A 57,671-nucleotide genomic window follows, 5' to 3' on the forward strand; every position below is an offset into this window, starting at 1 on the left:
AGCGGTGATCGCAAACGTCAACAGCACATTCACGATATAAGCCAGTATCACCTGCGTTTCGGGAAATAACTGCGTCAGTCGCCCGATGAGCACGTCCATCATACCGTTTAATATCAATGATACCAGCAATAAAAATCCCAACGATACGACTACAGAGAAGGACAATAAACGGTTAATAATAAGTTTAAGCCATCCCCTGCCTTTTCGCGGTTTGGCTTTGAGATGCCAGATCAGGTTGATGGAATCCTGTATTTCTCCAAACACGCTCGTGGCACCAATGATGAGCGTGACCAGACCTACCACCGTGGCAAAACCGCTTTCGTTGCTCAGGGAAGCGTTGCGGATAATCTCCTGTACCTGCAGCGCCGCGTCTTGTCCCACAAACCCGGCTATCTGTCCGTATATACTTCCCTCAACCGCTTCTTTTCCATAGAACAGATCACTCACCCATATGATGATAATGATAAGACCTGGTAAGGAAAAAATAGTATAATAGGCCAGTGCCGCACTCAGTTTGATGGCGCGGTCGTTGGAGAAATCGGTAATAGACTGTTTGAGGAGTTTCCAGGTATTTTTAAGTGGCATATTTCATTATTAATCATACATAATGCCAAACTGAACTCACTGTAATTTAGGATTGTTGCGATGCCTTTCGCTGTCGCGTTGCGTTTTTTTATCCAAATTTTTCTGCAACGCGGTCGTGAGATCTACACCTGTTTGGTTGGCCAGGCAAAGTAATACCCACAATACATCGGCCATCTCATCACCGAGCTCGCGGCCGTTGTCGGATTCTTTGAAAGACTGGTCGCCGTACTGCCGTGCCATCAGGCGGGCGAGTTCTCCCACCTCTTCAGTAAGTATGGCAAGGTTGGTCAACTCACTGAAATATTTAACACCTACCGTTTTTATCCATTGGTCAACCGTATCCTGTGCTTCGCGAATAGTCATAACAAAGTATTTAGAACTTCCTTGCAATATAGCATGATTCTTGGCGTTATCCACAGACTTTCCACATTTCTGACACTACTAACCCTGATTCAATGCAACGGAAGGCGAGCCTTAAATGGATTGTTTACTTACTGATATTCATTTGTTTAGGTCAAATGAATCCACTCAACCTGCAAGCTGCAGTGCCTGTGGGCGACAGTATTGCCAAACCCTTTCGCATTCTTACGCACGGCAGGCAAATCACGATCCGCAGCCAGCAACCGATGCATAGTATAATGGTATGGACGGCCAGGGGACATCGTGTGGTAGAACAGAAAGATCTCAATGCGCAGGATTTCAATTTTACGGTAACGGTGAATGAAAAAATATTCTTCGTGATGATCCGGATGAAAAACGGGCAGACTTACTCCGAGAAAATAGGCATCTAGCTAATTTGAAAATTTGATGATTTGAAAATTTGAAAACGAACAGCCACAATGTTTAGCGATCCTTCACTATTGACTATTCACTATTCACTATTCACTATTCACATATTGACTTATTCACTTATTGACTTATTGACCTATTCCCGCTGTTTGCTATCAATCAAAATCGTCACCGGTCCATCATTCAGCAACGACACTTTCATATCCGCTCCGAAAACACCGGTCGCTACAGGCTTGCCGATGGCCGCTGACAACGCAGCTACAAATGATTCATATAAAGGAATGGCAAGCTCCGGCTTTGCCGCGCGGATATAGGAAGGACGATTGCCTTTGCGCGTGGAAGCGAAAAGTGTAAACTGACTGATTAGCAGAATGCCTCCGTCAATTTCCACAACGGAACGGTTCATCACACCTTGTTCGTCATTGAAAATACGCAACCCGGCAATCTTTGCACTGAGCCAACTGATATCATCAGGACCATCTGCCGCTTCGACGCCCAGCAGGATCAACAATCCGTTTGCTATTTCTCCGTTAATGGCACCATCGATCTTCACCGATGCCTCCGTCACGCGTTGTATCACAGCTCTCATAAGTTTGTATCTTTATGCGAAGGTAGAAGGTGGAAGGCATACGGTGTAAGGTTAAACAGCACTGGCTGTCTATTCACTATTCACCATTGACCTTTTTGAATTTTGACTTTTGAATTTTGAATTACATGGCTCCCGATATTTCCCGTGAAATCGTTTACCAGACCACCCGCAGCGGCGGCAAAGGCGGGCAAAACGTAAACAAAGTTGAAACAGCCGTCATTGCGGCCTTTCACATACAAAATTCCGCGATACTGACGGCGGAACAAAAAGACCTGATCGCTGTAAAACTGGCCAACCGCATCAACAGCGAAGGCTGGTTGCAGTTCAAAGTGCAGGAACATCGCACGCAGCTTTACAATAAAGAAACAGCCACACTCCGCATGCATCAATTGATCGGAGAAGCGCTGGCAAAAAAGAAGCCACGCATTGCCACACGCGTAAGCAAAGCAGCGAAAGAGAAGAGATTGGAGTCAAAGAAAAGACAGACCACCCGCAAGGCTGACCGCCGCAAATTCAAACCGGGAGACTTTTAATGTCAAGATTGTTTACCACCATAGTGTCGTTGCTCGTTCTCACAATCGCACTCGGCTACCTCGCATCCGGTTGCCGGAAATCCGACAATCCAAACAGCCTTACCTATCTCGCACAAACAGTTCCTGCAGGATTTCCTGACCCCTCTTTCCGTTTTGCCGGCAACCCTTTATCCAAAGAGGGATTTGAACTGGGAAGAAAATTGTTTTATGATGGCCGGCTCTCGCTCGACGGCAATTTTCCCTGCTCGTCCTGCCACCAGCAGGAAGCGGCTTTTGGCTTGTTCGATCACGACCGCGCACACGGTTACAATAATTCCCATACGCTTCGCAATGCGCCACCACTGTTCAATCTTGCCTGGCAAAAAGGCTATCATTGGGACAGCGCTTATGCTTCTATTTATGCAGCCATAGCACAACCGATCAATGGCCATATTGAAATGGCGGAATCATTTACCGGCGTTACTCGAAAATTACAGGCCGATCCTGCTTATCGTGCGGCTTTTAAAAAGGTATTCGGCACGCAATTCATTCAACCGGATCATATATTGAAAGCACTTGAGCAGTTCACCGGTTCGCTGCTATCGGCCGATTCAAAATATGATCGTGTAAAAAGAGGCGAGGCAAGTTTCACAGCCAATGAACAAAGCGGTTATGCCTTGTTTCTTGTCAAATGTAACAGTTGCCATACCGAACCATTGTTCACCGATCATCGTTTCCGCAACAATGGTCTTCCTGTTGATCCGGCGTTAAATGATTTCGGGAAAATGATGACGACCCGCCAATCGAGAGATTCTTTGCTTTTCAAAGTGCCGTCGTTGCGCAATGTGGCCGTAAGCAATAACTATATGCACGATGGCCGCTTCAATACACTTGCGCAGTGCCTCATTCATTACCGCAGCAACGTACAATCCGGCCCCACCCTTGATCCGCAACTGACCGGCGGCATTCCCCTGACCGACACCGAGATCCGCCAGCTGGTCGAATTCATGGGCACCCTGACCGATACGGGGTTTGTGCGGAATCCGGCGCTGGGCCGGCCGTAGACAATGTGAAAATGTGTAAATGTGGAAATGGACTACAGCCACAAAAAAGCGCGAGGACTAGCCTCGCGCCTGACAAACATTTTCACATTTGCACATTCACGGGGCCGCAGGCCTCGTGACACATTTACACATTATTTCCTCCTTCCCCGCAACGCATCCAGCACTCCGCGCTGTTTCTCCAGTTCTTTTTCCTGGTTGGCCTGATCCTTTTCATTGGTCTTGAGATCGTCCTGGAGCTTACGGAGTTTCTTTTCCATATCGGCTTTATCGTCCTGCATGGTCTTGTATTTTTTCTCCGCTTTCGCGAGATTATCTTCCTGTGCTTTGATATCTACTTCCAGGCTGCTGCTCTCGATGTCGGGAGACAGGTTGCCCAAGAAATATTTACCGTTGGAATTGGTTGAACCGCTTTCCGCGCTCAACGCATTGGCGCCGTTCATCACCATGTAAACGATCGAACTGTTTTTGTCGCGGCGGCTTTTACGCTCAACCTTGAAGGCATAATCCATTGGAGAACTGCTGATATCACTGATAGTAGCCCCGCTGTAAACCAGAAAGCCTTTGCTGGACTTTGCTTTCAGTCCTATCTTCTCCATCTTTTGTTTGATGGCACTTTCCACCAGGTCCGGTGGATAATTATATTCCATCACCAACGCTGGTTGTTCGGTTTTCTGGTAAGACACTTTTCCTTCGTACACCTGTGCAGAAGCAGTAAGGCCGGCGGCCATAAAAAGCCCGATAAAAAATCTTTTCATAAACGAAGATTTTAGTAACTAATAAAAAATGATGTTGAATAGATCAGCACACGGCAGTAAAGGATTACTAATAACCCGTGCTGCGGGTTTAGAGGGGACGACAAAGATACGCTTTTTTTAAAAATAGGGTTTCCCGGGCCGGCAGCTACCGGAAATCTGCGCGTAAACCTGTAGGTTTGTCGAAAGAATTGTATTTCATTGAGCAGTATTAAACAACTGGCGGGACAAACGATGTGGTACGGGGTAAGTTCTATTGCCGCCCGCTTTCTTAACTATTTATTAACGCCCTACCTCACCAGCGCGCTGCTCACGTCTGCCTATGGGGAAATGCAACTGATCTATTCACTCATTCCTTTTCTCAATATCCTTTTTACCTATGGTCTTGAAACGGCTTATTTCCGTTACATCCAAAAAAAAGAACAGGCAGCCGACGTTTACGACACCATTACGGTAAGCCTGATCATCAGCACCGTCAGCCTTACCACGCTGATGATTCTTTTCCGCGGCGCCATAGCCGATATCATTTCCCTGCAAGATCATACGGAATATATTACCTGGTGTGCCTTCATCATCGGGCTGGATGCACTCACCACTATCGCCTTTGCCAAGTTGCGGCACGACAACCGGCCCGTCAAATACGCCGTGATACGGATCTCCGGCATTCTTGTTTATATCGCACTTACCATCTTTTTCCTGTCCGTTTGCCCGCGTATTGCCAAAGACCATCCCGATCATTTCCTGCTGCTGTTCTACAAACCGGGCATGGAAGTCGGCTATCTGATCCTTGCCAATGTGGCCCAGAGCCTTTTCACCTTTATTTTGCTGCGCAAGGAATTTTTCGCCTTCCGCTGGCGTTTCAATAAGACTTTGTGGCGCGAGATCATGCGGTATTCCATGCCTTTGCTCATCGTGGGTTTTGGCGGCATGGTCAATGAAACGATGGACCGCATCATGCTCCGGTGGTGGTCCACTTCCGCTGATCCATTGACGGAGATCGGTATTTACTCCGGCTGTTACAAACTTTCCATCCTCATCACATTGTTTGTACAGGCGTTCAGAATGGGTGCAGAACCGTTTTTCTTTAAGCAATCGCAGGGAGAGAATCCGCAACGCACGTATGCGCGCGTGATGAAGTTTTTTGTGATCGCCGTATGCCTGATGTTCCTGGTGGTGGTATTGTACCTCGATATATGGAAACATTTTTTAAGCCGTGAAACCTACTGGACCGGTTTGCGTGTGGTGCCCATTTTGTTACTGGCCAACATGTTTCTCGGTATTTATTACAATCTCAGCATCTGGTACAAAGTCACCAACCGCACGAGAGCCGGTGCAACCATCACTTTTATCGGCGCAGGCATCACTTTATTGATTAACTTTTTATTCATCCCGAGCTTTGGTTACATGGCCTGCGCATGGGCCACTTTCCTTTGTTATGGCACTATGATGGTGTTGTCGTTTGTATGGGGACAAAAAGTTTATCGCATTCCTTACGCCTGGAAGAAACTGGTAGCTTATATCGTGATCGTGGTGTTGCTCTATGGCATAGCGATCTTATTCGGCAAAATCGGGCTAGGAACCGCCGCCAATTTTGCTTTTTCTACTTTACTGCTGGCGCTTTTCGGATGGTTTATTCTCAACGTGGAGAAAAAAGAATTCAGCCGCATGCCGGTCATTGGAAAATTTATCCGCTGATCAGCCGCCCATACTTATTGCCGTACCGGTAAAACGGGTTAACTTCACGCCGCAAAATCAAAGTTTACTCCCCTCATTATGACATTACTGGAAAAACAGCTCGTGATAAAGCGTTCATCTTTACCAGGGGCTGGGAAAGGTCTTTTTACGAAAAACTTTATTCCCAAAGGCACGCCGATCGTAGAATACAAAGGAAAGATCACCACCTGGAAAGAAGTAGAACACAACAACGGTGAGAACGGTTACATCTACTACGTTAAACGTTCACATGTGATCGATGCAAGCAACAATACGGAAGAACTTGCCCGCTATGCCAACGATGCCCGCGGCATTACGCGCGTGAAAGGTGTTACCAACAACGCCGAGTATGTGGAAGACGGTGTACGCGTTTTTATCCAGGCCAAAAAAGACATCCCCGCCGGTTCGGAGATTTTTGTTCCTTACGGAAAAGAATACTGGGATGTGATCCGTCATAATATCCGGCTGGAGCAGTCTAACCGTGAGCGTGCCGCGAAGAAAGGCGAACGGCGGTAGGTTTAAGGCTTAAGGTGGAACAGCCGCCCGATACTTCGGGCGTGAGTATTAAGTTATAAGTAGTAAGTGAAGCTTAAGATATAAGGTGTAAGGCTATTTATTCACGATTGACCATTCACGATTCATGCTTTTGAATTTTTACTTAACCCTGGTTGTTCATTTTCCGCTCCATGGTTCGTGTATACACGAACCATGGGAAGCAGGGCCCCACCCGAAAGCGCCGGGAACGCAATTCACTTATTGACTTATTCACGATTGACGATTGACCGTTCACCTGTTCGTCAAAAACGGATTGTTCATTTTCTCAAACCCTATTGTCGTCATTGGCCCATGGCCGGGATAAACCTTCGTTTCATCCGGCAGCACAAGCAGTTGCGTATGAATGCTACGGATCAGTGTGTCGTAATCACCCCCGGGAAGATCGGTGCGGCCGATGCTGCGGTTGAACAATACGTCGCCGGCTATCAGTAACCCGGAAGTTTCGCTGTAAAATGACACGCTGCCGGGTGAATGCCCGGGCGTAAACAGAATCTGCAGTTCTTCCCCGCCCAGGCTAATGGTTTCACCTTCCCGGATTTTGACCACCGGCCCATCATATATAGCCGTAAACGGGATCTGCCAGGCCGCCGCTGCCTGCGCGGCCCGCTCCAGCACCGGCATCTCCTGCCCGTGCAGATGGGGGGTCAGCCCCCAGGTTTCGGCAACAAACTTATTCCCGAAAATATGGTCGAAATGACAATGCGTATTCAGCAAAAGCACCGGCTTTAACCCTTCGGAACGGATGGCATCCGCCAGTTGCTGCTCCTCCTGCGGAAAATAACAGCCCGGGTCGATAATGCAACACTCCCTTTCTTCGTTATACAACAGATAGGTATTTTCCTGAACCGGGTTAAATGTGAACGACTTAACGCTTAACATGAAGGGTTTTTTGTATTTTTAAAATTGGGAACGCTGTTTTTTCCGTAAATAACCGGTATAAGGCTCAAAACTACACGCCGGGAATGAAAAGGCAAGCAGGAATCTTCACCCACATTCCCGGGATAAGAACTAAGTAAACGCAATAAAGTATCGCCCAATCGTATGAATAAATTAACTAGCCTGATTGTCTGCCTTACCTTGCTAACTGGTATGAAAGCATCGGCGCAGGCCAATGCTGTTGAATTTGGCAAAAACCGCGTACAATATCAGAAGTTCAAGTGGAAGTATTACCAGACCGAAAACTTCAATACCTACTTCAGCCAGGATGGTCTGGGTCTGGGAAAATATGTAGCCCAGATAGCCGAACACGAACTACGAGGCCTCGAAGAGTTTATTGAATACGGCATCCAGCGCCGAACCAACATCGTTGTATACAACAACTTCGATGAAATGCAGCAGTCCAATATCGGACTCGGTATCGACTGGCAAAATACCGGCGGTGTGACCAAACTGGTCAACAACAAAATGCTCGTTTACTTCGACGGCAATCACGACAACCTGAAAAAGCAAATCCGCCAGGGTATCGCCCGCGTACTCGTGGAAAACGTACTCTTCGGCGATGATCTCGGCGAGTTTGCCGCCAATCAGGCATTGCTTGATCTCCCCAAATGGCTGACCGATGGCTACATCGAATACGCTGCCGAAAACTGGAGCCCCTCACTCGACGATGAACTCCGCGGCGTAATGCTCAACGGCACTTACAACAATTTCTATCAGTTTGCCTACGAAAAACCCAACCTCGCAGGACACGCTTTCTGGAAATACATCGCCGACAAATACGGCAAGAATAAAGTAACCTACTTCCTTTATCTCGCCCGCGTTTACCGCAACCTGAACAACGCATCCAATAAATTAGCACAGAAAAAATTCAAATACCTGCTTCGCGATTTCATGCAGGAAGTACCACAACAGTATTATAAAGATCTCCGTGGCCGCAAGAACGTTCCCAAAGGACAATTGGCCGTTACGGAAACCGTGGGTAAAAAAGATTATATCCGTTTCAACGCCAACCCGATCGCTAAAAGTTATTCCTATGCACTGGTAGAATTCAAACAAGGCATTTATTCCGTAGTGCTTGTTGAGAACTTCTATAACCGTAAAGTGTTGCTCCGCTACGGCACCCGCAGCAAAGACAACGAGATCAATCCCAACTATCCCATCCTGGCATGGGATGGAAAAGGTACAAGACTCGCCTGTATCTATACCGAAAAAGGCAAACTGAAACTGTTTGTCTTCGATGCCGTCCTGCGCATCAAAACCACCAAAGGAATCGAGCTGCCGATGTTCGACCAGGTACAGGACATGAAATACATGCTCGACAACAATACCCTGTTGTTAAGCGCCATCCGTAGCGGGCAAACGGATATCTATACGTACAAAATCGACAAACAAACCTTCGAGCAGATCACCAACGACGTATACGACGACCTCGATCCTTCCTTCGTAGCCTTCCCGAATAAGACAGGCATTATTTATTCCAGCAACCGTCCTTCGGCCAACGCTGCAAGCAGCGACGACTCACTGCCTGCCAATCGTTTTAATATTTTCCTGGTTGACAACTGGAACAAATCCGATTTCAAACAGATCTCGCAAATGACCAACCTGAAACGCGGCAATGCCCGTTTCCCTTCTCAATACAACACTTCACACTTTACTTTCGTCAGTGACGAGAACGGTATCAACAACCGCTATGCAGGTTTCTTCCGCACGGAAAGAGCAGGCCTGGATACATTGGTGTTTATCGGAGACGAAGTATTACGCAATCCGCCGAAAGCAGAGATCGACAGTGTGATGAACGAATGGAACAAAACCGATATCGACTCGGTAGGTTTTGTATCGATTACCAACGACTCTTCTTATGTTTTCCCGCTGACAAACTACCAGAGCAGCCTGATCGAAACACGCACGGCCGGCGACAACCAGCAGGTAAGTGAAGTAATCAAAATGGCTGACCTGAAAATGTTGTATCGCCTGAAAGTAGACGAGAATACCCTGAAGCGCCGCAACGTTAATGCACGTCCGACTGAATATGTCCGTCAGTTACTGGACGAAGAACGCCGCGCAGCAAATAAAAAAGCGGGAACAGATCCGGCTGGTGGCGGCAATCCGCAGAAACCGCCGCAGAATGATTTCTTCCAAAGTGAATTCAGTGATGAAAAACGCGACTCGGCCAAAACAAATGGCCAGGTAGTGGGAAAAGTGGTAAGCTCCGATGTGGAAACCCGCGAACCGGTGCTGCGCAAAGCCAAATTGTATGAATACCGCCCTCCGAAATTCTTTGCAGACTATGCGGTGACGGGTTTCAACAACTCCGTACTTGCAGTAAATAAATTCCAGCCTTATGGCGGTGGTGCAGGCCCCATCTATCTTTCCAACGGTGGCGACTTCAACGGTATGCTGCGCCTCGGCACAAGCGACCTGATGGAAGACGTGAAGTTTACCGGCGGTATCCGTATTGCACCCAACCTCCGCGACAACGATGTGCTGTTTGAATTTTATAACCTGCGCAAGCGTCTCGACTGGGGCTTCACTTATTTCCGCAGCAGCAACCGGGTAGGACTTACCGAGCAGAACAGCGGGCTGAACTACGACGGTAAAATGTTCTCCAATTACTACCTCGCACGTTTGCGTTATCCGCTCGACCGTGTGCGCAGCCTGCGTGCCACCATCGGTCCCCGCTTCGACCGCACGGTAGTATTGTCAAACAACTTCCCGCCGAACGCACTGGATATTCCCGACCAGAAACTGACCTATGGCCAGGTAAGTGTTGAATATGTACACGACAACACCACCAACCCGGCTACCAATATCTGGAAAGGACTGCGCTATAAAGTATTCTTCGACTGGTTCACGCAACTGAGCAACGTCAGCAATACCGATGGCAAATACATCTTCAATGCCGGCTTCGATGCGCGTCATTACTATCCTATTTACCGTAACCTGATCTGGGCAGTACGAGCATCAGGAGATTTCTCCTGGGGCAATCAGAAAGTTATCTACTACGTAGGTGGAGCCGACAACTGGTTCTCTCCGAAATTCAACGACGGCAATCGCCCCAGCCCGGATAATACCTATACCTACCAGACACTCGCCAACCCTGTGCGTGGCTTCAAACAAAACATCGCCAACGGTAACAACGCCGTGGTGCTGAACAGTGAAATCCGCGTACCGGTATTCACCACGTTCTTCAACAAACCGATCAACAACGCACTGCTCCGCAACTTCCAGTTGGTACAGTTCTTTGACCTCGGTACTGCATGGAATGGGCAGTTCGATAAACTGGAGCGTCCGCAAACCACGTTCATCGATGCCAACGATCCGAACAACGTAGTGAGTGTGCGACTGAAAGCCGGTGGCCTCGGACCATTTGCCGGCGGTTATGGATTTGGTGCACGCAGTACCCTGCTGGGTTACTTCCTGAAAGTAGATGCAGCATGGGAAATGAATGGCATCTTCCGCGGCAAGCCGATGTGGTACTTCGGCATGGGCATCGACTTCTAAATAAATTCATTTTATACCAATAAAAAATCCCGCTTGAAGCGGGATTTTTTTTGACTGTCAGTGCATCTTCAGGGTTCTTGGTTTACTACCCTGGTAGATCAGCCAGATGAAAAGCGCATAACTGATGATCATCGCCCACGATTCTGTATGACCGAGCGGCTGAAAAACAAGTTCCAGCAAATGATCGGTCAGTGCAAAAGGATCGGTGAAAATGTCCCAGCTATTGAACCGTCTGTAACGTCCGAGGTAGACACCCAGGGCGCACAGGAAAAGAACAGGAAAAATAAAAACAGCCGGCCGGCGGAGCCATCCCTGGCTCCGCAACCAGCTTTCTATCCGCTGCAGTGAAAACATGCCCGCCTGCAAACCGCTCCATGCGAAAGACAACAACAACACAAGATCAAACCAGCCCGGCGCCGAGCGCACCTCCCTGAAGTGGAAGAGATCAGTGAACAGGTAAAAGGAGTTGGGCAGAAACAGCAACCAGAGCATAAACCAGGTTGCCTTCAGCCAGCGTTTGCGCGGATCTGCCTGCAGAAAGAACCAGGTACATATAAGCGGAACAAAAGCAAGCGCCAGGTTCCATAACAAAAACAGATAGGTATTTTCATTCGTTGTCAATATGCGCAGTATCAACAAACCGGAAGCAAAGAGTGAAGACAGCAACAGCCAGTCTTCACGAAAAATGGGGCTGTACAATTGACTACGCCAGCCACGACGTACGGCATGTAATATTTTCTTTTTCATGAGCCTGAAATGATTTTAGGTAAAAAAATAATCAGCGCTATCACCACTGCAAACACGGCGCTCAGCAGCACGGCAGCAGCGGCCATATCCTTGACGTGTTTGATGGCAACAGTATAACCGGGAGAAACAACGTCTGCCAATCGCTCAATAGCTGTATTTAAAATCTCCGTGATCCACACCAGGAAAATGGCGATCAGTAACCATTTCCATTCATTTTTATTCAGTTGAAACAAACAACCCGCAGCTATTGCGATGACAGCTGCTATTGCATGCACGCGCGCATGCGGTTCGGTTTTCCAGAAAGTACGGAGCCCCTGCCAGGCATAGCCAAGGCTCCGTTGACGTTTCCGGATATAAGCGGACAAGGCCATGGTTATTGTTGTAATCTCCTGGAGAAATACATGACGATCGCGAGTGCAATAAACAAACCGATACTTCCCATGAGCAGTGAGAAATCCTGCAATTGAATGATACTGAAAATATAGCCGTACACGGCGGTCAGCACCAGGCAGATAAACAGGGAAATGCGGGCTGACTTCAGAATGCCTCCGGTATACCAGGTTACCAATGCGATGGTAGCAACGCCGGCAATACAATACGCCCAATTGAACCCGGTATATTCCGACACCGATAACAACAACGTATAAAACAATACGAGCGCCAATCCTGCAAGACCATAATGCACCAGCAGCAAACTTCTTTTGTATACGAGTTCAATAAGCAGAAAGGCGACAAAGGTCAAAATGATGCAAAGCAAGGCATACTTAACGGCGCGGCGTGTTTTATCATAACCATCTACCGGCAACATGAATACGGTGCCCACCGTCAATGGCTCAAGCGAATAACTCCGGTTGATCCATACCTGTGGGGTATTGCGGTTAAGAAATTTCCAGTTGGCCACAAATCCGCTATCACCCACTTCCCGTGTTTCGGGTAACATGCTGCCCTGGAAACTCGGATCTTTCCAGCCAGACTCCATTTTGATGCGTGTATCGCGGGCGGCGCTGGCAAACAACAACTCACCCGAGCCATTGAGATTGAACTGCAGGTTGAACTGATGCAGCGAATGCATTTTATCCTGGGACAACGGAAGGCGAACGTAATAAGCATCTTTCAGGAAGTCTGCTCCGTCGTATTGCGGCAGCAGGGTCAACGTTTCATCGCCCCACTGCAGACGAATGTCTTCGCGTATACCGCGCAATGCATCTTTGACAGGTAAGATCAGTAAGGCCCGGTCCCAATCGAGCAAGCTGTCTTCCACACCTGCGGATGCCATGTCTGCCGGGGCAAAAGAGCCGCTAATGTTGATGGAAGAACGATATACGGGTACTTCATAAATACCACGCCGGCGTGTTTCTGTCGCTACCCTGGTGGATACATCGGCTTTGTCGGGCATAAGGTAAATCATATTACCACCTATCTTATAAGGCACGGCGATCACCGGCGAGGTTACTTTCTGTGGGCCTGCCCATTTCTGGTTGATATCGGCCGACGCTTGCTGCTGCCGCAGTTCACGCTCCCGGACTATTTCCAGGATAAACAAAGTGGGAACCCAGAGTAATAAGGCAATGCCGAAAATGACGAGGCCTTTAAAGAAAAACTTTCCTTTGTCCATTAAACCGGAAAGCGCGGAGGTGGGGGAATTTTCCATATAACTATAATTGTTTATTTATTTTAAAAAGCACTTTGAAGTACAAAGTATAAAGGCAAAAAAAATTATCGTATTCCTTTGATCATGTTTTCGAGCGCCTGGATATGATCGTTGAATGCTTTTTCGCCGTTGCGCGTAACGGAATAAGTGGTATTTGTTTTACGCCCGATAAAACCTTTGTGAACTTTGAGATAACCGTTTTCTTCCAGGCTAACGAGGTGGGTGGCCAGGTTGCCGTCGGTTACTTCCAGCATACGTTTCAGGTCGTTGAAGCTCACTTCCTCATTAACCATGAGGATGCTCATCACCCCGAGGCGTATGCGGTTATCAAACAATTTATTTAATCCGGCAATAGGGTTCATAAAGGATCCTTTGCAATAGCAACAACAGGTTTTTCATTTCGTTCATACCGGAACCAGATGACCAGTCCGAATACGATATGCAATACACCAAAACCAAGCGTCCAGAAATACAGGCCATAACCGATGTAAAACATATTGAGTAATCCGAGCAGGATCATACCGAAACCCAGCCAACGTACGGCTCCCAGCGTGAAGCGGCTGGCTGCTACCATCGACAAGCCGTAAAAAACCAGACAACCCGGGGCAATGAAACGCCATTCATTATAACGCAGCATGCCGAGTAAAAATACAGCCCCGGCCGCCATGGGTATGGCAAATTGCCAGGCTGCCTGGCGGGAACTGTACTCCCATAATGATTGTCCCTGGCGGCGCGCTTTGCGCCAGGTAAACAAAGCGGCAATACCCGCTGCCACAACCAATGTGATGAAGGACAACACCAGCAGTTGGGTTTTGAGTTCCGCAAAGTCGCCCGCCATGAAAGCGCCGCGCGTATTGTAAGACCGGTAATAGGGCAGGAAGAAAAGATACCGGCCGATGAGGGCACTTATCAAAGCCACCACACCGGCGCCGGTAAAACTCCAGGCGCTGAGCGAAGTAAACCGGCTGCTGCGCTGCATCAACCGCTTGATGTCCTGCACATCCTGCAGGGTACCGGCTCTTAAATTATCATCCATAAAAAGCACTTTGAAATACAAAGTAATAGGCCTCCGGCTGATTTTCCAAATAAAAAATTCGTTAAATACATGCTCCGGGCAAATTCCCGCCGCTTTTACCGCTTTGCGAAGTAGATTTGCATATTCATGTTGAACGCCAGACCCATTACCCGTTTTCTTTTATTGACCCTGATCCTGATGACGGCATCGCACCTGTCCGCGCAAAAGATCATCAGCGGTGTGATCAAAGATTTTCACAGCGAAGAGAAAGTTCCTTTCGCATCCGTTACGTTCAAAGGCACGTCCTTCGGTGGCCTCACCGATTCGGCCGGTTTTTTTTCCTTCCAGGTAGACAAATGGCCTTCCGACTCATTGCTCGTTACCTGCGTTGGTTATCAACCCTACACTTTCGCCATACCAGCCAATAAAGATTCCCTCCTGCTTGAAATCCCGATGGAACGCGGCACTTTCAATAATGACGTGCGCGTGAAAGTAAAGGTGAACAAAGGCCTGCTCGTGTGGCGAAAGATCGTGCAGAACAAACCCCGCAATGACCGTTACCGGTTTCAGAATTTTTCCTACGAACTCTACAACAAGCTGGAACTCGATATCAAGAACATGAATTTCCGCCGCATCACGCGCTTTAAACCATTGCGCGGCATCGGCGATATCATCAACCAGCATATCGATTCTACCGACGAACAAAAGTATTTACCCGCTTACCTCACCGAAGCACTCTCTGATTATTATTACCAGAAGAAACCGCTGAAGCGCCGCGAGATCATTAAAGCCGTTAATACCAACGGTGTGCGCAACGAAAGCATGATCAAGTTTCTCGGTGGCATGGACCAGGTGATCAATGTGTACAACAACTTTATTCCCGTATTCGATAAACAGTTTGTGAGCCCGGCCAGTGATAACGGTGATATCTATTACAATTACAACGTAATCGATACGCAGCAGATCGGCAATCACCGTTATTTCCACCTGGTGTTTGCGCCGCGCCGAAAGGGCACGAATACGTTTGAAGGCGACTGCTGGGTACATGTGGGCAGCTTTGCCATTCAACGCATGAACCTGCGCCTGGGTAAGGAAGCGAATATCAACTTCCTGGAAAACCTGAGCCTGATCCAGGAATACACGCTCATCAATGATTCCACCTGGTTTTTATCGAAGGATAAATTCGTGGCGGATGTGTCGCCTGTCGGCAAAATGGTACCGGGGCTCATCGGGCGAAAGACAACTACCTACCGCAACGTGATTGTCAACGACAGCAGCGTGGTGCAGGAGCTGGCAAAAAATAAACGGCTGGAAGAAGTACTTACACTAGAAGGCGCAGCCTATAAGCCACGTGAATATTGGGACACGGCCCGGCACGAAGAGCTTTCGCGAACGGAAAAAGGCATCATTCACATGATCGATACGCTCACCAATGCGCCATCGTTCAAACGGCTGACCAAACAACTCACCTTTCTCGCCACCGGTTATTTCAATGTGGGCAACCTGCAATTTGGTTCGGCCTATAACTGGTTTACGGGAAATGGCTGGGAAGGTTTCCGGATGCGTTTCGACCTGGCGAGCAACCGGCATTTCGATAAAAAATGGTGGTGGCACGGCTACGTCGCCTATGGTTTCGGCGACCGTAAGTTCAAAGGAAAAGGTGAAGTGTTCTACCTGCCTAAAAAAGATCCGCGGCAATACTTTTTTGCTTCGTATGTAAATGATCTCGACTTTGGACAGAACTATTATGGCGAAGTGTCGCAGGACAATATTTTCGCCCTGGCGATCCGCAAAAAAGGCATTCCCATCAAGTTTCTGAAAGTGGAAGAAAAACGGTTGGAGTTTTTCAATGAAACACGTTCGGGTTTCTCCACCCTGCTGGCAGTAACGCACAAGCAATACACGCCGCTGCGCAACCTTCCGCCGAAAGATTCTTTTGCCATTGCGGGAGCATCGCCGCTGGCAACCGCCGAAGTAGCCTTAAGATTACGTTTCGCTTACCTGGAAAAATTCCTGGAGTCCACTTTTTTCCGCACCAGCCTGGGAAGCCCCTATCCTATTGCAGAACTAACCGTAGCAAGAGGCATATCGGGCATTTTCAATAGCGGATACGATTATACCAAACTCTCGGCCAGTGTGTCGGACTATATCAGCATTCCGCCGGTCGGTAATATTTCCTTCCAGGTATACGGTGGTAAAACATTCGGTACACTGCCTTATGTACTGCTGGATATTGCGCCGGGCAATGAGTTGTATTATTACAACAAGTATGCGTTCAACATGATGAACCGTTTTGAATTCATCCATGATCAGTTTGCCGGCATCAATTTCGAACACAATATCGGCAACGGTATTTTCAGGTTGATCCCTAAATTGAAATTCCGTCAGTTCTATACGGTGAAAACATTGTGGGGCAGCCTCAATGAGAAAAACCGTGAACTCAATTTTGTGGACGGACATAATTTCCAAACCCTCAACGGCAAAACCTATCTCGAAGTCGGTACCGGTATCGATAATATCCTGCGCTTTATCCGCATCGATTGTGTGTGGCGTTTGCTGCCGCAGTCCAATATAAAAGAAGCCACCAAACGCTTTGGCGTATTTGGCAGCTTCCGTTTAACCTTCTAAAATCAGTTTCAGTATCCGGGTTCCTGGTTTTCTTTTTGTTTCAAATATTTTTCCAATAGCTTATCAATGTCTTTGAACTTGTAAGCTTCTTCATGATAACCGGTAAGTTCACCATTGGTCTTTAAATCAGCCTGATCCAGCGCATAGGGACCTGCTACGCCCAGCATCGGAAAATTGAGCGCATCGTCGCTTATTTGAAATAAGAATACGCGGAATTCCTTTCCTTTCCATTTTACTTTTTTCTCTTTTACAAATTCAACAGCCGGTGTCCATTCTTCATAATCGAAATAACTAAGCAATTCCGACTCAGCGAAGGAACGCTGGTTTTTATATTTGGCGGGGAAAAGCGATTGATTACCGGTTGTGTCCAGCAGTGAATAAAGATCACGGCGGTAGAGCGGCTTACCTGCCAGTTCATTGAGCGACTTCGCCGGTACCGGCTGTTTCATGCGGATCAACGAACTGACCCCTTCATTCAGCGCAGCCGGCATCTCAGGTGAAAGAAATCCGCGTATGCGCGATGCAACAGCTGTGTCGGGGAAATAACCAAGCAGGTGCAACATGTCGACATAGCTATATCCTTCGTTGTCGATATCATCCTGCGACCAGGGTTGGCGCAGATAGCTATCAGCTTGTTTTAAAATCACCGGCAGGTAAGGACGCACGGCTTCTTTGCCGAGTTGATCGTCTTTCAGTAACCGGTCGGTGACGCCGATAACTGCCAGGGACATATGCGGCTTCGATAACAGTTGCAACAAGCCCGGATACAAAGTCCTGGTGAGTTCCAGTGAATCATATATTCGGTAGGAGAAAGTGAACGTACCCGTGCTGTCGGGTGAAGGCGTTTTTTCCAATAATATCTTCAGCAGTGCCTGGTAGGCATAGGCCGATTTTATGGAAGCAAGACCATGTATGATATCGTCCTGCATCCTGTCATTGGTGGCGGGAATTTTCGCGTATTGTTCCGTCAGAAAATCGACCGTGGCATCGTCACCGATGTTGTAAAGTTTACCAGCCAGTTGAAAACGTATGCGGAAATAATCGTAGTGCAACGTATCACCGGGGATTTCTGTTACGATCAACTGCCGCAGCCGCGGAAGATCTTTTGTTGTAAACTCATGGGAGTATAAGGCACTCCGCGCTTTGAAATAGGTAGCCGAATCTGTAGACAAAACATCGTTCAGCAATTTATCACTCTTGCTTTCTCTATTCGCTGTATAATTGCGGGTGAAGGTGAACGAATCAAAGAAGGGCTGATAACGTTTGGCCAATGCATCTTTTTCCTGCTGTACAACCAGTAAAATATATAATGAATCGCCGTGTAAGCTAATGCGTAGTTGTTTCGCTGTATGACTGTTGGCCTTCACCATCGTCCATTCAAGGCCGGGGGCCGTTCCGTTTCTCACCTCACGTTTGCTCAATACACTGTCTGTTTCGAGTTCATATCGCGTCATCGTTTCTTCGAGAAACTTGAGCGTATCCTTTATCTCCGTGTAATCGCCGATGCTTTGTTTTTCGATGCGGTAAGAAGTAGCATCAACAGGGTTGCTGCCGACATATACCCAATCTTCGAGCAGTACGCCGGAAGGGTCTTCGCCGGTTTCTCTTTTCAATAAAGCGGAAGGAAGTTTCACCCGGAAATCTCCATCGGGAGAAACCTGTTCTGTCCAGACGGGAGCGGGATAATCCAGCAAACGGAAAGAAGCAAAGAATGCGCTGTCCTTGTCGGGTGCCGCATTGCGGGGTACGCCGCTGATTAGCTGGTACACGCGGTTGCCGCGGATCAGGGTGAACGACTTGAGCCGGAGGTCTTCATCTTTTGCAAAACCCTGTGCCTGGTAATAAGCATACCCGAAGCGTTCGCCCCACTCGTCTTTTACATCGTTCAACTGCGCATGATAACCGGCACGTAATTCTTCAAAATAAGCAGAGTCGCTTTCTAATACGAGGCCGGCTTTGAGGTCGAGCACCTGTACAATATTATACTGCGTGTTGGCAATATCCAGCAGGTCCCAGGAGCGTGAAGAAAAAGACTGGCCGTCCTGGCGGCTTTCCAACGATTTGCTGCGGCGGTACTGACCGGGCCAGGTGATGGCAAAATAACCCGTCGTGTCACTTTGTACAACACTATTTACTGCCAGTTTTTTGGGCGCCTCCAACGGTTTGAAAGAATTAAAAAAGCGCTGACTATTGTTGTTCTTTTTATTAAGGGAAGCATCTCCGCCATTCATCAACATATAAACAGAACCGTTGCCAACAAGATAACGGATCTTATACCGGTAGGTTGAATAACTCATCGTTCCTTCCAGTCCGGCCATGCCGTTGTGCGTAACCTTCTTCATATCCTTTACCTTTTCCTTCATCCGTTTGCGCAACGCATCTATTTCCGCCTGTTCGCTGGTATAGGATTTTGCAAAACTTCCCGCCATGTACATTTCCTGGTCCAGTATATCGTAAGCCATTTTCATGTGAAGGGCTTCTCCGAAAACATTAAAATCGGTTGTCTTGCCAGGCATTTCTATGCTGAATGTACCGGCATCGTCCGACACAGGTTTCCAGGCGATGGCCGCCACTTTTTTCCGGTAAACATCGGGGTCGATCTTTGCGGAGCCGAACACAGGCTCGACGGTAAACCCTTTTTTGCGCAGCAATACGATCACGCCTTCTGTTCCGGGAAGATGTGCAGTGCCAACGGTGAAGAACATACTGCGTATACGTCCCAGGCTATCCATCCGGTCGGCCATCTTATAATTGCGGCGGATGAGCTGGATATCTTCCATCACTTTGTTCTTCGATTGCAGGAACATGGTGTCAACCGCGTTGAGATCCTGTGCAAGGTAGATGGAGATCATTTTTTCCATCATGGCTCTTGCAGGCATCTGCAGGCTGTCGATATCCTTATCAGTTACGCCGCGTCCTATTTCGTCCAAGATTTGTAACTGATCCGTCACATCTTCAATACCACCGGCCCATTTGCCCATTCGCGTAGCGAGTGCATAGAGATACATATCGAGAATGACCGGCATCTTCTCCGTTTTGAACATACCGGCTATGATTTCCTGGCGGATTTTTTTCAACGCGCGTATTTCGCGTTTGCTTAACCGCTTTTCCGTGCCGGGAGGTGGCTCAAGTATATCTTCCACATCAGTAAGTGCGGGAGGAGGTTCTTTTACATCGTCACTGCCATAAATTTTTTCGTCTACCGCTTTTTGCAAAATCGAATCGAGGTATTCATGCACATCGATTTCCATTGCAAAGCCTTCGGCTTTTTCCAGGTAATGATAGAGCGAATCGCTGAGATGAAAAATGCGTTTGTCCTGGAGATGCATACTGCCAAAGAGATAAGAATCTTTGGTCAACCCGTTTCCGGATATGCGCCACAGCAGGGTGGATGGCCAGGAAGAAGATTGAGCGGAAGAAGATAAAACGCAGAAGCACAGAACGCCCAATGAAAGCAGGATACGTTTCATAGTTGAAGATAGTCTTGGTTTGCTGATGCAAAGTAATGTGTAAATGTGGAAATTAAACAGCCGGCGGCCGTAAATACTGGAGGCAACAACCACTTTTGTTGCATGCACATTTTCACATGGCCCCCGCCTTTGGCGGGGCACATCTTCACATTCCGCAGGCACTGCGGATTAAACGATAGTCACTTCAATTCCCATGCCCTTCAGCATTTCCACCGTATGCTCTGAAATGCCGGCATCGGTGATTACCTGTTCCACATCCTCGAGACCGCAGATGCGGCCAAAACCGCGCTTGCCGAATTTACTGGAGTCGGCCAGCACTATTGTTTTTTGCGAAGCGGCGATCATTTTGCGGTTGAGTTGGGCTTCCATCACGTTGGTGGTACTCAGCCCAAACTCCATGTCAATGCCGTCGACACCGAGAAACAGCTTGCTGCAGGAAAAATCATCCAGCACTTTTTCGGCATAGATGCCGGTGGCGGAAGACGAACTTTTGCGGAGAATGCCACCCAGTAACAATACTTCGATACCGGGATGCACATTTAATTCGGTGGCCACGTTGAGCGCCGCCGTGATCACCGTCACCGTTCCTTCCGGTTTGATGCAGCGGGCCAGCGATAACACACTCGTGCCGGAAGCAATGATCACACAATCATTCGGTTCAATCAATGCCGCCGCTACCATACCGATCCGGTGCTTTTCTTCCGCATGAATTTTCTCCTTTTCATTAACCGGCCTGTCGACTGTATAGGGATTGATGGAAGTACCTCCACCGTGCGTGCGGAAAAGCAGGCTTTTGTCTTCCAGCAATTTCAGGTCCTTACGGATGGTTACGGATGACACGTCTAATTCGCGGCAGAGGTCTACCACACTTACTTTTCCTTCCTTTTTGAGCCGGGAAAGAATATGTTGATGCCGTTCGGCTAACGTACGCATGGGTCAATACTTAAAAATTAAGCGTCAAATTAAACCGATCTGCCTGGATTTCAAAAAGATAAATCTGTCAGGATCGCACCACGAACAGGCGTTCGGCAATTCGAAACCAAATGAAATAATTATGAATTTTTCAAATTTCGAAATATTTCTTTTAGAGAACAATATTTTTGCTTTACTTTCATTTCACTATCTATTTGTTTCGTTTTAAGTAAAAACGAAAGATAACGAAAGAAGGAAGTAATTATGCTCACAGCCGCAACCAATGATTTTCATCGTACTGATCTGCTTGATAAAATGGCGCACGATCCCGCCCCATTTGACCTGATCGTGATCGGCGGAGGTGCAACGGGATTGGGCATAGCACTCGATGCGGTTTGCCGTGGCTACCGGACCCTGCTCGTAGAACAGGCCGATTTTGCCAAAGGCACTTCGAGCCGCAGCACCAAACTCGTACACGGCGGCGTCCGCTACCTCGCACAGGGAGACGTAAAACTCGTCCGCGAAGCCAGCATCGAAAGAGGCCTGCTTCACCGCAACGCACCACATCTCGTGAAAGACCAGACCTTCATCGTTCCGGTCTACTCAACCTGGGAAAAACTGAAATACACCATCGGGTTGAAAATATATGATTGGATCGCCGGCCGCTTACGCCTCGGGCCTTCGGTTTTCATTTCACGCAAAGACGTATTGGAAAAGATACCCGGCATCCGGCCCGAAGGCCTCAAAGGCGGCGTTCTTTATCACGACGGACAGTTCGATGATGCGCGGCTCGCCATCAATCTTATGCAGAGCATTCAGGACAATGGCGGACACATCATCAATTACATGAAAGTGACCGGACTGCTCAAAGATGAAACAGGTTTTGTTGCAGGCGTTAAGGTTACAGACACCGAAACAGACACACATTATACATTCCGCAGTAAAACGGTTATTAATGCTACCGGTGTTTTTGTTGATGATATTCTTCGTATGGACGAACCGGGTCACGCAGCGAGCATTTGTGTAAGCCAGGGAGTTCACCTGGTGTTTGATAAAAAGTTTTTTCCATCATCCCATGCTTTGATGATTCCGCGCACAAGCGATGGACGTGTATTGTTTGCAGTTCCCTGGCATGATAAAGTAGTAGTCGGCACTACCGACACGCCGGTAGCAGAAGCTTCGCTCGAACCAGTGGCTTTGGAAAAAGAGATCCGGTTTATCCTGGACACCGCGGCGGCTTATTTTATTGAAAAACCACAGCGCAGTGATGTATTGAGCGTGTTTGCCGGCCAACGTCCGCTTGCCGCTCCGCAAAAAGCCAATCAGAAGACAAAAGAAATTTCGAGAAGTCATAAGATAGTCGTTTCTCCCTCTAACCTGTTTACGATCCTTGGTGGTAAATGGACAACGTACAGAAAGATGGGAGAAGACATGATAGACCGGATTGAAAAAGAAATGAACTGGGCCCACAAACCGGCAACCACGGCCAACCTGCACATACATGGTTATGTGGCAAAGGCAGACTGGTCCGATCCTTTTTATTTCTATGGCAGCGATGCCATACCCTTAAAGGAAAGTATCAACGGCAGTGCCGGTCAATGGTTAAGCGAATCGCTGCGTATTCATCCGGCGCAGGTGCGATGGGCAGTAGAACATGAGATGGCGCGCACCGTGGAAGATGTACTGGCAAGAAGAACACGCGCCTTGTTGCTCGACGCCAAAGAAAGCGTACGCATTGCTCCTGCTGTGGCATCGATCATGGCAACCACACTCGGTCAGGACAAAGCATGGGAATTACAACAGATAGAACAATACCAGCAATTGGTGGAAACTTATATCCTGGAGAAGCTGCCCGTACACATATGAAAATTAAGTGTTGATTGTTTACAACAAATTCATGTTGACGTAACAATATCTTAATAACGATTATCGACTGCCAATATGAAAAAGAAATTTCTTTGCCAACCGGAAGAAAAGGAACAACCTATAGTTAAAAGAAGCATTCTCCACCAGGATGTTTTCAAGTTGTTTCCTGTCCCGCCATTTCTTATCCCGGTTGCTGTCACATCTATCCATCGTAAGTTCTACGTTTTTTAAACCAACAACCTCAACAGTTATGAGAGTAGCATTTTTTGCTGTCACCAAACTCCCTGTAAAATTTTTGCTATGGAGTTTATGTTTGCTGGCCATGAGCACAATTGCTCACGCGCAGCAAAAAGACATCAGCGGCAAAGTCACAAGCAAAACAGACGGCTCGCCGCTGGCTAAGGCCACTGTGGTGGTAAAAGGTACTTCCCGCGGTACTTCCACCAACGAGGAGGGCACCTTCACGATCCGCGCTGCAGCAAATGAAACCCTCAGCGTTTCCGCTGTCGGTTACCTGCCGGTAGAATTGTCCGTAGGAGCCAACACTTCTCTCAGTTTTGAATTGACCGAAGACTCCCGCGAAATGGAAACCGTAGTCGTTACCGCACTCGGCATCCGCCGCGAAGAGAAAGCGCTCGGCTACTCCGTTTCTAAAGTAAACGGCGAAGAGGTGACCAACGCCATGTCCAACAACTGGACCAACTCCCTTACCGGCAAAGTAGCCGGCCTCAACCTGTTGAAGTCCGGTGGCGGTCCTTCCGGCACCAACAAGATCATCCTTCGTGGTGAGAATTCACTGAACGGAACCAGTGAAGCACTCATCGTGGTGGACGGTGTAATCATCAGCGGCTCCAGCGGTCAGATGACCGGCACCGGAAGTTCCTCTTATCTCCAGGGCGAATCGCCTGTCGATTTTGGTACCAGCCTCAATGATATCAATCCTGAAGACATCGAATCCGTTACCGTATTGAAAGGTCCCGGCGCTGCTGCATTGTATGGCGCACGTGGTGCCAATGGTGCAATCATCATCACCACCAAATCCGGCAACAACGCCAAGAAAAAAGGGCTCGGCATTACCTATAACATGAATGCTTCCATCGACAAGATCAACCGCTGGCCCGATTATCAGTATGAGTTCGGACAGGGTGCTACCGGTCAGCATACCTGGTATTCTTATAACGATTCTGAAGACGGACCAAGCACACGCAGCACCAGCTCTGCATGGGGACCCTCCTTCAACGGACAATCATATTATCAATACGACCCGGTTACACGCACCAAAAGTGAAGTGCGCACACCCTGGGTTCCTTATAAAAATAACCGCAAGGATTTCTTCGAAACTGGTAAGAATCTCATCAACACGCTCACCATCGATGGCGGAAATAAAAACACGTCAGTCCGTCTTTCGCTGACCAACCTCAAGAATAGCTGGATCATTCCCAACACCGGATATGATCGCAACACAGTGGCGTTGTCTGTGAACCAGAAAATCTCCGACAAGCTGACGATCGCTACCAAAGTAAACTACACCAATAAAAAAACGGATAACCTTCCTTCTACCGGTTACAATAACCAGTCGATCATGTATTTCATCAGAGGCATGGTTCCCAATGCCAACCTAGACTGGTTCAAGGATTATTGGGTACCCGGACAAGAAGGTATTGCGCAGACACGCCCCTTCAGCAGCCTGCTCGACAACCCCTATCTCATTTCTTATGAAATGCTGAACAAGTCTAACCGCCACGGTGTGATCGGTAATATCTCTGCAACTTATAATTTCACCAAAGACCTGAGCCTGATGGTGCGCACCGCGCTCGACTTTGCCTCAGAGTTTCGCTCGCAACAACGTCCTTTCGGCGTAAACAAATTTGCAGAAGGCATGTTCCGTACGCAGAACATATTCACCCAGGAGATCAACTCCGACTTCCTGCTGCGCTACAATACACGTTTCTCGCGCAAAATCCGCGCGGGCTTCTCCGCCGGCGGCAACAGCATGACCAACCGTTATATCCGCGACGAACTCCGTGCCGACCAGCTGAATTATCCGGCTATTTATACATTGGCCAATACCAAAAACCCACTGGTCGCACTTCCCTATCGCGCCAATTACAAAGTGAATAGTTTCTATGCGCTGGCACAAGCTTCGTATGATGATTTTATTTTCATCGACGCCACCGCGCGCCAGGACTGGGCAAGCACATTGGCCACACCAACTTCTACCAAGAACACCGGATTCTTTTATCCCTCTGTTAATGGCAGCGTAGTGGTTTCTGAAAAGGTAAAAATGCCGGCGCCCATTTCCATGTTGAAAGTCCGTGGTTCATGGGCACGCGTGGGTAGCGGTGGCATTGTTCCTTACCGCACTTCCTACACCTATGATCCGACCTTGTTCCCCGGTGGTGCAAGCAACCCCACTGCTATCGCCAACCCGGATCTTAAATCATTGCTCACCACCAGCGTGGAAGCAGGTCTCGATATCCGTTTCTTCAAAAACAAATTGAACGTCGACATTGCCGTTTACCGCAACAATACCAAGAACGATATCTTCCGTGTACCGGTTGATCCTTCCTCCGGTTATTCGGCCATTATTGCCAATGCCGGTCTCGTACGCAACCAGGGCATAGAAATTCAGGTGAATGGCAATGTACTCACCACAAAAAGCGGTTTCAGTTGGAACGTTTTCGGTACTTATACTGCTAACCGCAACCGGGTGGTTGAACTCGTAGACGGAACCGACACCTATGTAATGTCGACCGGTCCTGCAAACCGTGGCTCTATCGAAGCCCGTCCCGGCGGTCGCATGGGCGATCTGTATGGTATCGGTTATGAACGCAGCCCGGATGGCCAGATCATCTACAATGATCAGGGCATGCCTACACGCACCACGGCCGTTAAATATCTCGGCAATACCAATGCTAAATGGAAAGGAAGCATCGGCAGCGAACTCAAGTATAAAAACTTCCGTTTCAATTTCCTGTTCGACGGACAGTTCGGTGGCGTAGCTTATTCACTCACGCACGCAGTATTGATGGAAGAAGGCAAGTTGAAAAAATCTGTTCCCGGCCGTTATAACGGTATCATCGGTGATGGTGTGCGCTGGGATGCGGTCAACAACAAGTACGTTCCCAACGACATTCTCGTTACCAATGTTCAGGCTTACTACGATGCGCACTTCAACCGCGACAACATCGAGTCCAACACGTTCAGCACAGACTTCATCAAGTTTCGTGAAGCACGTCTCGATTATAGTTTACCAACAAGACTCACCAACAAGCTGAAACTGACGCGTGCATCGATCGGTGTATATGGACGCGATCTTTTCGTCATTACCAAATGGCCCTCATTCGATCCGGAGTTCGGCACACTGAATGATGGCCAGATCAATGCCGGATTTGAAATCGCACAGTTTCCGTCAACACGCTCAATGGGTATAGCTCTTACCGTAGGTTTTTAACCTGAAAAAACTAACAACATGAAACGTTCACTTTTTTCCATAGCAATCATCTTCACGCTTTTAAGCATGAGCGCATGCAATAAAGATTTTGAAGAAACCAATACCAACCCGAATACCGTTCCGGTTACCAGACCTGAATCCCTGCTGGAGTCGGCTATTTACCGGATGGTGCAGGCCAATCAGACAAGGGCGCTCCGTCTCACGCACGAACTGATGCAGGTGCATGTGACGACGGTAAACTCCGATGAGATCCATCGTTACATCATCCGTCCTTCCGAATCGGATTATATGTGGAACGCCTGGTATCTGCAGATCACCAACTTCCGCGACATGTACAACAGCGCCAAAGAACTGGCACTCGTTCCAAGCCAGTCGTACTATTATTCTTATATGGGTATTGCGCGTGTAATGGAAGCATGGTCTTTTTCTTTGCTCACAGACACTTACGGCGATGTGCCTTTTTCAGAAGCAACGCTCGGGAGATCAGACAATATCTATCAGCCAAAATTTGACCGTCAGCAGGACATCTACGACAGCCTGTTTAAAAATCTCGAAGAAGCCAATACCTTGTTTGCAAGAAACGATACGCTTATTCCCGATGCGGCAAAACAACGCGATCCCTTGTATGGCGGTAGTATTTCAAAATGGCGCAAATTCAGCAATGCCCTTTACCTGCGCCTGCTGCTCCGCGCTTCCGGACGTCCGGAAAGTAATGCGGCAGCCAAGATACAGCAGATCATTGCCACGCCGGCAACTTATCCTTTAATGGCCAGCAACGAAGAGTCGGCTGTGATCCGTTTTACTACTACGCCTCCTTTCGTTTCCGCTTTTAATACCTATCGTGATTTTGATTTCAACGGCGACAACGGTCTCAGCCAGTTTTTCATCAATACATTGAACTTATGGGAAGATCCGCGCCGTACCAAATGGGCTTCGACTGTAGGCAGCAACTACGAAGGTGTGCCTAGCGGTTATATGCCCGGCCAGGTGCCCGAGAGACTCTCCTTTTACCTGGCTACGCTGAAAAATGAACCGCGGCTCGGCAACATTCTCAGCTATCCCGAATTGCAATTCATACTGGCCGAAGCGGCATTGAAAGGCTACAGCACCGGCAATGCAAAAACTTTGTATGAAAACGGCGTTAATAATGCCATTACTTTCTGGGCGCTGACCGTACCCACCGGGCATCTTGCGAAACCAGGCGTTGCCTGGGTAGATACCGAAACAGACGCACAGAAATTGGAAAAGATCATCACACAGAAATATTTCACTTTCTTCTTTACGGATTTCCAGTCATGGTTTGAATACCGCCGCACCGGATATCCTGATCTGCCGATCGGCCCCGGTGTACAGAACAACCGCATCCTTCCAACGCGGCTTGTCTATCCAACCATCGTGCAATCGCTCAACCGTGTCAACTACAATGAGGCGGTAAGCAGAATGGGCGGCGACAATATGTTGATCAAAGTATGGTGGGACGTAAACTGATCCATTTCTATTAACCAGTAATACAGCAACAATGACAACGCGCAATATTATATTTAATGGCCTGGTATTGGGAAGCTTCCTGATGGGCATGGCCTCCTGCATAAAAAAATACGATAACCCCGCAGAAGGCACGATGGGTGCTGCCACTTATATCTATGCCGTTCGCGAGGCTTATCGCGGCAATGAGATCACACTCAATCCTTCTACGCTCGGCGGTGCCAGCCAGATACAGGGAGTAGTGATCTCCGATGCAGCAGCCGGCAATACAGAACCCGGCCTGTTCTTTATCCAGCAAACGGTTGCTTCAGCCAACCAGGTGGGTGATATTACCCGCGGCATCGCCCTTCGCATGAGCAGCGGTAACGTTACCTGGAAAACAGGCGATTCACTTCGTATCAATGTGGAAGGCATGAAACTCGACCGCATCAACGGACGTCTCACGATCAGCGGTGTAACCGAAGACCGTGTAACCAAACTGGCAGAGAACCGTACACCGCTCGTGCGTTCTGCCAACCTGGCGATGCTCAATGTAATGATGCTGGAATACGAATCTTCGCTTGTTGCCGTACACGCCGATGTAAAAGATTATGCGGCCGGTGTACTCTTTGGTGGCGAGCGTACATTGAGTGATAACACAGGTCCGCAGTTCGGGCTTGTTACCAGGAATGAAGCGGCATTCGCCGGTGCGCAAACACCCATCAATGCGCAATTCACAGGCATCCCGGGTTACTTCAATGCATCCGGAAAAGACACCACCGGTGCTAAACGTATTCTGCAACTTCGCAATATCAATGACACCGCATTTCTGAGTGGTGCTATTTACAGCAATTTCCCCGAAAACTTCGAATACCCCGATGCTTCTGCCAAATCGAGTTATAACGTTACGGCTACTGCCAACAACATTGATCTGGCTTCCGGTAACTGGAAACTGCAGCAGGCGATTCTGGGTAATACGGTGATTCGCGACAAATACAATCTGCCCGGCAAACAATGCATCCGCATGCAACAAAACCTTACCACCAGCGGATATGTGCAAATGAACTTTGACGTAACGGAAGGTGCCTCAAAAGTGACGGTGTTCTATGGAAAATATTATACCGATCCCAGTTCAACTTTCCGCCTGGAATATTCAATTAATGGTGGCACCACGTGGGTGAACGTTGCGCCTAACGTAAGTTACATGCCCGACCGCGGATCTTTGCAGGCGACGTTCCGCGTGAACGTTACCGGTAATGTACGTTTCCGCATAAACAAGCTTGGACTTGGCGCTTCATCTTCCACTGTGTTCAACGGACGTTTGTGCCTGGAAGATATTGTCGTGTATAAAAAACTTTAAGCCGTATTTTTAATCCCTCACAGTAGCTGATCCGATATGCAAAGAAGAAAATTCCTTCAACAACTTGCCTGGTTGGGTGGTGGCCTGATAGCCGCCGTTCAATTGCCTGCACAAAACATTTTCGCCCGCGACGGAAAAATCAGCGGGCGTGTAAAATCCGGTAAAAAAGGTTTGGCCAATGTGGTGGTGAGCGACGGATATTCGGTGGTAGCTACCGATGCCAAAGGCAATTATGAGATCGACCTTCATCCCGCAGCGCGATCCGTATTTGTGTCCACGCCGGCCGGTTACGCGTTCTTACACGAAGACCATGTAGCCCGCCATTATCAAAAGGTAAATGGTAAACGTGCGAATTCACTCGACTTCGACCTGCGCGAACTCAAGCGCAGTGACGACGAACATCAATTCATCATCTGGGCCGACCCGCAGGTGAAGAGTGACAAAGACGTACAGAAAATGCTCGAGCAGTCTGTACCTGATGTACAGAAGCTGGTAAAAGCCGCCGGAAAGGATACATTGCTGCACGGTATCACCGTTGGTGATATCGTTTGGGATGAATCCAAACATTTCGATGATTACACCCGTGCTGTCGGCAAAATGGGCATTCCGTTTTTCCAGTGTCTCGGCAATCATGATATGGACTACAACAAAGGAGGTGATGAAACATCAGACACCACTTTCCAGGAACACTACGGCCCGACTTTTTATTCCTTCAACCGCGGGCAGGTACATTATGTGGTGATGGATAATGTTCGTTACCTGGGTAAAGACCGTGAGTATGACGGTTTCTTTCAGCAACACCAGCTCGACTGGTTAAAGAAGGATCTGTCGTTCGTACCGGAAGACAAACTGATCGTTCTCTGTGTACACATTCCCGTACACAATGGCGTAAAAAATAACGCCGACCTCTATGCGGTACTCGGTAGCCGGAAAGTGCATATCATGTCGGGACACACGCATTATCACCGCAATGTGATCAAAGGAAATATCTACGAACATAATCATGGCACCGTGTGTGGCGCCTGGTGGACCGGCCCGATCTGCGGCGACGGCACCCCTTGCGGTTATGGCGTTTACACTGTTAAAGGAACCGATCTTCAATGGTATTATCAAGCCACAGGTGAGTCACCGGATTACCAGATGGCTTTATTTATCCAGGAAAAAGATGGTGCAAAAGAATTACTCGCCAACATCTGGAATGCTGACCCGGCATGGAAAACAAGTTATTGGGTAGATGGTGTGGAGAAAGGCAGTCTGCAACAGTTCACCGGTTTCGATCCGCTGGCTTATTCAACTTTATTAGGACCGGACCTCCCCAAACCACGCGGTTTTGCAGAGCCGAAGAAAACGGAACATATGTTCCGTGCCGTATTGCCCGCCGGTGCGAAAGAAGTGAAGGTGGTGGCCACAGACCGCTTTGGAAAAGAGTTTGTCAACACGCGCCAGGTACCCGCATAATGATCATTCATTCATTGTCCTAAAGCAAACAACATGCGTTATTTTCTTTTCAGTATTGCCGTTCTTTTTATAACACTGCAATCAGCGGCACAGCAACCGAAGTGGGACAGCACGTTCCGGCCAGGCAGCTATGCGCTTAAAGTGGACCAGTTCCGCAGCTATCCCAATTCCCGGAAGGATATTATTTTCCTGGGAAACAGCATTACGGCTGGCGCAGACTGGAATGAACTCCTGGGCCTGCCGCAGGCACGCAACCGCGGTATATCGGGCGACATCACTTATGGCGTACTGGAGCGTCTCGACGAAGTAACAGCCGGAAAACCTGCAAAAGTGTTTGTGCTGATCGGCATCAACGACATGGCACGCAGCATCCCTGACTCTGTGATCCTCTCAAACTATGAAAAGATCATTCACCGCATCAGGAAAGAATCGCCAACTACGCGTATCTATTTCAATACACTATTACCGGTGAACAATAGTTTCCCGGATAAAAATCATTTCAATAAAGACGAACACATCGCTGCGCTCAATGCCGGTCTCCGGAAAATAGCCGCACGCGAAAAGATTACGCTGATCGATATCCATGATCATTTCCTGGACAAAGACAAAAAACTCGATAAACAATATACGTATGACGGACTGCACCTGAATGCAGCCGGTTATACGCATTGGGCATCACTGTTGAAACCGCATATCGCGAACTGATCACTGTCTATTATTTAAACTGATGAGAAAAACAACTTACCTCCTGAGCGGGTTGATCCTGCTCGGCGCCTGTACTGCATCCAAACGCAGTCAGCAACAGGAACGATTGCCATTGCCTGCGTTCAACAAAGAAGGCCATCGTGGCACCCGCGGGTTCATGCCCGAGAATACCATTGCCTCCATGTACAAAGCCATCGACGATGGTGCCAACACGGTAGAGATCGATGTGGTTTATTCAAAAGATAAAAAAGTGGTGGTATCGCACGATGTTTTCTTTCACCAGGATATCACCACTACGCCCGAAGGCAAAACACTAACGGCAAAAGAAGCTCAACAACGGTTGCTGTACCAGATGGACTACGACAGCATCCGCAAATACGATGTAGGCATGAAGCCACATCCTGATTTCCCGTTGCAAAAGAAAATGCCGGCCATCAAGCCGCTCCTGTCCGATCTTATCGATTCGATCTATAGCTATGCCGCCTCCAAAAAGCAATCCTTAATCCTGAACATCGAACTCAAGACCAATGAAAAATACGACGGCATAAAGACACCACCGGTCGAAGAATTTGTAGAGGGTGTCATGGCGATCGTGAAAGAAAAAAAGATCGAAACCAAATGTTACCTGCAATCGTTTGATTTTCGTCCGCTGCAGATACTGCACCGGAAATATCCCCACATCACCACCGCCGTGCTGGTGGGTGGCGGAGAAAAACGCACGCTGGCACAACAACTGGACGAACTCGGTTACACGCCGGAGATGTACAGTCCTCACTATTCTGCGGTAACAGCCGAACTGGTAGCCGAATGCCATAAGCGCGGAATGAAACTCATTCCCTGGACCGTGAACACACCGGAAGATATTGCGCGGATGAAAGCACTGGGTGTGGATGGTATCATTACTGATTTCCCTGCCTATCTTTAAGTAAGGCTTTTTATAACACTAACAGATTGCTCATGCCTGATTACATTTTATCCCTGGACCAGGGAACCACGAGTTCCCGCGCCATCATCTTTGACAAAAAAGGTAACATCGTTGCCACGGCGCAAAAAGAATTTACCCAACACTTTCCTCAATCCGGTTGGGTAGAACATGATGCCAACGAAATATGGAGCACGCAGGTAGGCGTTGCCTCAGAAGTAGTGGTGAAAGCCGGTCTGCATACCGGCGACATTGCCGCCATCGGCATTACCAATCAACGCGAAACCACCGTTGTGTGGGACCGCGATACACATCTTCCCATCTGCCCCGCTATCGTGTGGCAGGACCGCCGTACGGCAGACTATTGCGATAAATTAAAGAAAGATGGTTCCGCGGAAATGATCCGTGAAAAAACCGGACTGGTAACAGATGCCTACTTCTCGGGCACCAAAGTAAAATGGATCCTCGACAACGTGGAAGGTGCGCGTGACAAGGCACAACGCGGTGAACTTTGCTTCGGCACAGTGGATAGCTGGCTGCTCTGGAAGCTCACCAATGGGGAAGTGCACGCCACCGACGTATCGAATGCCTCCCGCACGTTGTTATTCAATATTCATACGATGCAATGGGATACCGAATTGCTCAGCCTCTTTGGCATTCCTGAAAACATGTTGCCCGAAGTACGCTCCAGCAGCGAAGTATACGGCCATACCGAAAATATTCTGAGCGCGGCACGCATTCCTGTAGCCGGCATTGCCGGCGATCAGCAATCTGCCTTGTTCGGACAAATGTGTACCGAGCCCGGCATGGTCAAGAATACCTACGGCACCGGATGTTTTATGTTGATGAATACGGGAGAGAAACCCGTCGTTTCCCAAAACAACCTGTTAACCACTGTGGCCTGGAAGATCGATGGCAAAGTGCAATATGCGTTGGAAGGAAGCGTATTCATCGGCGGCGCTGTTGTTCAATGGCTGCGCGATGGATTGCGTATCATTCAGACATCCAAAGACGTGGAAGAACTGGCACGCAAAGTATCCGATAATGGCGGCGTATACCTGGTGCCCGCCTTTACCGGATTGGGCGCTCCTTACTGGAATCAACATGCACGCGGCACGATCGTGGGTATATCGCGTGGCACATCGGACGCACATATTGCGCGGGCCGCAGTTGAAAGCATCGCGTTTCAATCGATGGATCTTTTGCAATCCATGGAAGCAGACGCCGGCATTCCTATCCGTGAATTGCGCGTAGATGGCGGAGCCACGGTGAATGATCAATTGATGCAATTCCAAAGTGACCTGCTCAACACCAAAGTGATCCGCCCCGATGTTACGGAAACAACAGCACTGGGTGCGGCTTATCTCGCAGGACTTGCCACTGGCTTTTGGAAAGATGTGGAAGAAGTGCGGCAGAACTGGAAAGCCAATAAAACATTTGAACCAACAATGGACGATACGCAACGCCGTACACTTCGCAAGGATTGGCAGCGTGCCGTCAAAGCCGCACAGGCATGGGCCGATGGCGAATAAATACCTGATCAATCAACCTTAAAATTGCTTAGCATGTCCCCATTTATCGGAGAATTTTTCGGCACTGCCCTGCTTATCCTGCTCGGTGGTGGTGTGGTTGCCAATGTGGTGTTGAATAAAACAAAAGGTCAGTCCAGCGGATGGATCGTTATTACGTTTGGCTGGGCCATGGCGGTATTTCTTGGTGTATACGCTTCTACCAATCTTGGTGGCAGCGGACACCTGAATCCGGCTGTTACCATTGCGCTCGCCACCTTTGGCGACTTTGACAAAAGTTTATTGCTGCCTTATATCGGAGCGCAGTTTGCCGGTGCGTTTGCCGGCGCCATGTTGGTATGGATTACTTACAAACAACATTTTGATGCCACGGAGGATGGCGGTCTGCAACTGGCGGTGTTCAGTACGGCACCGGCCATCCGCAATCCTGTATACAATCTTGCTACGGAAATCATCGGCACATTCGTGTTGTTGTTTGGTGCATTGACCATCTCCAAACCCGGCGCTACGCTGGGTGCGCTGGATGCATTGCCCGTGGCACTGCTCGTGCTGGGCATTGGCCTTTCCTTAGGCGGACCTACAGGTTATGCCATCAATCCTGCGCGTGACCTTGGTCCCCGCATTGCACATTTTGTGTTGCCTATGCCCAATAAGAGCAGCAGTGATTGGAGTTATGCGTGGGTGCCCGTAGTAGGGCCCATTATCGGGGGATTGCTGGCGGCGTGGTTGTTTTTTAGTGTGACGCCGTTTTAATTCAAAAGTCAAAATTCAAAAGTAAAAAAAGTGAATACGCGTTGCGTCTTAATTTCTTTGCGCCTTTGCGTGAAAAAGAAATGCCGGTGTCACGCAGAGATGCATAAGTAGCAGAGGCGCAAAGAGTTTTTGACTTTTGAATTTTTACTTTTGAATTGCTTCACACGCTTCTACTATTACCGCACATGCCTCCCTTATTTGTTCCAATGAAATATTCAGGGGTGGGGAAATTCTCAGACCGGCTGCTTCAAAGAGAAACCAATCCGTTAATACGCCTTTGGCAATGCACGCGTCGATCACAGCCTTGTTGGTTTCAAAGGAATCGAAACCGACCGACAACCATAAGCCGAAGGAACGCACATATTGAATGCGGGGATGTTTGAGCAGGGAAAGAAACAATGCTTCTTTCTCCGCCACTGTTTCAGCAAGCTTCTCTTCCAGCAATACGTCGAGTGCGGCCAGCCCTGCAGCACAACAAACCGGATGTCCGCCAAAGGTGGTAATATGCCCCAGCACCGGATTTTCAGTAAAGCGGTCCATGCGCTCTTTCGACGCGATGAATGCGCCCAATGGCATGCCACCACCCAACGCTTTTCCCAGTAACAAAATATCCGGTACTACATCGAAATGTTCAAAGCCCCATAGCTTACCCGTGCGGCCGAAGCCCGCCTGCACCTCATCGAGGATCAACAGTGTGCCTGTTTCCGTACATTTTTTTCTTAGCGCCTGCAGCCATCCTGCGGGAGGAGCTTTTACTCCGCCTTCGGCCTGTATGGTTTCTGCAAATACGCAGGCGGTTTCTTCCGTGATGTATTCAAGCGCTGCGGCTGTGCCATAATCGAGATGATAAATACCCGGCAATAACGGCCGATAGGCATTGCGCCAGTATTCATCGCCCAATATGCTCAATGCTCCCTGTGTAGAGCCGTGATAGGAATGATTGAATGCAATGATCTTTGTTCTGTTGGTGAGGCGCTTGGCCAGTTTCATGGCGCCTTCCACTGCTTCTGCACCGGAATTGGTGAAGTAAACGGAATTCAGGTTTTCGGGTAATAAGGAGCAGAGTTTTGTGGCATATTGCACCTGCGGTGATTGTACAAATTCACCATATACCAGCACATGGAGATAAGCATCCAGTTGGGTCTTTATTGCGGCAATCACCTTCGGATGACGATGCCCGGTGTTGGCTACGCTGATGCCGCCGATGAGATCGATATATGTTTTACCGGCCGCATCTGTGAGCGTTGCACCTTCTGCTTTCACAATTTCCAGTGCCAGTGGTGCGGGAGATGTCTGCGCTACATGCCGGAGAAATAATTCACGTTGATTCATTGCCACAAAGATACGGTGGAAGGTAGAAGCTTCGGCCTAAGGCGTAAGGCTTAGGGCGTAAGAGTAGTAAGTTATAAGTAAAACAGCCGGCCCCCTTGCTCCTTGAGGTTCTCGAAAGGCAAGGGGAGCGGGTGCTTCATTCACGATTGACTCCCGACACTTCGGGATCACCATTCACCATTCACTATTCACCACTTATTCACTTATTTTGCATCCATGGCACTTATTCTTCCGGTGGAAGGCAAACTTCCCCAATTCGGCGACAATTGTTTTCTCGCCCCCAACAGCACCATCGTGGGTGATGTGATCATGGGCAGCGACTGCTCCGTGTGGTTCAACGGCGTTATCCGCGGTGATGTGAATTTTATCCGCATGGGCAATAAAGTGAACGTGCAGGATGGCGCCTGCATCCATTGTACTTACCAGAAGTACGGAACAACGATCGGCAACAATGTTTCTATCGGGCATCACGCCATTGTACACGGTTGTACTATTCATGACAATGTGCTGATCGGTATGCGTGCGGTGGTGATGGACAATGTAACAGTACACAGCAACACCATCATTGCGGCCGGTGCCGTGGTCTTAGAAAATACCGTCTGCGAAGCCGGTAGCATCTATGCCGGCGTGCCCGCCAAAAAAGTGAAAGACATTTCCCAGGAACTGATCAGCGGTGAAATCAACAGAATAGCAGAGAATTACGTCAAGTACGCAGACTGGTTCAGGTAAATTCAAAAGTAAAAAGTCAAAATTCAAAAAGGGATTAAGTTGCAGTAGTAGGCTTTAAGGTAAACAGCCAGGGTTGTTATGTAGTATAAATCATTCACTTATTCACCGATTTACGACTGGCTTCGAAAACTTCAGCCACCCAATAATTAGCGCCCTTGTGGTCTGGAGACCAACAAGCAAGAGTCAGACTTTTTTGATAGGTTAAGGTCAACTTCGTACCTGACTCAAGTTTGTACAGGTCCGTTGGTCTGGAGACCAACGGTGGCGGGATGTCGGATTGACAGCCTTTAAAATCTTCCGAACAGTTGTGATCTGGAGACCAACAACGTGCGGCACCATTCACTTATTCACCGATTGACCTATTGACGATTCACGATTCACGTTTTTACTTCTGAATTATCGTATCTTCGTATCCCTCATGAAAAAACTTGGATTTTATACCGTACTGGTCGCAGCCTCCCTGCTGCTCACCCGCTGCTCCCTTTTCAGGAAAGGTTCCGGCTGCCCAACAGATGGACGTAACGTGGGTGCCGAAAAAGTACTTTCCGGCGACATGAGTTCCAAAGAGATGAAAAAAGCCCGCAAAGCCAAGTTCAGGGGATAACAATTTCTTCATGCAGCTTTCCGGCGAACCGCGCTGTCTTTGAGGATGTACCTGCATCCTTAAATCTTTACGTCATGCCCCTTACCCTGCGAACCGAACTGGGATACACTGAAGCCCTCATCACCGATGACGGCACCCTCCGCGAATTTTACCGCACCGCCGATATCCTCAACCAGGATATGCATATCAAATTTGTGAGTAAAGAAGATGATTTCGACAGCCTCAACTGGGCTTTCAGATTCAAAGGGCATGAGCTTACCCTTCAATACAGCATTTACACAGGTATTACCGTTTTCCCCAGTAAAAACGACGCGGCCGCACCCAAAGACAATAAAGCGGTGGAAGATTTTGCAACCGTTTTGAAAGCGACATTGGACGCGCGTTCTGCGCGTGTTTAGTAACCTTTGTCTTCCAGCGTTTCCACAATGGAAACATAACTGAGATAACGGTCCATATTGATTTCCCCTTCCGCCACGGCCTCTTTTATGGCGCAACCCGGTTCATTCAGGTGCTGACAATTATTGAACTGGCATCCTGACAACCGCTCACGCATTTCAGGAAAATAATGTGATACCTCCTGCTTCTCCACATCCACTAATCCAAACTCACGCATACCGGGCGTGTCGATGATGCGGCCACCTTCAGGAAGGTCATACATTTCGGCAAACGTAGTAGTATGCTGTCCCTTGCCACTCCAGCCGCTTACGCCTTGTGTCTTGAGATTTTTATCGGGGAAAATGACATTCAGCATAGACGATTTTCCAACGCCACTGTGCCCGCTGATCAGCGAAGTTTTGTTGAGCAGCAGTTCTTTTAATTCTCCGATACCCTGGCCGGTAACGGTACTAACCAATAATACTTTATAACCGATGGCGCTGTACATTTCTTCCCACTCGGCAAACTTGTCGAAGTCTTTTTCGCGATAGAGATCTACTTTGTTAAATACCAGCAGTGCCGGCACATGGTACATTTCGGATGCCACCAGGAAACGGTCGATGAATCCCTGCGACGTACGCGGTTCGCGCAAAGTGGCCACCAATACCGACTGATCGAGATTGGCCGCTACAATATGGTGCTGGTGCTTATGGCGGGGAGACTGACGGTTGATATAATTATTCCGCTCGTGGATCTCGCTGATGACCCCAGTTTCCTGCGTGGATTCGGTTTCCATCTCTACCCAGTCGCCAACGGCCACGGGATTGGTGCTGGTAATATCATCCAGCTTGAGCACACCTTTTGTACGCGCCTGGTACCATTTGCCGGTCTCGTCTTTGACCGTATACCAACTGCCGGTGGATTTATACACTAGTGCTTTCATGCGCTGCGAAGATCAGGATTATAATGCTAACCGCATCAGGGGAATTTTTTCAAAATAGTAGTGCGAAGCACCATTTCCAATAACAAAAACGCGAGTGCGCACAGGATCAGCAGATGAAATTTATCTTCTATTTTTTTATACCGGATGATTTCCACTTTCGATTTTTCGAGCTTATCGATCAATGCATAGATGGTACTCAATCCGTCTTTATCCCGCGCACGGAAAAACCGTCCGCCGGTTTCGGTTGCAATTTTCTGCAATAAACCTTCATCCAAAAAATCGTCTGATGCACGCGGACCGCCGCCGATATCTTCGGCAGACGAAGCGCCCAGTCCCATACCGATCGTATATACTTTCACCTGCTTGGCTTTCGCAATTTCCAATGCCGTCAGCGGATCGATCAGCCGCGTGTCCGGCGCGTCTTCTTTACCATCGGTCAGTAAAATGATCACGCGGCTCTTAGAAGGGCTGGAAGAAATGCGATCGACGGCCGTAGCCAACCCTTCACCGATCAGCGTACCCTGCGCCAGGTAACCGCCGTCGCGCAACTCGAGCGAACGAATCTGTGTAATCAATGTATTGTGATCCGGTGTAATGGGACATTTGGTAAAACTTTCTCCCGAAAAAATCACCAGGCCGATGCGATCGACAGGACGATTGGTAACAAATTCTTCGGCAACCGCTTTTGCCGCTTCGATGCGTGATGGCGGAATATCAGGATCACCCATACTACCGCTCACATCCATGCACAACATGATATCGATGCCTTCACCTTCCGTTTTTTCGTAATCATTCCGGTGCTGCGGACGCGCCAATGCCACAATAATACAAGCCACAGCCAGCATACGTAATATGAATGGCCAGTGCACCATGCGGTTGCGCGCAGATCTCACATTTAAAAAACGTGTGGTGGAAACAGTCATGGCCGCCTGCGAGCGCGCACGGCGACGCAGATACCAGAACGTAAGAAAGGGTATAAAACCAAGAAGAATAAAATTCTCCGGCCAGGCAAACGTGATATTTTTAAACCATTCGTATATCATAACCTATCGTGAAGGCTTTCCGCTTTTTTGTGCTAATTCCTGTTGTGCGCGTATCGCTTCTTCACGCCGTGTTTCATTTTCCAATTCATCGATGGCATTTCCCACCGCTTCAATGCTGAACTGATTTTCTTCTGCCGTTGGCTGATAGCGTGCAAATTTCACAAAGTCGCCCAGCAACAAGGCCTGTGATAAACGGCGTGCCGCTTCTTCGGCCAGGCCCGTTCCTTTCAACTGCCGCATTACTTCATCTGTTGTTTGTTGCAACGTGGGTAATTGCCGGCGTTCCGATACATAACTGCGGAATAGTTCTCCCAGCGTAATATGATAGTTCCTGCTGTCTGTTGACGACTGCTTCAACCGTTGCAATGCCTCTATAGCTTTTTCATACGGCGTCAGCACCACTGCCGGTTTTGCCGGGGCCGGTTTGCGCCTGCTCAGGAAATACCAGAGTAAAATGATCAGCAACAATACACTGCCTCCGAGATACCACAACCATGTAGGATCCGCAGATTCTTTTACCGGTTCGGCATCGAGGATATCGTGTATGGGATTGTAAGGCGCTTCCGGATTAAAAGGGTCGCTGAATGTTACATCAACCGGTAAACTATCGGTGGCAATACCGGCCGACAAAACCATGGCGGGAATAACCCAGGCACCGGAATCAAAACTTGTCAGTTGCAGTTCCTGGCGCAATACGGTGCCACCGCCTTTGTCGGTAGTATCTGTTTTTCCTTTTTGTAAAAACTCAAAATGTGGAATGGTGTCAATGGAGAAAAAGCGGATGGGTTCATTGACCGGAATCTGTGCTTCGAGTGTGAGCGTGAACGGCTCGCCGATCATGATCTTGCTTTTATCGACCGATGCTTTGACGCGTGTAGCTTGTTGTGCCCGCACAACAACAGCACCTGCCAGCAGGAAGCCCGTCAAAAATATATGGATAAATAGCCGCTTCATTTTATTCGTACAACGGTCAGCGATGACGGCTGAGAAAAAACCGTTGCAATACTTTTACATAATCATCGCCTGTCTTTACATGCAGCAGATCGGCGCCTGCTTTTCTGAATGTTTGCGTAGCGTATTCGGTCGCTTTGAAAAACTCCTGCTGGTATTGATACCGCACGTACTTGCTGCTGCTGTCAATTATTCTTCTTTCTCCGGTTTCGGCATCCTGCACCTCCATCAATCCTGCGGCAGGCAATTCCATATCCATGTGGTCATACAATTTCAAACCAATGATATCATGCTTTTTGGAGGCCACGCGCAAGGCATCTTCGTATACACCATCCAGGAAATCGCTCAACACAAATGCGATACTTACCTGGCGTGTGGCATTGGTGAAATAACGCAATGCCTGCGTCACTTCCGTGCCTTTACCTACCGGTTCTTTGGTGAGTAACTGCCTCACGATATACAAAGCGTGTTGTCTTCCTTTTTTTGGCGGAATATATCCTTCTACTTTATCACTGTAAAAAATTACGCCGATTTTATCGCCATTGTTGACGGCGGAAAAAGCGAGCACGGCGGCGATTTCTGTTGCCAGGTCGCGCTTGCGGGCATAGACGGTTCCGAAGTTGGTGCTGAGGCTTATATCCACGAGCAGCATCACGGTAAGCTCGCGTTCTTCTTCAAATACTTTGCTGAACGGATGACCGAAACGTGCCGATACATTCCAGTCGATAAAACGGATATCATCGCCCGCGGCATACTCGCGCACTTCTTTAAACGACATACCCTTGCCTTTAAAGGCGCTGTGGTATTCACCACTGAATACATCGCTGGCCAGTTTGCGGCTACGCAATTCGAGCAGCCGCACCTTCTTAATGATATCGGCGGTCTCGAGCATTAAGGAACGTTTACTTTTTTGAGCACCTCTTCGATCACATCTTCCACTTTCAGGTTTTCCGCTTCGGCTTCATACGTGAGTCCGATACGGTGACGCAATACATCATGGCTGATGCTGCGTACATCTTCGGGTATCACAAATCCGCGTTTGTTGAGGAATGCCTGGGCTTTGGCGGCCAGTGCGAGGTTGATGCTGCCGCGCGGAGAAGCTCCGTAAGAGATCAGCGGCGCGAGTTTATCCAATTGATATTGGCCCGGCCGGCGCGTGGCAAAAACGATGTCGAGAATGTATTGTTCAATTTTTTCGTCCATGTAGATCTGGCGCACCAGGTCTTTTGCATGCAGTACTTCCTGCGTCGTTACCACCTGCCTTACCGGCTCCGATTTGGCACCCGATACATTCTGACGAAGGATCATCTGCTCTTCACTCATGGTGGGATAATCCACCACTACTTTCATGATGAAACGGTCTACCTGCGCTTCGGGCAAGGGGTAGGTTCCTTCCTGGTCGAGCGGGTTTTGTGTGGCCAGTACGAGAAAAGGTTCTTCGAGTTTGAAAGTGGTGTCGCCAATGGTCACCTGCCGTTCCTGCATCGCTTCGAGCAAAGCGGATTGCACTTTGGCCGGGGCACGATTGATTTCATCTGCCAGGATGAAGTTGGCGAAGATGGGACCTTTGCGTACCACAAATTCATTGCGTTGCTGGTTGTAGATCAGCGTACCGATCACGTCGGCAGGAAGCAGATCGGGCGTAAATTGTATACGGCTGAACTGCGCATGGATGGCCGTAGCCAGCGATTTGATGGTAAGGGTCTTGGCCAGACCCGGCACACCTTCCAGCAATACGTGTCCGTTGCTCAGTAAGCCGATCAGCAGGCGGTCAAGCATATGGCTCTGGCCTACGATCACATGTCCTACTTCATTTCTTAATTTGTCGGTAAACTGCCCCGCCTGGCTGATGCGTTCATTCAGCTGGCGGATATCTTCAGCGGTTTTTAGCATAGTTCTCCTTTAATGGTGCTACAAAATACGAACTAAGCTCTGCAAATTATCTGCCGATATGACGAGTGGCGATAAAAATTGCATCTTTTATCGCTTGAAAACCAAAATTTACGAGAGATATTTCCCTACGATCGGCACCCTGCGTCCGATTCCGAATGCTTTCATGCTTACACGGATAATGGGGCAGAACTGGTTTCGTTTATACTCATTGGTATTAACGAGCTTCAGAATGCGCGTGACCAGTGGGGGTTCAAAACCTTTGGCGACAATTTCCTTTGGTCCCTGGCGGCGCTCGATGTATTCGTACAATACGCTGTCGAGAATATCGTATTCGGGCAGGCTGTCGCTGTCTTTTTGATTGGGGCGTAATTCCGCCGAAGGCGGTTTGATAATGATGTGTTCGGGAATGATTTCTTTATCGCGGTTAATATAACGCGCCAGGGCAAAAACCTGCGTTTTGTACACGTCGCCCAATACGCTCAGCCCACCGGCCATATCGCCGTACAAGGTGCCATAGCCCGTTGCCAGTTCACTTTTATTGGAAGTGTTGAGCAGGATATAAGAAAACTTATTGGCGATGGCCATGAGCAGGTTGCCGCGGCTGCGGCTCTGGATATTTTCCTCCGCGAGACTGAAGGGAAGATCGCCGAACACGGGTTTCAGTTCCTGCAAAAATGTTTCATAAATATTTTTGATCGGAATGATATCGTACGGATTGTTCAGGTTTTTGCTGAGTTGCTCCGCATCCGATACCGAATGCCCGCTGGAATATTGCGAAGGCATCAGGATGGCGCGTACATTTTCCGCGCCCAACGCTTCCACCGCCAAAGCCAGCGTGACGGCGCTGTCGATACCGCCGGAAGAACCGAGAATGGCTTTTTTGAAACCCATTTTTTCAAAATAATCGCGGATGCCGAGCACAAGCGCGTGATAGATTTCCTCGATATTTTTTTCGCCGGTCAGATAGGATAGCGTGTCTGTACCCACTCCCACATCCATCGCCGAAAAATAAACAGGTCCCGCATCTGTAACGGGTTCGGTTGATGTAGTGCGGATCTTATCGAGGTCAAAGACCTGGTAATCTTCTGCGAAATATTTCATTTCGGCCACCTGTTTTCCGGCAGCATCATACACGAGGCTTCCTCCGTCAAATACGATCTCGGTTTGAGAACCGACCGTATTGCAGTAAAACATCGGAAGATGGTACTTCTGTGTGTGGGCTTTTACGAGACTGTTGCGCACCACATCCTGTGCATAATTGTAAGGAGAGGCGGAAAGATTGATCATCACATCAGGTTGAAACCGGATGAGTTGTTCCATCGGCGTCACGCGATAAAGCGGATTGTCGCCCATGTTCCAGATATCTTCACAAATAGTAACGGCGAGTTTATGTCCTTTGAAAGTAATCACCTGCCAGTCGAAAGCGGGTTCGAAGTAGCGGTATTCATCAAAGACGTCGTAGTTAGGCAGCAGCGTTTTGTGGATCGTAGCTTTTATTTCTTTTTCATAGAGAAAAAAAGCGGCATTAAACAGGTCTTTCCCTTCCGGGCGTTCGTTGCGGGCGGGTGCGCCGATCAATACGCCGATGGTGTCAGCCGCTTCGCGCACCCGGTCTACTGCGGCATAACACTGATTGATAAAATCAGTGAACTCCAGAAAATCGCGCGGCGGGTAACCACAGATACACAGTTCGGAAAAGACCACGAGGTCAGCTCCCTGCTCTTTTGCCCAACGGATACCCTCCAGTATTTTGTCTACGTTACGATCAAAATTTCCGACATGATAATTCTGCTGTGCCAGTGCGATTTTCATTGTTGTACTTTGAGCAAAAGTAGTAAGTATTAAGTTTTAAGTTATAAGTAAACAGCCGGCAATAAGTGGATAAGTCAATAAATAATGACGCTTTGCTCAAGCATCCTCGTGTGAACCGGCAACCTCTTTCACCCAAAGGCTGGCGCCGGGACCTCAGCCAGCGCAGTCACGGTTGTTGTCGATCCGGTCACCCTGGTTCGTGTATACATGAACCAGGACAATAAAGACTATTGACTTATTCACTCATTCACCCATTGACTTATTCACTTATTGACTTATTGCCCTATTTTCACATCATCAAATTTTCAAATTATCAAATTGTCTGATTTGCGTCCTTATTTCTTTATTCTTATCTGCTCGCTTAGCCTGTTTGCCTGCAAGCAACGGGAAAAAGCACCCGATGTTTCCAATATCCAGGTCAGCCTCAAAACCCTGCGGTTCGATCAGGATTTTTTTGCTATCGACACCAATAACATCGAAGCCGGGCTGGCCGCTGTACGCCAGAAGTATCCTCAACTGCTGCCTCTTTTTCTTCAACGCTTTCTGGAAGCCGAGAACAATGAGCAGGTAAAAGAATATTATCGTTACTACAGGTCGCTGTTCGATTCTTCGCAGAAGCTGTACAAGGATTTCAACGGGATCAACGACAAAATCGCCGGTTACTTCAGGTATGTAAAATATTATTTCCCGGCTTATCAGTTGCCTGATACGCTGTTCACGGTATTGGGTCCGCTGGGTTCTGCGCAAGACCTGGCAGCAGTGGGCAACGGCGATTACAGCGGTTGCTTTCTCGGTCCGGGTTGGGGCGGTGTAAGCCTGCAATTTTACCTGGGCGCCAATTTCTCCTTTTACCAGGAACCGGCATTCGCGAATGCGGTTGCCCCGGTTTTCCGAAGCCGTCGCTTTGCCCCGGAATATATCCCTGCCGATTTTATGAAACTGATCGTGGATGATCTGTTTCCCGACAGAAGCGCCGGCCGGCCGCTGCTGGAACAAATGGTGGAAAAAGGCAAACAATGGTGGCTGCTGGATAAATTCATGCCGGGCGCACCCGACTCCGTCAAGACCGGTTATACGGCCAAACAGCTCGACTGGTGCGAATCCAACGAAGGCATGATCTGGAGCACGATCAACCGTTCGCATCAGGACCTGTATTCCAACTCACCCGCCGTATTGCAATTATATATCGGCGAAGCGCCGTTTACGCAGACCTTGTCACAGGAAGATTCACCGGGCAATATCGGCCCCTGGATCGGCTGGCAGATCATCAAAAAATACATGGAAAATAATAAAGACGTCAAGCCGGAGCAACTGATGAAAACGGATGCCGTGGAAATTATCAACGGCTCTAAATATAAACCGCGCTAAAACCCGTGCGGGACTTGGGTTTTTGCTATATTGTGCCCCTAAGCTATCACGTTAATTCCTGATTGTAGTTATGAAGTCATTATCAGCTCTTACTGACCCGGTTTATGTGCCGAAGGAAAAATTCAATCTGTTTGAACGTCTCTGGCTTCATGTCATCAACGACAAAAGAGACCTTCCGTTTGCCTACCTGCTGACCACGATCCATCTGATCGTGTTACTGCCGGCCATTCTTTTGTTTACTCCCGTATTCCAGGGATGGATCTGGTGGGCAGTGGCAGTGCCTTATTTCTACATCTCGCAATTGTATTTCAAAGGCCGTTTCGGTCTCATGTTCCATTGCATTTGTCACCGCAAGTTTTTCAAGAAAAAATACCAGTGGCTGCATACTTACGTCACCTGGATCATCTGTCCCTTATTCGGTCACGCACCGGAAGGATATTACAGTCATCACCTGGGCATGCACCACGTGGAAAACAACATGGACGACGATACTTCGAGCACGATGTACTATCAGCGCGATAACTTCGGCGACTTCTTAAAGTATTTCTCGACGTTCATCCTGGTGGGTGTTAAAAACACGATCCTTTACCTCTACTACCGTAAGCGCCGTAAACTCTATATGCGGCTGACCGTAGGGGAATACGTATACCTCGCTTTTTGCATAGGCATGTGCTTTGTGAACCTGAAAGCGACGCTGGTGGTATGCATTGTGCCGCTGATCTTCGCACGTTTTGTGATGATGCTGGGCAACTGGACGCAACACTCCTTCGTCGACCACGCAGAGCCGGAAAATCTTTATAAAAACTCTATCAACTGCATCAATACCGTTTACAACCAGACCTGCTGGAATGACGGTTATCATATCATCCATCACCTGCGTCCCGGCATGCACTATACCGAGATGCCGAATGAGTTCCTGAAACGTAAAGATGAATTTGCGGAAAACAAAGCCATCGTGTTCGACGGCATTCACTACCTGCACATTTTTACCTGGCTGATGATGAAGAAATATGATAAACTGGCCGACAACCTCGTCAACATCAATGGCATGTTCAGCAGCCGCGAAGAAGCGATCAGCCTGATGAAGGAGCGCGCAAGAAAATTGCAGAAAGCTTCCTGATCCGCGAACAGGATCAGTTGTATTTGAGCGGAACGATCATTTCAAATTCGGGAATACTTACGTTGAAGAAACGTTTGGAATGCAGATTTTCCATCTGGTATTCACCTTTCATTTTTCCCATCTCGGTGCGGAGGTTGCAGCCGCTTACGTATTGATAACTTTCGCCCGGATTGATCACCGGTTGTACGCCCACCACTCCTTCACCTTCCACTTCCCGGTAGCTGCCGTTGCTGTCAAAAATATGCCAGCTGCGCCGATGTAATTTTACAGGGAAAGCATTGTGATTTTCAAGCGTGATCCGGTAGGCAAACATGAACTCCGATTGCAGCGGGTTGCTGTAATCGGGTTGGTAAAACGTTTCCACGCTCACCTGTATTCCTTCCGAGATCATGCTGCTCATAGGTGGTGATTTTGGTAAAAATAAGCCATTTATACCCTTTTTTAATGTCGCCCAGGGATTATTTCAGTTACCTTTGCGGCGAATTTCTCGCTTATTTACCTGACCGGTACTGATTTTTTCACCAGATAATACCCTGAATAATATGAAAATAGCTGTTGCCAAAGGAGATGGAATAGGACCCGAAATCATGGATGCCGTTCTGCGCATCTTTGAAGCCAACAATACCCCGCTGGAATATGAGTTTGTGGATATGGGAAAATGGGTGTTCGACAAAGGATTCAACAACGGGATGACTCCCGAAGCCAAGATGTCTATCGAAACACTGGGTCTGCTCTTCAAAGGCCCGATGGAAACACCCAAAGGAAAAGGGGTTAAAAGTATCAACGTTACGGCCCGCAAAACCTGGAACACGTTTGCCAACAAACGCGCTTTCCAAACGCTCCATGGTGTGGACACGGTGTTCAGCAAGGCCGGCATTCCGATCGATATTACGGTTGTGCGCGAAAACATTGAAGATACCTACGGAGGTATCGAGCACATGCTTACACACGACGTGGCACTGAGCCGTCGTTTCATTACACGTCCCGGCAGTATGCAGGTGATCCGTTATGCATTCGAAATGGCGCGTCAGAAAAATGCCAAACGCATTACCTGCGGTCATAAAGCCAATATCATGAAGATCACCGACGGTTTGTTCCTCGAGTGTTTCTATGAAGTGGCTAAAGAATTTCCCGAACTGAAAGCAGATGACATCATCGTGGATGACCTCTGTATGAAACTGGTTACGCGTCCCGATACATTTGATGTGGTGGTGCTCACCAACCTGCAGGGTGATATCGTGAGTGATCTTTGCGCCGGCCTTGTAGGCGGCCTTGGATTCGCCCCCTCTGCCAACATCGGTGATCATATTTCCATCTTCGAAGCGGTACATGGTACGGCCCCGGATATTGCCGGTAAAAATATTGCCAACCCCACCGCCCTGCTGCTGAGCGGTATTGCCATGCTGCGTCACGTTGGCCTTACCGAAAACGCTGCCATTATCGAAAATGCTCTGCTCTATACGTTGGAAAGCGGCGTACGTACCGGCGACTTCGGTGACCGCAATAAACCCGCTGTAAATACCACAGAATTTGCAGAAGCCATTATTGCCAACTTCGGTAAAAAACCTGAACAGGGCGCAAAAGAAATTATCGCCAACAAACCAGGCACTCCCGCTCCTTTCAAACTGGAGCAAAACTCGATGATGGTATCCAAAGAAGGCGAGAAAGAGGTGATCACTGGTGTAGATATGTTCATCGAAAGCGACGAACAACCGCATGTGATTGCACACAAGTGCCAGCGTCATGCAGGCGTGAAGTTCAGCCTGGTAAACATCAGCAACCGTGGTACACAAGTATGGCCAACCGGCTCGGTATATACCAACCTGGTTAACCAATACAACGTGCGCTTCGAAAGCCTGGATGGTTCCGCGCTCAGTCAACAGGACATCATCGGCCTTTATGTGAGCCTAAGCGGCAACTTCAAAATATGTTCGCTCGAACTACTGAATATGTGGGGAGAGAAAAAAGGATACAGTCTCGCGCAGGGACAATAAAAAAAGGGGCTTCGGCCCCTTTTTTTATAATGTGTAAATGTGCCCTTCGGGATGTGGAAATGTGAAAATGGAATACAGCTAACGCATAGTGTCCGATCATCATTGCATTTCAGTCACTACGGCAAGAGTATTTAAACTCAAGAGGATTGGGTTTACATATCTGCACATTTCCACATGGCCCCGCCTCCGGCGGGCATATTTACACATTATTTTGCCTTATACCCTCCTTTCACCAGCCACTGCAACACTTTCTGCCGCTGGTCGCCCTGGACTATTATTTCGCCGTCTTTGGCGGAGCCGCCGGTACCGCAGGCATTGCGGAGTTTGCGGCCGAGATCATCCAGGTCTTCTGCCGTGCCGGTAAAACCGGTAATTAACGTAACGGCTTTCCCTCCGCGGTGTTTGGTCTCGAGTCTTATCCGCAATTGTTGTTGAGCCGGGGGCAAAGTAACCTGGTTTTCCTGCTCCTGGTCGAATTGGAAAGAAGGATCGGTGCTGTATACATATCCGTTGTTGTCGGCCTTTTTCTTTGACATAGGTATTGTTTTATTCCGTTACTGCTTTCAGGCTCAGATCGAGGCTGCGCGCCTGGTGAATAAGCGCTCCCACACTTACATAATCCACACCCGTAGCCGCATACTCCTGTATCGTAGAAAGATTGATGCCGCCGCTTGCTTCGGTTTCAAAAGCACCGTCGATCAGCTTCACTGCTTCCGCAACCTGTGCAGGTTGAAAATTATCGAGCATCACACGGAATACTTTGTTCTTCCCGATTGTCATTACCTGTCGTACTTCTTCGAGGCTGCGTGTCTCTACTTCGATCTTCAGTCCGGGTTTCTTTTCCTGTACATATTCCCAGGCACCATTGATTGCTTTTTCCAATCCTCCGGCATAGTCGATATGATTATCCTTTAGCATGATCATGTCGTACAGGCCAAAACGATGATTGACACCACCGCCGATGCGCACGGCTTCTTTTTCGAGCAAACGGAAATTAGGGGTTGTCTTGCGCGTGTCGAGCAGGCGGGTATGATATCCTTCGAGTAAGGATGTATACTGACGGGTAAGCGTGGCAATGCCGCTCATGCGTTGCATACAATTCAGGACAAGGCGTTCGCATTGGAGAATGGTATGAACAGGTGCCATTACTTCAAATGCTTTATCGCCAGGTTTCATGGCATCACCGTCGGACATGAAGGGTGTGAAAACCACGTCCGGCTCTTTGATGCGGAAGATCTTTTCAGCCACCACTACCCCGGCCAGTACACCGGCTTCTTTTATTTTCAGCACGGCTTTACCTTTTGCGTCAGCAGGTATGGATGACAGCGTAGAATGATCGCCATCGCCTACATCTTCGCGCAGCGCTTCCGTAACCAGGTGTTGCAGTTGTTCATCAAAACTCATGGGGCAAAAATAATAAATCCGCCGTTGGCGGATTTATTAATGTGGAAATGTGAAAATATGTAAGTGTGCAGATGAAACAGCTATTGCCGCTCTTTTCACTGACAGTTTTTTTAGTTGCTGCAACCTTCGGAAGTAACGTGTCCATGAACAATCAGACGAATGAAATAGCCATTTACACATCCCGCCAAAAAGCGGCATATCTGCACATTATAAAATTTGAAACCGTATTTCCTTGATCAGCTCCCGGTTGCCTTTGGTTTGCAGAAACACGTGTGCGCGGAAATTGCCGGACTTGGTCTGCAGGGTGCCGATAAAATAATGTCCGCCGGGTGATTCGCCTTTATGTTTCAGGTCAAATCCTTTGACGCCATTATTGGCAAAGAAATCGCGCAGTATCTGCTGAGACTGTGCGCGGGTGTAACTGTCGCTTTTATCTGGAAGGGTCAGCAGCACATTGTCGTCGCAATATTTGGACAACTCGGCTGCATTACCGGCACGCAGGGTGACGATTACATCATCGATGGTGCTTTTCTGGGCCAGCGCCGAAGTTGTCATTGAAACAACCAGAATCAGAGCAGTAAAGATCCCTTTCATATTTGTTTTAATTTTTCACAGGTAAATCGAAAAATATGCCATTGCGGCTAATCGGATTATCTGCCCTAAAATAGTAAAATCTGGCAGTTTTACCGTTTTTCCTTCTGCAAATACCTGATTTGGACGTAGTTTTACAGCATCAAATGGTGTACTCACGCCCGCTGCAGATCGTTTGCAGATTGATTTTTAACGTATTTCTCGCTAAAAAATATTTTTCCCGTTATGCCTGCTAAAAGAGCTATTCTGATTATAATGGACGGCTGGGGACTCGGAACCGTTGCATCTTCCGACGCCATCCAGCACGCAAACGCGCCCTTTACCCGCGCCCTGTACAGCCAATACCCGCATACCACGCTCACCACCTGCGGTGAACTGGTCGGTTTACCCGACGGGCAGATGGGCAATTCGGAAGTGGGTCACCTCAACCTGGGTGCCGGCCGTATCGTTTACCAGGAACTGCAACGCATCAATGTAGCCGTACGAGACGGTTCGCTGGCCAACAACCCCACCCTGCTGGCAGCCATCCGTTATGCAAAGGAAAACAACAAACCCCTGCACCTGCTCGGCCTGGTGAGCAATGGCGGTGTGCATTCGCATATCAATCATCTGAAGGCACTGACCGATATCTGCAAAGCCAACCAACTGTCGGAAGTTTATATCCATGCCTTTACCGACGGCCGCGACTGTGATCCGCGCAGTGGTCTCGGTTTTATCACCGAACTGCAGCAGCACCTCAACAGCAGCGTTGGCAAAATCGCCACGGTAAGCGGCCGTTATTTTGCCATGGACCGTGATAAGCGCTGGGAACGCGTGAAGCTGGCTTATGATGCACTGGTACGCGGCGAAGGCGAAAAAGCAACCGATGCGCTCGCGGCCGTAGAGAATGCTTACAACCACAACACCACCGACGAATTCATCAAGCCAACCGTTATCGTTAACGAAGCACAGCAACCACTGACGCATATCAAAGACGGTGATGCCGTTTTGTGTTTCAACTTCCGCACCGACCGTTGCCGTGAGATTACCGAAGTACTGACCCAAACAGACTTCCCCGATTTCGGCATGAAGAAACTGGCCCTGGACTATACAACGATGACGCAGTATGATCACAAATTCCGGAACGTGCATGTTATTTTTGAAAACGATGACCTCAGGCGCACATTGGGCGAGGTAATCGCAGAGCACGGACTGAAGCAGATCCGTATTGCAGAAACGGAAAAATATCCGCACGTGACCTTCTTCTTCAGCGGTGGCCGCGAAACGCCGTTTGAAGGCGAGAAACGGATCATGGTACCTTCACCCAAAGTAGCTACCTACGACCTGCAACCGGAAATGAGCGCGTTTGAACTGACCGCCGCCCTGTTGCCGGAGATCGAAAATAAAACCGCAGATTTCATTTGCCTCAATTTTGCCAATGCCGACATGGTGGGCCACACCGGTGTATGGGGCGCCGCCATCAAAGCGGTGGAAACGGTAGATCAATGTGTGGGCAAAGTGGTAACGGCCGCTCTCGCCAACGGTTACACGGTGTTCCTGACGGCAGACCATGGCAATTCCGACTTCATGATCAACCCCGACGGTTCACCCAATACGGCCCATACGCTCAACCTGGTGCCGCTGTTTGTGATTGACCGTGAATGGAAAGGAACATTGAAGCCCGGGAAACTGGCCGATATTGCGCCTTCCATCCTCACCGTTATGGGACTTCCCATTCCACCCGAAATGACGGGAGAAGTGCTGCTGGGCGGGCAATAAGTGAATCGTGAATCGTCAATGGTGAATCGTCAATCGTGAATTATAAGTGAAGCAGCCGTATTCGGCCCTTGGGGAACCTCAGGGATCTTGATACGGCTGTTTACCTATAACCTATTACCTTACGCCTTACCCCTTACCCCTTACGCCCTAAACCTTACGCCTTACCCCTTCTGACGCGGGCTTCTACCCGAAATATGCGGAAAACTACCTGTCCGTGCAGCATTCTATTTGAAAAAATGTCTTACCTTACAGGCAACCATAGTCGTTTATGACAGAGGAAGCCATTTTAAGAGGTTGTTTGAATAGCGATGCTGCCGCCCAGCGGGAACTGTACAACCGGTACAGTGCTAAGATGCTGGCAGTTTGTTATCGCTTCGCTCACAACCGGGAGGATGCAGAGGATATGTTGCAGGAAGGCTTCATCAAAGTCTTTTTACAAATCCACACATTTGAGAACAGGGGAGCATTTGAAGGCTGGATACGCCGGATAGTCGTTCATACCTGTATCAACATTCTCAAGAAAAACAAGAAGTTCAATGAAAGCGTGGATATCATCCATGCTACCGGTATCTATATCCGCGAGGATTCAGTACCGGCCATTGTGCAGGCTAAACAAGTAGTAGAGTGCATACGCATGTTGCCTATCGGCTACCGTACCGTTCTCAACCTCTACGCGATCGAAGGTTATAGTCACCGGGAGATCTCAGACCTGCTCAACATAGAAGAAAGCACCAGCCGTAGCCAGTACACCAGGGCAAAGGCCATGCTGGAAGACATACTCGTGAAGAAAAAGATTATGCAAAAACCAAAACAGGATACCGATTGGCTGGCTGCTGTCAGTCTCCGCTAACCCATCGTCAGCAAACTGGTTATGGAGAGTTATAGTAACAATAGTGATTTTGAAAGGCTCTTGCGCGAGCAGGCAGATCAGTACCGGATGTTGCCATCGGAGAAAGTATGGCGTGGCATTCAGGCTACCGTGCATACCCGCCGCCGCTGGTATGGTCTGGGACTGGTATTGTTACTCCTGTTTACGGTTACCGCCGTCACACTCGTGATGCTCTCTTACCCCGTCGATCGCAATCTCGGAACAACAACAGCTTTTGTCAACCACGATAATCCGGTTTCTCCCGACAACGGTGAAGCCAATCCGCGTCAATTCATTTCCCTTTCGACACAAACGGATCCCGTAACAGCACCTCCGGTCGTACGCAAGACATGGGACCTGGGCGGAGAAACGCCGGTTGCCGCTTTTGAAACCGCGCCCAAACGCCCTACGCTTTCCATAGCTGAAGCTACACTTATTGCCACGGCACAAACCATTATCAGCCGCGCACGCCAACTGGTACATGAACCCGCACAACAGGAAACCCCTGCAGCCGCGCTGGCCATACAGCCTGTAAGCGCACCACAGGCGATTGTACGCGCCATCACGCCGCGCCGCGTTATCAATCCACCGGCTACACTTACGCCCGAAATTCCGGTGCTGGTGACCGATCAGCGTGATCCGGCAGAACAGGCAGACCTGGTATTGCAGGAACAACCCGCCGTGGCCACCAAAACCCCTGCTACCTGGGCCGACGACCGCTCACTGTTGCCGACCATCGAAAGTGTGATCAGCACCTTCCAACGCGACCGCAATGCCCGTAAAGTGCAATGGCAGTTATACTTTACTCCGTCGATCAGCTACCGCAAACTCAGCGAGAACAAATCTTATAATCCCGAGTCATTTGACCCCAACACCATCCCGCAGGCCGCACAGCCCAACGATGTAAATGCGGCCGTGACACATAAACCCGATCTCGGCCTGGAACTGGGCGTAGCGGCGCGTTATCCTATTTCCTCTAAAATAAAACTGCGCGGAGCGCTGCAGTTCAACGTGAACCGCTACGACATCAAAGCCTTCGCCTACTCCGGTGACATGGCCAATATTGACGTGAGCAACGGCTCAGGGAACAATGTAGTGTCTACCTGGACCTACTACAGCAATTACAGCGGCTACCGTAGCGACTGGCTGAAAAACTTCTACCTGTCCGTCTCCGCCCCGATCGGGCTGGAATATCGCCTGCTGGGAACGGAGCGCAGACACCTCGGCGTCATCGGCACGGTACAACCGACCTATGTGATCAGCGACAGAGCGTATCTTATTTCCAGCGACTATAAAAACTATGCGGAAGTGCCCTGGCTGATCCGCCGCCTCAACTTCAACACCAGTTTCGAAGTATTTGCCGGATTCAATACAGGCAATACACGCTGGCAGGTGGGTCCGCAGATCCGCTACCAGATGCTGTCCAGCTTCCAGAACAAATACCCGGTCAAAGAAAATCTTTTCGACTTCGGCCTGAAAGTCGGCATCTCCCTGATCGATCCTTAAGCAGCAACCTTGTTTTGTGTTAATTTTGCAACATGACAAAACAAGTGACCATCGCCTGCCTGGCAGTTATCCTGCTGGGAACATCCTGTAAAAGCAAAAAAGAGCGCAAGCCGGAGGACAAGAACTTCCCCATACTTGGTTACCTGCTAAGCGAGGCGAAAGCGATGGACAGTTCGATGCACAGTATTGTAAAAACTGTTTTTTACGACAGTACACATATCGATACCTTTTATATCCCCCGTCAGCAATTCCGCGAAGAAGCCAAAGACTTCCTGGAAATACCGGATATCTTTTCAACGAAATATGAAGACGATTATACAGAGTCGCGCCGGTACGATGAGACCATCAATAAAGTGATCATGACCTATACCGCCAACGGCGAGAACAAAGACGGAATATTGAAACAGGAAGTGATCATACAACCGGATCAGGTCAACGGCGATAAAGTAACCGGCATTTTTATTGATACCTGGAACAGCACAAAAGACAGTACGGTGCAGAAGCGGATGCTCTGGATGGTTGGGAAAAATTTCCAAATCACGAAGATCCTTCAACTGCCCGGCCAACCTGAAAAAACCACGATCACCAAAGTAGCGTGGAATGATACACCATGACAGCAGAACAATTCTCGCATATTGCCGGTACCATACCCCATCAGCCAGGCATTTATAAATATTTTGACCAGGCAGGCGATATCATTTACGTGGGAAAAGCCAAGGACCTGCGCAAGCGCGTGGGATCTTATTTCTCCAAAACATTTACTTCCTACAAAACGCACGAGCTTGTCCAGCGCATCGAACGTATCGAGTTCACCATTGTCAACTCCGAACAGGATGCCTTCCTGCTGGAAAACTCGCTGATCAAACAGTTTCAGCCGCGTTATAATATCAATCTCAAGGACGATAAAACCTATCCGTATATCGTCATTCGCAAAGAGCCGTTTCCCCGTGTTTACCTGACGCGTCAGGTGGTAGAAGACGGCTCCGAATATCTCGGTCCTTTTACCTCGGTAAAAAGAGTAAGAGAGCTGCTGGAGTTCACGCGTCAAACCATTCCTTTACGCACCTGCACCCTCAACTTATCTACGGCCAATATTGCCAAAAAGAAATTCAAGGTTTGCCTCGAATATCACCTTGGCAACTGCAAAGGACCTTGTGAAGGGCACCAGAGTGAAGTTGATTATGCGGCCAACCTGGTACGTTTAAAAGCCTTACTGAAAGGCAACCTGGCGCCGGTGATCCGTCATTTCCGCGACGAAATGAAAGTACACGCCGGCAATCTCGAATTTGAAAAAGCCGAGCTGGTCCGGAAAAAGATCGAATACCTTGAGGGATATCAATCGCGCTCCGTGGTAATCAGTGCGCGCGGTGGTGACAAAGATGTATTTGCCATTACGAAGGAAAAAGACATCGCTTACGTTAACTACCTGATGATCCGCAATGGTACGATTGTGCAGACCCAGACGAACAAAGTAGAAACACATCTCGATGAACCGGAATCGGAAATCCTGGAATTCAGTGTGGCCCAATTGCGTGATACCTTCAAAAGCGACGCCACGGAGATTATCGTTCCGTTTACGATAGAATATCCTGATCCCGCGGTGATAGTGACGGTGCCCAAAGCGGGCGATAATAAAAAACTGCTGGAGCTGGCGGCGAAGAATGTGGATTATTACATCGAGGAAATCAGGAACAAAGAGCGGTTAAAACTGTCGCGCAATACCGATAAAATCCGTGTGTTGGAAAATCTTCAGCGCGATCTGCAATTGCCGCAATTGCCTTTGCACATTGAATGTTTTGATAACTCCAACTTTCATGGCAGCTATCCCGTGTCGGCTATGGTGTGTTTTAAAAATGGCGAGCCGAGTAAAAAAGACTACCGCCATTTCAATGTAAAAACGGTGGAGGGCATCAACGACTTTGCCACGATGAAAGAAGCTGTTTACCGGCGTTATAAACGCTTATTAGAGGAAGGACAGCCATTCCCGCAGTTTGTGATTATTGACGGTGGTAAAGGACAATTAGGTGCGGCTGTGGAAGCGATGCAGGAATTGAATGCCATGCACATGACCACGATGGCGGGATTAGCGAAGAACGAAGAAGAATTGTTTTTTCCCGGCGATTCCGAATCGATACGGCTGCCTTATAACAGCGAAGAATTGCGCCTGGTACGTCGTATACGTGACGAAGTGCACCGTTTTGGTATCACTTTTCACCGGCAGAAACGCAGTAAAGGAACGTTTAAAAATGAACTGGAAGACATTACCGGCATCGGTAAATCCACTGCAGATATGTTGCTGAAAACCTTCCGTTCGGTAAAAAATATCAGGGAGAAAACATTGGAGGAACTGGCTGTGGTGGTCGGACCTGCGAAAGCGAAACTGGTTGTTGACTATTTTGGTGCGGGTGAGCAGGATACGGAAAAGCGGAAAGGCTTATAAAAAAAAG

The 57,671-nt window shown here is 48.6% G+C and carries 50 protein-coding genes (1 of these 50 cut by a window edge); 27 read left to right on the forward strand and 23 right to left on the reverse strand.

Annotation, left to right across the window (positions count from 1 at the left end):
• Positions 1 to 585, reverse strand: the 5' portion of a protein-coding gene (locus tag H608_RS22335) for a YihY/virulence factor BrkB family protein (protein ID WP_051268301.1). Its footprint begins 402 nt before the window's first position; only the first 585 of its 987 coding nucleotides appear in the window; it begins with the start codon at positions 583 to 585; the stop codon falls past the left edge of the window.
• 36 nt (positions 586 to 621) lie between these two features.
• Positions 622 to 948: a nucleotide pyrophosphohydrolase gene (locus tag H608_RS0113275; RefSeq protein WP_028788100.1), complete on the reverse strand. Its 327-nt coding sequence runs from the start codon at positions 946 to 948 to the stop codon at positions 622 to 624.
• 155 nt (positions 949 to 1,103) lie between these two features.
• On the opposite strand from H608_RS0113275, the gene H608_RS0113280 reads away from it, so the two are divergent.
• Positions 1,104 to 1,376, forward strand: coding sequence for a hypothetical protein (locus tag H608_RS0113280; protein WP_028788101.1), 273 nt, complete (start codon positions 1,104 to 1,106; stop codon positions 1,374 to 1,376).
• Positions 1,377 to 1,510: 134 nt separating this feature from the next.
• Here H608_RS0113280 and dtd read toward each other — a convergent pair whose 3' ends face one another.
• The gene (dtd, locus tag H608_RS0113285; protein WP_028788102.1) at positions 1,511 to 1,963 is read right to left on the reverse strand and encodes a D-aminoacyl-tRNA deacylase; all 453 of its coding nucleotides are present in this window, start codon (positions 1,961 to 1,963) and stop codon (positions 1,511 to 1,513) included.
• A 125-nt stretch (positions 1,964 to 2,088) separates the two neighbouring features.
• Here dtd and arfB point away from each other — a divergent pair, with 125 nt between their 5' ends.
• Together arfB and H608_RS0113295 are read left to right on the forward strand one after the other, a co-directional pair.
• Entirely contained in the window at positions 2,089 to 2,496 is a 408-nt protein-coding gene (gene arfB, locus H608_RS0113290) for an alternative ribosome rescue aminoacyl-tRNA hydrolase ArfB (RefSeq protein ID WP_038008419.1), read from the forward strand.
• Positions 2,496 to 3,539: a cytochrome-c peroxidase gene (locus tag H608_RS0113295; protein WP_028788104.1), complete on the forward strand. Its 1,044-nt coding sequence runs from the start codon at positions 2,496 to 2,498 to the stop codon at positions 3,537 to 3,539. Before arfB ends, H608_RS0113295 begins: the two co-directional genes overlap by 1 nt.
• A 131-nt stretch (positions 3,540 to 3,670) precedes the next feature.
• Here H608_RS0113295 and H608_RS0113300 read toward each other — a convergent pair whose 3' ends face one another.
• Complete coding sequence (locus H608_RS0113300) at positions 3,671 to 4,294, reverse strand: hypothetical protein (RefSeq protein ID WP_028788105.1); 624 nt, start codon at positions 4,292 to 4,294, stop codon at positions 3,671 to 3,673.
• A 198-nt stretch (positions 4,295 to 4,492) separates the two neighbouring features.
• Between H608_RS0113300 and H608_RS0113305 the strand changes: the two genes are divergently transcribed.
• Complete coding sequence (locus H608_RS0113305) at positions 4,493 to 5,986, forward strand: lipopolysaccharide biosynthesis protein (protein ID WP_028788106.1); 1,494 nt, start codon at positions 4,493 to 4,495, stop codon at positions 5,984 to 5,986.
• A 78-nt stretch (positions 5,987 to 6,064) separates the two neighbouring features.
• Positions 6,065 to 6,520, forward strand: coding sequence for an SET domain-containing protein (locus tag H608_RS0113310; RefSeq protein ID WP_028788107.1), 456 nt, complete (start codon positions 6,065 to 6,067; stop codon positions 6,518 to 6,520).
• 270 nt (positions 6,521 to 6,790) lie between these two features.
• Here H608_RS0113310 and H608_RS0113315 read toward each other — a convergent pair whose 3' ends face one another.
• Positions 6,791 to 7,438, reverse strand: a complete 648-nt coding sequence (locus H608_RS0113315) for an MBL fold metallo-hydrolase (protein WP_028788108.1) — start codon at positions 7,436 to 7,438, stop codon at positions 6,791 to 6,793.
• Between the two features lie 162 nt (positions 7,439 to 7,600).
• Between H608_RS0113315 and H608_RS0113320 the strand changes: the two genes are divergently transcribed.
• A complete protein-coding gene (locus H608_RS0113320) occupies positions 7,601 to 10,999 on the forward strand; it encodes a hypothetical protein (protein ID WP_028788109.1) in 3,399 nt (1,132 codons plus the stop codon).
• A gap of 57 nt (positions 11,000 to 11,056) precedes the next feature.
• Here the strand turns inward: H608_RS0113320 and H608_RS22340 are convergent, their stop codons facing one another.
• From H608_RS22340 to H608_RS0113345, 5 genes are all read right to left on the reverse strand, one after another.
• Positions 11,057 to 11,746 carry a DUF1361 domain-containing protein gene (locus H608_RS22340; protein WP_051268303.1) on the reverse strand — a complete coding sequence of 230 codons (690 nt, stop codon included), beginning with the start codon at positions 11,744 to 11,746 and terminating at the stop codon, positions 11,057 to 11,059.
• Positions 11,743 to 12,117: a diacylglycerol kinase family protein gene (locus tag H608_RS0113330; protein ID WP_028788110.1), complete on the reverse strand. Its 375-nt coding sequence runs from the start codon at positions 12,115 to 12,117 to the stop codon at positions 11,743 to 11,745. The genes H608_RS22340 and H608_RS0113330 overlap by 4 nt, the downstream gene beginning before the upstream one ends.
• 2 nt (positions 12,118 to 12,119) lie before the next feature.
• Entirely contained in the window at positions 12,120 to 13,397 is a 1,278-nt protein-coding gene (creD, locus tag H608_RS22345) for a cell envelope integrity protein CreD (protein ID WP_051268305.1), read from the reverse strand.
• 65 nt (positions 13,398 to 13,462) lie between these two features.
• Positions 13,463 to 13,759 (reverse strand): winged helix-turn-helix domain-containing protein, encoded by a 297-nt coding sequence (locus H608_RS0113340; RefSeq protein WP_028788111.1) that lies wholly within the window; start codon positions 13,757 to 13,759, stop codon positions 13,463 to 13,465.
• Complete coding sequence (locus H608_RS0113345) at positions 13,756 to 14,433, reverse strand: hypothetical protein (protein WP_028788112.1); 678 nt, start codon at positions 14,431 to 14,433, stop codon at positions 13,756 to 13,758. The genes H608_RS0113340 and H608_RS0113345 overlap by 4 nt, the downstream gene beginning before the upstream one ends.
• 126 nt (positions 14,434 to 14,559) lie before the next feature.
• Here H608_RS0113345 and H608_RS0113350 point away from each other — a divergent pair, with 126 nt between their 5' ends.
• A complete protein-coding gene (locus H608_RS0113350) occupies positions 14,560 to 17,040 on the forward strand; it encodes a DUF5686 family protein (protein ID WP_245565761.1) in 2,481 nt (826 codons plus the stop codon).
• Between the two features lie 8 nt (positions 17,041 to 17,048).
• Here H608_RS0113350 and H608_RS0113355 read toward each other — a convergent pair whose 3' ends face one another.
• Together H608_RS0113355 and H608_RS0113360 are read right to left on the reverse strand one after the other, a co-directional pair.
• Positions 17,049 to 20,510: a TraB/GumN family protein gene (locus tag H608_RS0113355; RefSeq protein WP_028788114.1), complete on the reverse strand. Its 3,462-nt coding sequence runs from the start codon at positions 20,508 to 20,510 to the stop codon at positions 17,049 to 17,051.
• Between the two features lie 168 nt (positions 20,511 to 20,678).
• Complete coding sequence (locus H608_RS0113360; protein ID WP_028788115.1) at positions 20,679 to 21,443, reverse strand: DeoR/GlpR family DNA-binding transcription regulator; 765 nt, start codon at positions 21,441 to 21,443, stop codon at positions 20,679 to 20,681.
• 243 nt (positions 21,444 to 21,686) lie between these two features.
• Between H608_RS0113360 and H608_RS0113370 the strand changes: the two genes are divergently transcribed.
• The 9 genes from H608_RS0113370 to H608_RS0113415 all read left to right on the forward strand — a co-directional run bounded on the left by H608_RS0113370 (position 21,687) and on the right by H608_RS0113415 (position 34,933).
• Positions 21,687 to 23,288, forward strand: coding sequence for a glycerol-3-phosphate dehydrogenase/oxidase (locus H608_RS0113370; RefSeq protein WP_038008421.1), 1,602 nt, complete (start codon positions 21,687 to 21,689; stop codon positions 23,286 to 23,288).
• A gap of 250 nt (positions 23,289 to 23,538) precedes the next feature.
• On the forward strand, positions 23,539 to 26,742 hold the full coding sequence (locus tag H608_RS0113380; RefSeq protein ID WP_028788119.1) for a SusC/RagA family TonB-linked outer membrane protein: 3,204 nt from the start codon (positions 23,539 to 23,541) through the stop codon (positions 26,740 to 26,742).
• Positions 26,743 to 26,760: 18 nt separating this feature from the next.
• Positions 26,761 to 28,230, forward strand: a complete 1,470-nt coding sequence (locus tag H608_RS0113385) for a SusD/RagB family nutrient-binding outer membrane lipoprotein (protein WP_028788120.1) — start codon at positions 26,761 to 26,763, stop codon at positions 28,228 to 28,230.
• A gap of 31 nt (positions 28,231 to 28,261) precedes the next feature.
• Entirely contained in the window at positions 28,262 to 29,566 is a 1,305-nt protein-coding gene (locus H608_RS0113390; protein WP_028788121.1) for a DUF5689 domain-containing protein, read from the forward strand.
• A 36-nt stretch (positions 29,567 to 29,602) separates the two neighbouring features.
• Entirely contained in the window at positions 29,603 to 31,024 is a 1,422-nt protein-coding gene (locus H608_RS0113395; RefSeq protein WP_028788122.1) for a calcineurin-like phosphoesterase C-terminal domain-containing protein, read from the forward strand.
• Positions 31,025 to 31,057: 33 nt separating this feature from the next.
• The gene (locus H608_RS0113400) at positions 31,058 to 31,729 is read left to right on the forward strand and encodes a GDSL-type esterase/lipase family protein (protein ID WP_028788123.1); all 672 of its coding nucleotides are present in this window, start codon (positions 31,058 to 31,060) and stop codon (positions 31,727 to 31,729) included.
• A 22-nt stretch (positions 31,730 to 31,751) separates the two neighbouring features.
• Positions 31,752 to 32,654 carry a glycerophosphodiester phosphodiesterase family protein gene (locus H608_RS0113405; protein WP_028788124.1) on the forward strand — a complete coding sequence of 301 codons (903 nt, stop codon included), beginning with the start codon at positions 31,752 to 31,754 and terminating at the stop codon, positions 32,652 to 32,654.
• Between the two features lie 32 nt (positions 32,655 to 32,686).
• The gene (gene glpK / locus H608_RS0113410) at positions 32,687 to 34,183 is read left to right on the forward strand and encodes a glycerol kinase GlpK (protein ID WP_028788125.1); all 1,497 of its coding nucleotides are present in this window, start codon (positions 32,687 to 32,689) and stop codon (positions 34,181 to 34,183) included.
• 33 nt (positions 34,184 to 34,216) lie between these two features.
• Complete coding sequence (locus H608_RS0113415; protein ID WP_028788126.1) at positions 34,217 to 34,933, forward strand: MIP/aquaporin family protein; 717 nt, start codon at positions 34,217 to 34,219, stop codon at positions 34,931 to 34,933.
• A gap of 144 nt (positions 34,934 to 35,077) precedes the next feature.
• On the opposite strand, the gene H608_RS0113420 is transcribed toward H608_RS0113415, so the two are convergent.
• Positions 35,078 to 36,265, reverse strand: coding sequence for an aspartate aminotransferase family protein (locus H608_RS0113420; protein ID WP_028788127.1), 1,188 nt, complete (start codon positions 36,263 to 36,265; stop codon positions 35,078 to 35,080).
• A 216-nt stretch (positions 36,266 to 36,481) separates the two neighbouring features.
• Here H608_RS0113420 and H608_RS0113425 point away from each other — a divergent pair, with 216 nt between their 5' ends.
• From H608_RS0113425 to H608_RS0113435, 3 genes are all read left to right on the forward strand, one after another.
• Positions 36,482 to 36,994: a gamma carbonic anhydrase family protein gene (locus H608_RS0113425; protein ID WP_028788128.1), complete on the forward strand. Its 513-nt coding sequence runs from the start codon at positions 36,482 to 36,484 to the stop codon at positions 36,992 to 36,994.
• Between the two features lie 418 nt (positions 36,995 to 37,412).
• Positions 37,413 to 37,598 carry a hypothetical protein gene (locus H608_RS0113430; protein WP_028788129.1) on the forward strand — a complete coding sequence of 62 codons (186 nt, stop codon included), beginning with the start codon at positions 37,413 to 37,415 and terminating at the stop codon, positions 37,596 to 37,598.
• 74 nt (positions 37,599 to 37,672) lie between these two features.
• Positions 37,673 to 37,996, forward strand: a complete 324-nt coding sequence (locus H608_RS0113435; protein ID WP_028788130.1) for a DUF3630 family protein — start codon at positions 37,673 to 37,675, stop codon at positions 37,994 to 37,996.
• On the opposite strand, the gene rsgA is transcribed toward H608_RS0113435, so the two are convergent.
• The 6 genes from rsgA to H608_RS0113465 form a co-directional block, all read right to left on the reverse strand.
• Entirely contained in the window at positions 37,993 to 38,916 is a 924-nt protein-coding gene (rsgA, locus tag H608_RS0113440) for a ribosome small subunit-dependent GTPase A (protein WP_028788131.1), read from the reverse strand. The genes H608_RS0113435 and rsgA overlap by 4 nt on opposite strands.
• Before the next feature lie 35 nt (positions 38,917 to 38,951).
• Positions 38,952 to 39,959 carry a vWA domain-containing protein gene (locus H608_RS0113445; RefSeq protein ID WP_028788132.1) on the reverse strand — a complete coding sequence of 336 codons (1,008 nt, stop codon included), beginning with the start codon at positions 39,957 to 39,959 and terminating at the stop codon, positions 38,952 to 38,954.
• A 3-nt stretch (positions 39,960 to 39,962) separates the two neighbouring features.
• Positions 39,963 to 40,913: a hypothetical protein gene (locus tag H608_RS0113450; protein WP_028788133.1), complete on the reverse strand. Its 951-nt coding sequence runs from the start codon at positions 40,911 to 40,913 to the stop codon at positions 39,963 to 39,965.
• A gap of 16 nt (positions 40,914 to 40,929) precedes the next feature.
• A complete protein-coding gene (locus tag H608_RS0113455; protein WP_028788134.1) occupies positions 40,930 to 41,802 on the reverse strand; it encodes a DUF58 domain-containing protein in 873 nt (290 codons plus the stop codon).
• Positions 41,802 to 42,803 (reverse strand): AAA family ATPase, encoded by a 1,002-nt coding sequence (locus tag H608_RS0113460; RefSeq protein WP_028788135.1) that lies wholly within the window; start codon positions 42,801 to 42,803, stop codon positions 41,802 to 41,804. Before H608_RS0113460 ends, H608_RS0113455 begins: the two co-directional genes overlap by 1 nt.
• A gap of 108 nt (positions 42,804 to 42,911) precedes the next feature.
• Positions 42,912 to 44,615 (reverse strand): NAD+ synthase, encoded by a 1,704-nt coding sequence (locus tag H608_RS0113465; protein ID WP_028788136.1) that lies wholly within the window; start codon positions 44,613 to 44,615, stop codon positions 42,912 to 42,914.
• 318 nt (positions 44,616 to 44,933) lie between these two features.
• Here H608_RS0113465 and gldB point away from each other — a divergent pair, with 318 nt between their 5' ends.
• Complete coding sequence (gene gldB, locus H608_RS0113470) at positions 44,934 to 45,983, forward strand: gliding motility lipoprotein GldB (protein WP_155990170.1); 1,050 nt, start codon at positions 44,934 to 44,936, stop codon at positions 45,981 to 45,983.
• Positions 45,984 to 46,053: 70 nt separating this feature from the next.
• Complete coding sequence (locus H608_RS0113475; RefSeq protein WP_028788138.1) at positions 46,054 to 47,103, forward strand: fatty acid desaturase family protein; 1,050 nt, start codon at positions 46,054 to 46,056, stop codon at positions 47,101 to 47,103.
• A gap of 13 nt (positions 47,104 to 47,116) precedes the next feature.
• Here the strand turns inward: H608_RS0113475 and apaG are convergent, their stop codons facing one another.
• Entirely contained in the window at positions 47,117 to 47,503 is a 387-nt protein-coding gene (gene apaG / locus H608_RS0113480; protein WP_028788139.1) for a Co2+/Mg2+ efflux protein ApaG, read from the reverse strand.
• 142 nt (positions 47,504 to 47,645) lie between these two features.
• Here apaG and H608_RS0113485 point away from each other — a divergent pair, with 142 nt between their 5' ends.
• Positions 47,646 to 49,097, forward strand: a complete 1,452-nt coding sequence (locus tag H608_RS0113485; RefSeq protein ID WP_028788140.1) for an NADP-dependent isocitrate dehydrogenase — start codon at positions 47,646 to 47,648, stop codon at positions 49,095 to 49,097.
• 206 nt (positions 49,098 to 49,303) lie between these two features.
• On the opposite strand, the gene H608_RS0113490 is transcribed toward H608_RS0113485, so the two are convergent.
• From H608_RS0113490 to H608_RS0113505, 3 genes are all read right to left on the reverse strand, one after another.
• On the reverse strand, positions 49,304 to 49,633 hold the full coding sequence (locus H608_RS0113490) for a translation initiation factor (RefSeq protein WP_028788141.1): 330 nt from the start codon (positions 49,631 to 49,633) through the stop codon (positions 49,304 to 49,306).
• A gap of 10 nt (positions 49,634 to 49,643) precedes the next feature.
• Positions 49,644 to 50,501 (reverse strand): carboxylating nicotinate-nucleotide diphosphorylase, encoded by an 858-nt coding sequence (nadC, locus tag H608_RS0113495; RefSeq protein WP_038008425.1) that lies wholly within the window; start codon positions 50,499 to 50,501, stop codon positions 49,644 to 49,646.
• Positions 50,502 to 50,708: 207 nt separating this feature from the next.
• Entirely contained in the window at positions 50,709 to 51,095 is a 387-nt protein-coding gene (locus H608_RS0113505) for a DUF4783 domain-containing protein (RefSeq protein ID WP_051268309.1), read from the reverse strand.
• Positions 51,096 to 51,317: 222 nt separating this feature from the next.
• On the opposite strand from H608_RS0113505, the gene gpmI reads away from it, so the two are divergent.
• The 5 genes from gpmI (at position 51,318) to uvrC (ending at position 57,664) form a co-directional block, all read left to right on the forward strand.
• Positions 51,318 to 52,850: a 2,3-bisphosphoglycerate-independent phosphoglycerate mutase gene (gene gpmI, locus H608_RS0113510; RefSeq protein ID WP_028788144.1), complete on the forward strand. Its 1,533-nt coding sequence runs from the start codon at positions 51,318 to 51,320 to the stop codon at positions 52,848 to 52,850.
• Between the two features lie 268 nt (positions 52,851 to 53,118).
• A complete protein-coding gene (locus H608_RS0113515) occupies positions 53,119 to 53,700 on the forward strand; it encodes an RNA polymerase sigma factor (RefSeq protein WP_028788145.1) in 582 nt (193 codons plus the stop codon).
• 21 nt (positions 53,701 to 53,721) lie between these two features.
• The gene (locus H608_RS0113520) at positions 53,722 to 55,224 is read left to right on the forward strand and encodes a hypothetical protein (protein WP_155990171.1); all 1,503 of its coding nucleotides are present in this window, start codon (positions 53,722 to 53,724) and stop codon (positions 55,222 to 55,224) included.
• A gap of 32 nt (positions 55,225 to 55,256) precedes the next feature.
• Positions 55,257 to 55,838: a hypothetical protein gene (locus tag H608_RS0113525; protein ID WP_028788147.1), complete on the forward strand. Its 582-nt coding sequence runs from the start codon at positions 55,257 to 55,259 to the stop codon at positions 55,836 to 55,838.
• A complete protein-coding gene (gene uvrC / locus H608_RS0113530; protein WP_028788148.1) occupies positions 55,835 to 57,664 on the forward strand; it encodes an excinuclease ABC subunit UvrC in 1,830 nt (609 codons plus the stop codon). Before H608_RS0113525 ends, uvrC begins: the two co-directional genes overlap by 4 nt.
• Positions 57,665 to 57,671: the final 7 nt, after the last annotated feature.

The sequence above is a fragment of the Terrimonas ferruginea DSM 30193 genome (assembly GCF_000425585.1).
GTDB lineage: Bacteria > Bacteroidota > Bacteroidia > Chitinophagales > Chitinophagaceae > Terrimonas > Terrimonas ferruginea.

What these genes read in the sequence shown, in the direction of transcription:
- H608_RS0113275 (WP_028788100.1), bottom strand. Translation starts at nt 948, where the DNA reads ATGACTATTCGCGAAGCACAGGATACGGTTGACCAATGGATAAAAACG.
- H608_RS0113280 (WP_028788101.1), top strand. Translation starts at nt 1,104, where the DNA reads ATGAATCCACTCAACCTGCAAGCTGCAGTGCCTGTGGGCGACAGTATT.
- dtd (WP_028788102.1), bottom strand. Translation starts at nt 1,963, where the DNA reads ATGAGAGCTGTGATACAACGCGTGACGGAGGCATCGGTGAAGATCGAT.
- arfB (WP_038008419.1), top strand. Translation starts at nt 2,089, where the DNA reads ATGGCTCCCGATATTTCCCGTGAAATCGTTTACCAGACCACCCGCAGC.
- H608_RS0113295 (WP_028788104.1), top strand. Translation starts at nt 2,496, where the DNA reads ATGTCAAGATTGTTTACCACCATAGTGTCGTTGCTCGTTCTCACAATC.
- H608_RS0113300 (WP_028788105.1), bottom strand. Translation starts at nt 4,294, where the DNA reads ATGAAAAGATTTTTTATCGGGCTTTTTATGGCCGCCGGCCTTACTGCT.
- H608_RS0113310 (WP_028788107.1), top strand. Translation starts at nt 6,065, where the DNA reads ATGACATTACTGGAAAAACAGCTCGTGATAAAGCGTTCATCTTTACCA.
- H608_RS0113315 (WP_028788108.1), bottom strand. Translation starts at nt 7,438, where the DNA reads ATGTTAAGCGTTAAGTCGTTCACATTTAACCCGGTTCAGGAAAATACC.
- H608_RS0113320 (WP_028788109.1), top strand. Translation starts at nt 7,601, where the DNA reads ATGAATAAATTAACTAGCCTGATTGTCTGCCTTACCTTGCTAACTGGT.
- H608_RS22340 (WP_051268303.1), bottom strand. Translation starts at nt 11,746, where the DNA reads ATGAAAAAGAAAATATTACATGCCGTACGTCGTGGCTGGCGTAGTCAA.
- H608_RS0113330 (WP_028788110.1), bottom strand. Translation starts at nt 12,117, where the DNA reads ATGGCCTTGTCCGCTTATATCCGGAAACGTCAACGGAGCCTTGGCTAT.
- creD (WP_051268305.1), bottom strand. Translation starts at nt 13,397, where the DNA reads ATGGAAAATTCCCCCACCTCCGCGCTTTCCGGTTTAATGGACAAAGGA.
- H608_RS0113340 (WP_028788111.1), bottom strand. Translation starts at nt 13,759, where the DNA reads ATGAACCCTATTGCCGGATTAAATAAATTGTTTGATAACCGCATACGC.
- H608_RS0113345 (WP_028788112.1), bottom strand. Translation starts at nt 14,433, where the DNA reads ATGGATGATAATTTAAGAGCCGGTACCCTGCAGGATGTGCAGGACATC.
- H608_RS0113350 (WP_245565761.1), top strand. Translation starts at nt 14,560, where the DNA reads ATGTTGAACGCCAGACCCATTACCCGTTTTCTTTTATTGACCCTGATC.
- H608_RS0113355 (WP_028788114.1), bottom strand. Translation starts at nt 20,510, where the DNA reads ATGAAACGTATCCTGCTTTCATTGGGCGTTCTGTGCTTCTGCGTTTTA.
- H608_RS0113360 (WP_028788115.1), bottom strand. Translation starts at nt 21,443, where the DNA reads ATGCGTACGTTAGCCGAACGGCATCAACATATTCTTTCCCGGCTCAAA.
- H608_RS0113370 (WP_038008421.1), top strand. Translation starts at nt 21,687, where the DNA reads ATGCTCACAGCCGCAACCAATGATTTTCATCGTACTGATCTGCTTGAT.
- H608_RS0113380 (WP_028788119.1), top strand. Translation starts at nt 23,539, where the DNA reads ATGAGAGTAGCATTTTTTGCTGTCACCAAACTCCCTGTAAAATTTTTG.
- H608_RS0113385 (WP_028788120.1), top strand. Translation starts at nt 26,761, where the DNA reads ATGAAACGTTCACTTTTTTCCATAGCAATCATCTTCACGCTTTTAAGC.
- H608_RS0113390 (WP_028788121.1), top strand. Translation starts at nt 28,262, where the DNA reads ATGACAACGCGCAATATTATATTTAATGGCCTGGTATTGGGAAGCTTC.
- H608_RS0113395 (WP_028788122.1), top strand. Translation starts at nt 29,603, where the DNA reads ATGCAAAGAAGAAAATTCCTTCAACAACTTGCCTGGTTGGGTGGTGGC.
- H608_RS0113400 (WP_028788123.1), top strand. Translation starts at nt 31,058, where the DNA reads ATGCGTTATTTTCTTTTCAGTATTGCCGTTCTTTTTATAACACTGCAA.
- H608_RS0113405 (WP_028788124.1), top strand. Translation starts at nt 31,752, where the DNA reads ATGAGAAAAACAACTTACCTCCTGAGCGGGTTGATCCTGCTCGGCGCC.
- glpK (WP_028788125.1), top strand. Translation starts at nt 32,687, where the DNA reads ATGCCTGATTACATTTTATCCCTGGACCAGGGAACCACGAGTTCCCGC.
- H608_RS0113415 (WP_028788126.1), top strand. Translation starts at nt 34,217, where the DNA reads ATGTCCCCATTTATCGGAGAATTTTTCGGCACTGCCCTGCTTATCCTG.
- H608_RS0113420 (WP_028788127.1), bottom strand. Translation starts at nt 36,265, where the DNA reads ATGAATCAACGTGAATTATTTCTCCGGCATGTAGCGCAGACATCTCCC.
- H608_RS0113425 (WP_028788128.1), top strand. Translation starts at nt 36,482, where the DNA reads ATGGCACTTATTCTTCCGGTGGAAGGCAAACTTCCCCAATTCGGCGAC.
- H608_RS0113430 (WP_028788129.1), top strand. Translation starts at nt 37,413, where the DNA reads ATGAAAAAACTTGGATTTTATACCGTACTGGTCGCAGCCTCCCTGCTG.
- H608_RS0113435 (WP_028788130.1), top strand. Translation starts at nt 37,673, where the DNA reads ATGCCCCTTACCCTGCGAACCGAACTGGGATACACTGAAGCCCTCATC.
- rsgA (WP_028788131.1), bottom strand. Translation starts at nt 38,916, where the DNA reads ATGAAAGCACTAGTGTATAAATCCACCGGCAGTTGGTATACGGTCAAA.
- H608_RS0113445 (WP_028788132.1), bottom strand. Translation starts at nt 39,959, where the DNA reads ATGATATACGAATGGTTTAAAAATATCACGTTTGCCTGGCCGGAGAAT.
- H608_RS0113450 (WP_028788133.1), bottom strand. Translation starts at nt 40,913, where the DNA reads ATGAAGCGGCTATTTATCCATATATTTTTGACGGGCTTCCTGCTGGCA.
- H608_RS0113455 (WP_028788134.1), bottom strand. Translation starts at nt 41,802, where the DNA reads ATGCTCGAGACCGCCGATATCATTAAGAAGGTGCGGCTGCTCGAATTG.
- H608_RS0113460 (WP_028788135.1), bottom strand. Translation starts at nt 42,803, where the DNA reads ATGCTAAAAACCGCTGAAGATATCCGCCAGCTGAATGAACGCATCAGC.
- H608_RS0113465 (WP_028788136.1), bottom strand. Translation starts at nt 44,615, where the DNA reads ATGAAAATCGCACTGGCACAGCAGAATTATCATGTCGGAAATTTTGAT.
- H608_RS0113475 (WP_028788138.1), top strand. Translation starts at nt 46,054, where the DNA reads ATGAAGTCATTATCAGCTCTTACTGACCCGGTTTATGTGCCGAAGGAA.
- apaG (WP_028788139.1), bottom strand. Translation starts at nt 47,503, where the DNA reads ATGAGCAGCATGATCTCGGAAGGAATACAGGTGAGCGTGGAAACGTTT.
- H608_RS0113485 (WP_028788140.1), top strand. Translation starts at nt 47,646, where the DNA reads ATGAAAATAGCTGTTGCCAAAGGAGATGGAATAGGACCCGAAATCATG.
- H608_RS0113490 (WP_028788141.1), bottom strand. Translation starts at nt 49,633, where the DNA reads ATGTCAAAGAAAAAGGCCGACAACAACGGATATGTATACAGCACCGAT.
- nadC (WP_038008425.1), bottom strand. Translation starts at nt 50,501, where the DNA reads ATGAGTTTTGATGAACAACTGCAACACCTGGTTACGGAAGCGCTGCGC.
- H608_RS0113505 (WP_051268309.1), bottom strand. Translation starts at nt 51,095, where the DNA reads ATGAAAGGGATCTTTACTGCTCTGATTCTGGTTGTTTCAATGACAACT.
- gpmI (WP_028788144.1), top strand. Translation starts at nt 51,318, where the DNA reads ATGCCTGCTAAAAGAGCTATTCTGATTATAATGGACGGCTGGGGACTC.
- H608_RS0113515 (WP_028788145.1), top strand. Translation starts at nt 53,119, where the DNA reads ATGACAGAGGAAGCCATTTTAAGAGGTTGTTTGAATAGCGATGCTGCC.
- H608_RS0113520 (WP_155990171.1), top strand. Translation starts at nt 53,722, where the DNA reads ATGGAGAGTTATAGTAACAATAGTGATTTTGAAAGGCTCTTGCGCGAG.
- H608_RS0113525 (WP_028788147.1), top strand. Translation starts at nt 55,257, where the DNA reads ATGACAAAACAAGTGACCATCGCCTGCCTGGCAGTTATCCTGCTGGGA.
- uvrC (WP_028788148.1), top strand. Translation starts at nt 55,835, where the DNA reads ATGACAGCAGAACAATTCTCGCATATTGCCGGTACCATACCCCATCAG.